The 57,671-nt window shown below is 34.7% G+C and carries 60 protein-coding genes, 2 tRNA genes and 1 pseudogene (2 of these 63 cut by a window edge); 42 read left to right on the top strand and 21 right to left on the bottom strand.

The genetic code is table 11. The features are described from left to right. Positions 1–529 carry the start of an ATP-dependent chaperone ClpB gene (clpB, locus tag WH267_RS16375; RefSeq protein ID WP_340009760.1) on the bottom strand. It extends 2,066 nt beyond the left edge of the window, so the window shows 529 of its 2,595 coding nt (coding positions 1–529); the start codon lies at positions 527–529; the stop codon falls past the left edge of the window. A gap of 291 nt (positions 530–820) precedes the next feature. Here clpB and WH267_RS16380 point away from each other — a divergent pair, with 291 nt between their 5' ends. The 21 genes and pseudogenes from WH267_RS16380 (at position 821) to WH267_RS16480 (ending at position 21,861) form a co-directional block, all read left to right on the top strand. Further along, positions 821–1,471 carry a TetR/AcrR family transcriptional regulator gene (locus tag WH267_RS16380; RefSeq protein ID WP_228455803.1) on the top strand — a complete coding sequence of 217 codons (651 nt, stop codon included), beginning with the start codon at positions 821–823 and terminating at the stop codon, positions 1,469–1,471. Positions 1,472–1,773: 302 nt separating this feature from the next. Continuing rightward, on the top strand, positions 1,774–3,090 hold the full coding sequence (locus WH267_RS16385; protein WP_123321542.1) for a phenylacetate--CoA ligase family protein: 1,317 nt from the start codon (positions 1,774–1,776) through the stop codon (positions 3,088–3,090). Then, complete coding sequence (locus WH267_RS16390; RefSeq protein ID WP_123321543.1) at positions 3,090–4,175, top strand: 2Fe-2S iron-sulfur cluster-binding protein; 1,086 nt, start codon at positions 3,090–3,092, stop codon at positions 4,173–4,175. The genes WH267_RS16385 and WH267_RS16390 overlap by 1 nt, the downstream gene beginning before the upstream one ends. Positions 4,176–4,288: 113 nt before the next feature. Continuing rightward, positions 4,289–5,227 carry a 1,2-phenylacetyl-CoA epoxidase subunit PaaA gene (gene paaA / locus WH267_RS16395; RefSeq protein ID WP_123321544.1) on the top strand — a complete coding sequence of 313 codons (939 nt, stop codon included), beginning with the start codon at positions 4,289–4,291 and terminating at the stop codon, positions 5,225–5,227. 112 nt (positions 5,228–5,339) lie between these two features. Next, positions 5,340–5,621: a 1,2-phenylacetyl-CoA epoxidase subunit PaaB gene (gene paaB / locus WH267_RS16400; RefSeq protein WP_034679196.1), complete on the top strand. Its 282-nt coding sequence runs from the start codon at positions 5,340–5,342 to the stop codon at positions 5,619–5,621. Between the two features lie 106 nt (positions 5,622–5,727). Continuing rightward, positions 5,728–6,477, top strand: coding sequence for a 1,2-phenylacetyl-CoA epoxidase subunit PaaC (gene paaC / locus WH267_RS16405; protein WP_340009767.1), 750 nt, complete (start codon positions 5,728–5,730; stop codon positions 6,475–6,477). A 6-nt stretch (positions 6,478–6,483) separates the two neighbouring features. Next, on the top strand, positions 6,484–7,293 hold the full coding sequence (locus tag WH267_RS16410; protein WP_340009769.1) for an alpha/beta hydrolase: 810 nt from the start codon (positions 6,484–6,486) through the stop codon (positions 7,291–7,293). Between the two features lie 3 nt (positions 7,294–7,296). Then, positions 7,297–7,761 carry a 1,2-phenylacetyl-CoA epoxidase subunit PaaD gene (paaD, locus tag WH267_RS16415; RefSeq protein ID WP_340009770.1) on the top strand — a complete coding sequence of 155 codons (465 nt, stop codon included), beginning with the start codon at positions 7,297–7,299 and terminating at the stop codon, positions 7,759–7,761. Positions 7,762–7,913: 152 nt separating this feature from the next. Beyond that, positions 7,914–8,714: an enoyl-CoA hydratase-related protein gene (locus WH267_RS16420; RefSeq protein WP_340009772.1), complete on the top strand. Its 801-nt coding sequence runs from the start codon at positions 7,914–7,916 to the stop codon at positions 8,712–8,714. A gap of 36 nt (positions 8,715–8,750) precedes the next feature. Continuing rightward, positions 8,751–9,103 (top strand): annotated as a pseudogene (locus WH267_RS16425) (four helix bundle protein). A 40-nt stretch (positions 9,104–9,143) separates the two neighbouring features. Then, positions 9,144–10,274 (top strand): 3-hydroxyacyl-CoA dehydrogenase NAD-binding domain-containing protein, encoded by a 1,131-nt coding sequence (locus tag WH267_RS16430; protein ID WP_340009774.1) that lies wholly within the window; start codon positions 9,144–9,146, stop codon positions 10,272–10,274. A gap of 77 nt (positions 10,275–10,351) precedes the next feature. Next, positions 10,352–10,669 (top strand): hypothetical protein, encoded by a 318-nt coding sequence (locus tag WH267_RS16435; protein ID WP_115972723.1) that lies wholly within the window; start codon positions 10,352–10,354, stop codon positions 10,667–10,669. Positions 10,670–10,674: 5 nt separating this feature from the next. Beyond that, on the top strand, positions 10,675–11,088 hold the full coding sequence (locus WH267_RS16440) for a PaaI family thioesterase (RefSeq protein WP_115972722.1): 414 nt from the start codon (positions 10,675–10,677) through the stop codon (positions 11,086–11,088). A 108-nt stretch (positions 11,089–11,196) separates the two neighbouring features. After that, positions 11,197–12,402, top strand: coding sequence for a 3-oxoadipyl-CoA thiolase (gene pcaF / locus WH267_RS16445; protein ID WP_340009776.1), 1,206 nt, complete (start codon positions 11,197–11,199; stop codon positions 12,400–12,402). Positions 12,403–12,499: 97 nt separating this feature from the next. After that, entirely contained in the window at positions 12,500–13,093 is a 594-nt protein-coding gene (locus tag WH267_RS16450) for an acyltransferase (RefSeq protein ID WP_115972720.1), read from the top strand. An 18-nt stretch (positions 13,094–13,111) separates the two neighbouring features. Continuing rightward, positions 13,112–13,939: an alpha/beta hydrolase gene (locus WH267_RS16455; protein WP_340009779.1), complete on the top strand. Its 828-nt coding sequence runs from the start codon at positions 13,112–13,114 to the stop codon at positions 13,937–13,939. Positions 13,940–14,055: 116 nt separating this feature from the next. Next, complete coding sequence (gene paaZ, locus WH267_RS16460; protein WP_340009781.1) at positions 14,056–16,551, top strand: phenylacetic acid degradation bifunctional protein PaaZ; 2,496 nt, start codon at positions 14,056–14,058, stop codon at positions 16,549–16,551. Positions 16,552–16,647: 96 nt separating this feature from the next. Then, entirely contained in the window at positions 16,648–17,358 is a 711-nt protein-coding gene (locus tag WH267_RS16465) for an XAC2610-related protein (RefSeq protein WP_340009783.1), read from the top strand. A 293-nt stretch (positions 17,359–17,651) separates the two neighbouring features. Then, positions 17,652–18,437: a DUF4241 domain-containing protein gene (locus WH267_RS16470; protein ID WP_340009785.1), complete on the top strand. Its 786-nt coding sequence runs from the start codon at positions 17,652–17,654 to the stop codon at positions 18,435–18,437. Between the two features lie 9 nt (positions 18,438–18,446). Continuing rightward, positions 18,447–19,142, top strand: coding sequence for an SMUG2 DNA glycosylase family protein (locus WH267_RS16475; protein WP_340009787.1), 696 nt, complete (start codon positions 18,447–18,449; stop codon positions 19,140–19,142). A 34-nt stretch (positions 19,143–19,176) separates the two neighbouring features. Further along, a complete protein-coding gene (locus WH267_RS16480) occupies positions 19,177–21,861 on the top strand; it encodes a DEAD/DEAH box helicase family protein (protein WP_340009789.1) in 2,685 nt (894 codons plus the stop codon). A 94-nt stretch (positions 21,862–21,955) separates the two neighbouring features. On the opposite strand, the gene WH267_RS16485 is transcribed toward WH267_RS16480, so the two are convergent. After that, positions 21,956–22,777, bottom strand: coding sequence for a T9SS type A sorting domain-containing protein (locus WH267_RS16485; protein WP_340009791.1), 822 nt, complete (start codon positions 22,775–22,777; stop codon positions 21,956–21,958). Between the two features lie 32 nt (positions 22,778–22,809). Continuing rightward, entirely contained in the window at positions 22,810–23,361 is a 552-nt protein-coding gene (locus WH267_RS16490; RefSeq protein WP_340009793.1) for a phage tail protein, read from the bottom strand. 339 nt (positions 23,362–23,700) lie between these two features. Here WH267_RS16490 and WH267_RS16495 point away from each other — a divergent pair, with 339 nt between their 5' ends. Beyond that, complete coding sequence (locus tag WH267_RS16495; RefSeq protein WP_123321558.1) at positions 23,701–24,465, top strand: enoyl-CoA hydratase/isomerase family protein; 765 nt, start codon at positions 23,701–23,703, stop codon at positions 24,463–24,465. Between the two features lie 48 nt (positions 24,466–24,513). On the opposite strand, the gene WH267_RS16500 is transcribed toward WH267_RS16495, so the two are convergent. Continuing rightward, positions 24,514–25,044, bottom strand: a complete 531-nt coding sequence (locus WH267_RS16500) for a hypothetical protein (RefSeq protein ID WP_340009795.1) — start codon at positions 25,042–25,044, stop codon at positions 24,514–24,516. A 199-nt stretch (positions 25,045–25,243) separates the two neighbouring features. Between WH267_RS16500 and WH267_RS16505 the strand changes: the two genes are divergently transcribed. From WH267_RS16505 to WH267_RS16555, 11 genes are all read left to right on the top strand, one after another. Beyond that, entirely contained in the window at positions 25,244–25,861 is a 618-nt protein-coding gene (locus WH267_RS16505) for a hypothetical protein (protein WP_340009797.1), read from the top strand. Continuing rightward, positions 25,861–26,505, top strand: a complete 645-nt coding sequence (locus tag WH267_RS16510) for a hypothetical protein (protein ID WP_340009799.1) — start codon at positions 25,861–25,863, stop codon at positions 26,503–26,505. Before WH267_RS16505 ends, WH267_RS16510 begins: the two co-directional genes overlap by 1 nt. Positions 26,506–26,657: 152 nt before the next feature. Further along, positions 26,658–26,948 carry a winged helix-turn-helix domain-containing protein gene (locus tag WH267_RS16515; protein ID WP_106918168.1) on the top strand — a complete coding sequence of 97 codons (291 nt, stop codon included), beginning with the start codon at positions 26,658–26,660 and terminating at the stop codon, positions 26,946–26,948. A 61-nt stretch (positions 26,949–27,009) separates the two neighbouring features. Further along, a complete protein-coding gene (locus WH267_RS16520) occupies positions 27,010–27,849 on the top strand; it encodes a metallophosphoesterase (RefSeq protein WP_340009803.1) in 840 nt (279 codons plus the stop codon). A 12-nt stretch (positions 27,850–27,861) separates the two neighbouring features. Beyond that, positions 27,862–28,167: a hypothetical protein gene (locus tag WH267_RS16525; RefSeq protein ID WP_340009805.1), complete on the top strand. Its 306-nt coding sequence runs from the start codon at positions 27,862–27,864 to the stop codon at positions 28,165–28,167. A 46-nt stretch (positions 28,168–28,213) separates the two neighbouring features. Beyond that, positions 28,214–28,699, top strand: coding sequence for a Coq4 family protein (locus WH267_RS16530; protein WP_340009807.1), 486 nt, complete (start codon positions 28,214–28,216; stop codon positions 28,697–28,699). A gap of 12 nt (positions 28,700–28,711) precedes the next feature. Next, positions 28,712–29,005 (top strand): hypothetical protein, encoded by a 294-nt coding sequence (locus tag WH267_RS16535; RefSeq protein ID WP_340009809.1) that lies wholly within the window; start codon positions 28,712–28,714, stop codon positions 29,003–29,005. Between the two features lie 24 nt (positions 29,006–29,029). After that, a complete protein-coding gene (locus WH267_RS16540) occupies positions 29,030–30,400 on the top strand; it encodes a DUF4153 domain-containing protein (RefSeq protein ID WP_340009811.1) in 1,371 nt (456 codons plus the stop codon). 12 nt (positions 30,401–30,412) lie between these two features. Continuing rightward, positions 30,413–31,099, top strand: coding sequence for a DUF1361 domain-containing protein (locus WH267_RS16545; protein ID WP_340009813.1), 687 nt, complete (start codon positions 30,413–30,415; stop codon positions 31,097–31,099). Between the two features lie 201 nt (positions 31,100–31,300). After that, positions 31,301–31,840, top strand: coding sequence for a hypothetical protein (locus WH267_RS16550; protein ID WP_115972774.1), 540 nt, complete (start codon positions 31,301–31,303; stop codon positions 31,838–31,840). A 60-nt stretch (positions 31,841–31,900) separates the two neighbouring features. Continuing rightward, the gene (locus tag WH267_RS16555) at positions 31,901–32,413 is read left to right on the top strand and encodes a hypothetical protein (RefSeq protein ID WP_115972705.1); all 513 of its coding nucleotides are present in this window, start codon (positions 31,901–31,903) and stop codon (positions 32,411–32,413) included. Positions 32,414–32,618: 205 nt separating this feature from the next. Here WH267_RS16555 and WH267_RS16560 read toward each other — a convergent pair whose 3' ends face one another. From WH267_RS16560 to WH267_RS16575, 4 genes are all read right to left on the bottom strand, one after another. Further along, positions 32,619–34,274, bottom strand: coding sequence for a S8/S53 family peptidase (locus WH267_RS16560; RefSeq protein WP_340009815.1), 1,656 nt, complete (start codon positions 34,272–34,274; stop codon positions 32,619–32,621). Between the two features lie 207 nt (positions 34,275–34,481). Beyond that, positions 34,482–35,078, bottom strand: a complete 597-nt coding sequence (locus WH267_RS16565; RefSeq protein ID WP_340009817.1) for a hypothetical protein — start codon at positions 35,076–35,078, stop codon at positions 34,482–34,484. A gap of 16 nt (positions 35,079–35,094) precedes the next feature. Further along, positions 35,095–35,544, bottom strand: coding sequence for a D-aminoacyl-tRNA deacylase (gene dtd / locus WH267_RS16570; protein ID WP_123321570.1), 450 nt, complete (start codon positions 35,542–35,544; stop codon positions 35,095–35,097). Between the two features lie 9 nt (positions 35,545–35,553). Then, on the bottom strand, positions 35,554–36,015 hold the full coding sequence (locus WH267_RS16575; protein ID WP_340009820.1) for a hypothetical protein: 462 nt from the start codon (positions 36,013–36,015) through the stop codon (positions 35,554–35,556). 110 nt (positions 36,016–36,125) lie between these two features. On the opposite strand from WH267_RS16575, the gene greA reads away from it, so the two are divergent. The 8 genes from greA (at position 36,126) to WH267_RS16615 (ending at position 42,331) form a co-directional block, all read left to right on the top strand. Then, positions 36,126–36,596, top strand: a complete 471-nt coding sequence (gene greA / locus WH267_RS16580) for a transcription elongation factor GreA (protein ID WP_115972700.1) — start codon at positions 36,126–36,128, stop codon at positions 36,594–36,596. Positions 36,597–36,653: 57 nt separating this feature from the next. Further along, a complete protein-coding gene (locus tag WH267_RS16585; RefSeq protein WP_045492597.1) occupies positions 36,654–37,043 on the top strand; it encodes an HIT family protein in 390 nt (129 codons plus the stop codon). 66 nt (positions 37,044–37,109) lie between these two features. Beyond that, on the top strand, positions 37,110–38,297 hold the full coding sequence (gene clpX / locus WH267_RS16590) for an ATP-dependent Clp protease ATP-binding subunit ClpX (RefSeq protein WP_340009826.1): 1,188 nt from the start codon (positions 37,110–37,112) through the stop codon (positions 38,295–38,297). A 74-nt stretch (positions 38,298–38,371) separates the two neighbouring features. After that, positions 38,372–40,354 carry a T9SS type A sorting domain-containing protein gene (locus WH267_RS16595; RefSeq protein WP_340009828.1) on the top strand — a complete coding sequence of 661 codons (1,983 nt, stop codon included), beginning with the start codon at positions 38,372–38,374 and terminating at the stop codon, positions 40,352–40,354. A gap of 8 nt (positions 40,355–40,362) precedes the next feature. Next, the gene (locus WH267_RS16600) at positions 40,363–40,587 is read left to right on the top strand and encodes a signal peptidase (protein ID WP_115972697.1); all 225 of its coding nucleotides are present in this window, start codon (positions 40,363–40,365) and stop codon (positions 40,585–40,587) included. Between the two features lie 61 nt (positions 40,588–40,648). Continuing rightward, the gene (locus WH267_RS16605) at positions 40,649–41,938 is read left to right on the top strand and encodes a TlpA family protein disulfide reductase (protein WP_115972696.1); all 1,290 of its coding nucleotides are present in this window, start codon (positions 40,649–40,651) and stop codon (positions 41,936–41,938) included. Positions 41,939–41,982: 44 nt separating this feature from the next. After that, positions 41,983–42,056 (top strand) — tRNA-Met (locus WH267_RS16610). A gap of 201 nt (positions 42,057–42,257) precedes the next feature. Then, positions 42,258–42,331 (top strand) — tRNA-Met (locus tag WH267_RS16615). A gap of 371 nt (positions 42,332–42,702) precedes the next feature. Here the strand turns inward: WH267_RS16615 and gwsS (WH267_RS16620) are convergent. The 13 genes from gwsS (WH267_RS16620) to WH267_RS16680 all read right to left on the bottom strand — a co-directional run bounded on the left by gwsS (WH267_RS16620) (position 42,703) and on the right by WH267_RS16680 (position 55,682). Further along, the gene (gwsS, locus tag WH267_RS16620; RefSeq protein ID WP_340009830.1) at positions 42,703–43,797 is read right to left on the bottom strand and encodes a grasp-with-spasm system SPASM domain peptide maturase; all 1,095 of its coding nucleotides are present in this window, start codon (positions 43,795–43,797) and stop codon (positions 42,703–42,705) included. A 175-nt stretch (positions 43,798–43,972) separates the two neighbouring features. Continuing rightward, entirely contained in the window at positions 43,973–44,875 is a 903-nt protein-coding gene (gene gwsG / locus WH267_RS16625; protein ID WP_340009832.1) for a grasp-with-spasm system ATP-grasp peptide maturase, read from the bottom strand. Then, on the bottom strand, positions 44,872–45,783 hold the full coding sequence (locus WH267_RS16630; protein WP_340009834.1) for a hypothetical protein: 912 nt from the start codon (positions 45,781–45,783) through the stop codon (positions 44,872–44,874). Before WH267_RS16630 ends, gwsG (WH267_RS16625) begins: the two co-directional genes overlap by 4 nt. 92 nt (positions 45,784–45,875) lie before the next feature. Next, entirely contained in the window at positions 45,876–46,064 is a 189-nt protein-coding gene (locus tag WH267_RS16635; RefSeq protein WP_123321578.1) for a grasp-with-spasm system A modified peptide, read from the bottom strand. A gap of 245 nt (positions 46,065–46,309) precedes the next feature. Continuing rightward, positions 46,310–46,459, bottom strand: a complete 150-nt coding sequence (locus tag WH267_RS16640; protein WP_340009837.1) for a hypothetical protein — start codon at positions 46,457–46,459, stop codon at positions 46,310–46,312. Between the two features lie 185 nt (positions 46,460–46,644). Continuing rightward, positions 46,645–47,943: an HlyD family secretion protein gene (locus tag WH267_RS16645; RefSeq protein ID WP_115973744.1), complete on the bottom strand. Its 1,299-nt coding sequence runs from the start codon at positions 47,941–47,943 to the stop codon at positions 46,645–46,647. A gap of 94 nt (positions 47,944–48,037) precedes the next feature. After that, the gene (locus WH267_RS16650) at positions 48,038–50,230 is read right to left on the bottom strand and encodes a peptidase domain-containing ABC transporter (protein WP_340009840.1); all 2,193 of its coding nucleotides are present in this window, start codon (positions 50,228–50,230) and stop codon (positions 48,038–48,040) included. A gap of 83 nt (positions 50,231–50,313) precedes the next feature. Beyond that, positions 50,314–50,478, bottom strand: coding sequence for a bacteriocin-like protein (locus WH267_RS16655; RefSeq protein WP_165852324.1), 165 nt, complete (start codon positions 50,476–50,478; stop codon positions 50,314–50,316). 94 nt (positions 50,479–50,572) lie between these two features. Next, positions 50,573–52,081, bottom strand: a complete 1,509-nt coding sequence (locus WH267_RS16660) for a vitamin K epoxide reductase family protein (RefSeq protein ID WP_340009842.1) — start codon at positions 52,079–52,081, stop codon at positions 50,573–50,575. A gap of 311 nt (positions 52,082–52,392) precedes the next feature. Next, entirely contained in the window at positions 52,393–53,475 is a 1,083-nt protein-coding gene (gene gwsS, locus WH267_RS16665) for a grasp-with-spasm system SPASM domain peptide maturase (RefSeq protein ID WP_340009844.1), read from the bottom strand. Positions 53,476–53,653: 178 nt separating this feature from the next. Beyond that, positions 53,654–54,556 (bottom strand): grasp-with-spasm system ATP-grasp peptide maturase, encoded by a 903-nt coding sequence (gene gwsG / locus WH267_RS16670; protein WP_340009846.1) that lies wholly within the window; start codon positions 54,554–54,556, stop codon positions 53,654–53,656. Next, on the bottom strand, positions 54,534–55,406 hold the full coding sequence (locus WH267_RS16675; protein WP_340009847.1) for a hypothetical protein: 873 nt from the start codon (positions 55,404–55,406) through the stop codon (positions 54,534–54,536). The genes gwsG (WH267_RS16670) and WH267_RS16675 overlap by 23 nt, the downstream gene beginning before the upstream one ends. A 72-nt stretch (positions 55,407–55,478) precedes the next feature. Then, positions 55,479–55,682 (bottom strand): TIGR04139 family peptide modification target, encoded by a 204-nt coding sequence (locus WH267_RS16680; protein WP_115973737.1) that lies wholly within the window; start codon positions 55,680–55,682, stop codon positions 55,479–55,481. A 617-nt stretch (positions 55,683–56,299) separates the two neighbouring features. On the opposite strand from WH267_RS16680, the gene WH267_RS16685 reads away from it, so the two are divergent. After that, positions 56,300–57,671: the 5' portion of an AraC family transcriptional regulator gene (locus WH267_RS16685; RefSeq protein WP_340009850.1), read on the top strand. Its footprint extends 344 nt past the window's final position; only the first 1,372 of its 1,716 coding nucleotides appear in the window; it begins with the start codon at positions 56,300–56,302; its stop codon lies off the right edge, out of view.

Below are 57,671 nucleotides of genomic sequence, written 5' to 3' on the forward strand. Positions count from 1 at the left end.
GATCCAGCTTTCCTTCAGCTGCTAACTCATTGAAGTTTTTAGCATACTTATTTAAAGACTGATAAGTTTCTTCTGAACTTGCAGAAGTAGCTTTGCTCCCTTTTCTTAATTCTTTAATAGCTCCTTCCAATAGTTTTTTAGTTACCCCCATGTCTTTCAACATTTGAGAAACTTCGGAACTGGTTTCAATAAGGGATAACCATAAATGTTCAATCGTTACATATTCATCACCCATTTTTTTAGCGATGTTCGGCGCGTCCAGCAATACTTTGTTTGCTGATTGTGAAAGATAAATATTTCCTCCCTGTACTTTTGGAAGCTTTTCTAAATTTTCGCGGTTGCGCTCTCTTACTAAATTGGCATCTGCTTCAGACTTTTTTAATAAGAAAGGTGATATATTTTCATCTACCTGAAAGATTCCTTCAAGGAGATGTTGAGGTTCAATACTTTGATTACCGAATTCCATGGCAACCTGTTGTGCTGCCTGGATGGCTTCTTGTGATTTTACAGTATATTGGTTTAAGTTCATATTTTATATATTTTTGGTAATGATTCGTTTAAGGTTTTGTTTTAAAAAAACATCAAGAAACTAAATTTTCAGGCTTAGCTTCTTAATGCCTATCAATTATTTAATCATGTAATCGAAGAGTGTATCGCAAAAATCATTCAATTATTAAATTTACAAAAAATATGGACAAAATTTCCGGATTATGTATTTTTAACGATAATTTAACTTGACAAAATTTCCGATTCTATAAAAATTTCTCTGAAATTGATGAACAAATAGTCAGCTTAAAGAAGAAAAGCCTGAAAAGTAAATTTGGAATTCACCGAATTTGCTGGATTCCAGTATTCAATTTATTTCAGAATAACTACTTTTGCATTTTTACAGATGGAACTTAAAGAAAAACAAAGGAAAATATTAAACGTAGCAGTAGAACTTTTCAAGGAAAAGGGCTATATGGGAAGCTCTGTTAGAGATCTTGCTACGAAGCTTAATATCAAGGCAGCATCCTTATATGCGCATATCCGTTCAAAAGAAGAAATTCTGGAGTGGGTTTGTTTTGGTATTGCACAGGAGTTTTTCGATGAGCTTCAGAAAGTAAAAAATACAGATATTGTTCCAAGGGAAAAACTGAATTTGTTTTTAGATAAACACCTGTCAGTTGTTCTTAAAAACCGTGATGTTACCCACATCTATTCCATAGAGTGGAGACATCTGGAAGAAAGACTTCCTGAATTTATAGAATTAAGGAAAAATTATCAGCAGGAAGTAGAACAGCTGATTTCCGAAATCTATCAGGCCGAAAACTGGGAACTGAAATCGCCCTCCTTTACTACAAGATTCATTCTTCATACCCTGAATAATTCTTATTTCTGGTTTAAAAGAAGCAGTGATTCTACAGATGAGATTACTGAAGAAATAAGGGATAAAATTCTTTATGGACTTCTGGGGAATCAAAGCAAGTAATATAGTTTTGTCATTCTGACGAATGAAGAATCTCTATAATTATCAGATCTTACTTAACATTTAGTTTTACATTTTAAAGAAATTTTCTTGAGATTCCACGTTCATTTCGTTCCGCTTTGAACGGTAAATAGCATTGGGAGCAGCTTCAAGGAACTTTTCTGTATTTTTTTGATTTGTAATGATTCATGAGTAATTTCAAATTAGTTATTTAGAATCATTCAAAATATGACGAAAATCATAAAAATTTTGCCAGCTTCCAAAATCATTTTTAAATTTACACCTAACAAATGTTAGTTAGTTTTATGGATTTTTCAGTTGAATATCTGGAGCTGGGTCAATTGAGACAGCTTCAATCCGACCGGTTAGTAAATCTCATGGGTTATCTGAACGAGAAATCGGAATTTTATAGAAGAAAGTTTAATGAATTGCAGATCTCTCCACAGGAAATAAGGTCAATTGATGATATCACGAAACTTCCGATTACTTATAAACAGGATTTAAGAGACAATTACCCATTCGGTTTATTTACAGTTCCTAAAACTGAACTTCAGAGGATTCACTGCTCAAGTGGGACTACAGGAAAACCAACAGTGGTGGGATACACAAAAGAAGATGTAGATCTTTTCAGTGAAGTGGTGGCAAGATCATTACATGCAGCAGGGGCAAGACCGGGAATGCAGCTACATAATGCTTATGGTTATGGGATTTTTACCGGAGGCTTAGGGCTTCATTACGGTGCAGAAATGTTGGGAATGAGTGTTCTTCCTATTTCAGGAGGAATGACAGCCAGACAGGTAGATCTTATTGTAGACTTCAAACCGGAAGTAATCTGCTGTTCCCCATCTTATGCTTTAACCATTGCTGATGAATTTGCTAAAAGAGGAATTTCTGCCGATGAAATCAGTCTTAAGTATGCAGTATTGGGATCAGAACCATGGACAGAAATTATCAGGGGGCATATTGAAGAAAGATTGGGTGTTCATGCAACCAATATTTATGGTTTGAGTGAAATTATCGGTCCTGGAGTTTCTATGGAAGACTTTGAAGAAAAAGGAGGTTCTTACATTTGGGAAGACCATTTCTATCCTGAAATTCTGGACCCAATTACCAAGCAGCCTGTTCCGTTCGGAGAAGAAGGAGTGCTTGTAATTACCACATTAACGAAAAAAGCAATGCCGCTTCTGCGTTACTGGACGAATGATATTACAAGTCTTTACTATGATGAAAATGCCAAAAGAAGCATGGTGAAGATGAAGCCGATTATTGGCAGAGCAGATGATATGCTGATCGTAAGAGGGGTAAACGTATATCCAAGCCAGATTGAAGAGGTATTTTCTCATGTAAAAGGAGTGGTTCCCAATTATTATTTAACTCCAATAGAAAAAGAACATATGTGTGTCGCCTTAGATATTGATGTTGAAATAGATGATGAGCTGGTCAATACACAAAAAATACAAGCAAATACCGATGATTATTTTAATTTTGTCGGAAGCTTTGGGAAAAATATTGAAAACGAAATAAAAAAGAGAGTAGGAATCACTACAAAGGTGAAAGTTCATGCTCAGGACAGTTTGCCGAAGTGCGAAGGTGGAAAAATTAATAGAATACTAAAAAAATAATGAATTCATTTTATAAACTTAAAACTGTAAAGGTTCAGAAGGATACTTCAGACGCTGTGAATGTAGCGGTAGAAATTCCTGAAGAACTGAAAGACAAGTTCAGGTTCAAACAGGGACAGTACCTTAATTTCCGAATGATGATCAACGGAAATGAAGAGAGACGTTCTTATTCTATCTGCAATGCTCCAAGCGAAAAAAGCAATACCCTGGAAGTTTTGGTGAAATTGCTGGAAAACGGAAAAGTATCAGGATATTTCAATGAGCATCTTCACATGGATGAAATGCTGGAAGTAATGCCTCCAATGGGAGGTTTCAATACTTCTTATCACCCTACCAATATAAAAACTTATATAGGATTAGCTGCAGGAAGCGGAATTACACCGGTTTTATCCAATATCAAAGAAAGCCTTTATCAGGAGCCTAACAGCAATGCTTACCTGTTTTACAGCAACAGAAGTATGAATCATGTTTTAAGAAAAGCTGAAATTGATAAGCTGGTAGAGCAGTTCAATGGAAGACTGAAAGTGATTTATCTGGTAAGCCGTGAGAAACATGAAGATCCAGTTTTTGAAGGAAGAATTTCCGCAGAAAAATTAGATCAGCTGTTTGAAAGATACACCGAGATCGATGTAAAAGAAGCAACTTATTTCATTTGTGGTCCTTCAGAGATGATTAAAGGCATCGCAGATTATTTAAAGAAAGATAAAAAAGTACCGGCAATTCAGGTTCTATTTGAATATTTCACAGCCCCTGACGAAGAGAATACAGAGGAAATGAGTGATGAATTCAAAGCGATTGCCAATATTGAAAGTATGGTAACGGTCATTATTGATGATGATGAATATTCGTTCCACCTTAATTCCAAAAAAGAAAGTATCTTAGATAAAGCATTGAAAGACAATCTTCCTGTGCCTTTTGCATGTAAAGGAGGAGTTTGTTGTACGTGTAAAGCGGAAGTTTTGGAGGGAGAAGTTTTCATGGAGAAAAACTACGCGCTTACCGAAGATGAAGTAGCCAGAGGTTACGTTCTGACCTGCCAATGTCACCCGACAACAAATGTGGTGATGCTTAATTATGATGTTTAATTCAATTTGAAAATGTGCCAATTTGGAAATTTGAAAATGGGTAATAGTTTATGCTCAGTTTCTCTAAATAATTTTCAAATTAACTAATTTTCAAATTCTCAAATTAAAAGATTATGGACTTAGAAAAATTTGTTCAATACGTTCACGAAGAAAATAAAGTAGAGCCAAAAGATGTAATGCCCGATGATTACAGAAAATTATTGGTTCGCCAGATTTCACAGCATGCCCATTCTGAAATCGTAGGAATGCTACCGGAAGCCAACTGGATTTCCAGAGCTCCATCATTAAGAAGAAAAATGGCACTTCTGGCTAAGGTTCAGGATGAGGCAGGACACGGTTTATACCTTTATTCTGCAACAGAAACCTTAGGAAACGGAAGCATCAGAGCAGACAGAGATGCTACTTACGATGATATGCTGGAAGGAAAAGCAAAATATTCCAGTATTTTCAATTATCCGACTCTAAGCTGGGCTGATATCGGTGCTATCGGTTGGTTGGTTGATGGTGCTGCCATTATGAACCAGGTAATGTTGATGGGGAACTCTTACGGTCCTTATTCAAGAGCGATGGTGAAAATCTGTAAAGAAGAATCTTTCCACCAAAGACAAGGGTATGAGATCCTGATGGCGCTTTGCCGTGGTACAAAACAACAGAAAGAAATGGCTCAAGCTTCTTTAAACCGTTTTTGGTGGCCGGCTTTAATGATGTTTGGACCCAATGATGACAGCTCGCCAAACTCTAAAATCTCTATGAATTACAGAGTGAAAAGAGAAAGTAACGACAGTCTTCGTCAGAGATTTATTGACGTTACCGTTTCTCAGGCTGAATTCCTAGGATTAACGATTCCGGATAAAGATCTGAAATGGAATGAAGAAAGACAGCATTATGATTTCGGAGAACTTCCTTGGGGTGAATTCATGGAAATCTTAAAAGGAAATGGCCCTGCAAACAAAAAGCGTATTGAAACCAAGAGAAAAGCGCAAAGAGAAAATTCTTGGGTAAAAGAAGCAGCTGCGGCTTTTGCAGAAAAACAACAAAAAGAAGTAATATAATAATGTAACAATATACCAATGTAAAAATGTAACAATCAATTGTCATTCTGAGCAAAGCGAAGAATCTCATTGGTAAACTGGTACATTGATACATTGTTAAATTAATTTGACTATGGCAAATTTAGATATGTGGGAAGTGTTTATTCAGACTAAACCGGGATTATCTCACAAACACGTTGGAATTGTACAGGCGCCAACAGCAGAAATGGCTTTACAGAACGCAAGAGACGTTTATACAAGAAGAAAAGAAGGAACTTCTGTTTGGGTAGTTCCAAGTAAATATATTGTGACTTCGGAAGGGATAGATAAAGAAGCGTTCTTCGATCCGGCTGATGACAAACTATACCGTCACCCGACTTTCTACGATATTCCAAACGACGTAAAAAATATGTAATAAGAATAAGACTTGGAGATAATGGACGAAGAGATAAAAGACATTAAAGTGTACCTATCTATCATCTATCCGTCTATCATCTGTTAGTCTTCAAATCTACTAAACAATGAACCCATTATATAATTATTTATTAAAACTAGCAGATGACAGTTTCATTATGGGACAGCGTTTGTCTGCATGGTGCGGTGAAGGTCCTTATTTAGAGGAAGATATTGCATTAACGAATATTGCGTTGGATGAACTTGGGCAGGCCAATAACTTTTATGTGTATGCTTCAAGAGTGATTGATAACGGTAAAAATGAGGATGATATTGCCTTTTTAAGATATGAACACGAATATCTAAACGCACACTGGACAGAGCTTCCTAATGAAGATTATGCACAGACCATTCTTAAAGTATATGTTTTCTCTATATATCAGAAACTGATGTATGAAGCATTATCAAATTCTGCAGATGAAGAGTTATCTGCTATTGCTCAGAAATCATTAAAAGAAGTAAGATATCACTATACTCATACGGCATCCTGGATGAAGATTTTTGCTCAGGGAACAGAAGAAAGCCGCCAGCGTTTGGAAAAAGCCATCGAAAATATCTGGGAATACACCAAAGGATTATTTGCCAAATCAGAAGGTGAAGATGATCTTGTTGTGTTAAATATCGTTCCTGATGTTGATGAACTGTACAAAGAGTTTGTTGCCATTACAGAGAAAGATTTCCAAAGCTTTGGGTTAGAATATCCAACTGATCCGTTTATGCAGCCAAAATCCAGAACAGGATATCATACAGAATACTTTGGATTTATCCTTTGTGAGCTTCAGTATATGCAGAGAGCGTATCCTGGGTGTACCTGGTAGTAAGTCATGAAAAATATGCTTCTGGGAATACTTGCTTTTTTTCTTATAGCATACATACTGCTATGTGTAGGAATTTATTTCTATCAGGAGAAAATAATTTTTTATCCAGAAAAGTTACCTGAAAATTATAAGTTTAGTTTTGATGGTGATTTCGAAGAAATAGCAGTCAGAACAACAGATAATAAGCATTTGAGTTCAGTATTATTTAAAACTCAAAATCCCAAAGGAGTTATCTTTTACCTTCATGGAAACGGAGGATCAATAAAAGGCTGGAGTGAAGTCGCTCAATTGTATAAAAGTATGAATTATGATACGTTTATATTGGATTACAGAGGCTACGGTAAAAGCGAAGATCATATTAATAGTAAAGATCAGCTTTTTTCAGATGTTGAGAATGCTTACCAGGAGCTTTTAAAAAGATATCCGGAAAACAAAATTATTATTTTAGGATACTCTGTAGGAACAGGATTAGCTGCAAAATTAGCATCAGACCATCAGGCAAGATTGTTAATTTTACAAGCACCTTACTACAGTATGAAAGATGAAATGAGTCAGAAATTTTCATTTCTTCCTAAGTTTTTATTGAAATATAATTTTGAGACCAACGAATATTTAAAAACCGTTACATCACCTGTTATTATTTTTCATGGTGATAAAGATGAGGTTATTCATTATAATGCCTCTTTAAAACTTAAAAATAATTTCAAAAAAAGGGATAGCCTGATCGTATTAAAAGATCAGTATCACAACGGAATAACAGATAATTTGGACTATCAGAATTCAATGAAAACAATTCTTGGTTCTGATAAAAAATAGAATATGAATCAGCTTTTAGATTTATTAAAAACAATTCCCGATCCGGAAATTCCGGTGATTGATATTGTAGAATTAGGAATTGTAAGAGATGCACAGGTAACAGGTGAAAATTCCTGTGAGGTGATAATTACTCCTACATATTCCGCCTGTCCTGCAATGTTTACCATTGAAGAAGACATTATCAAGATGATGAAAGAAAACGGATGGGAAGCAAAAGTAGTCACCAAAATGTTTCCGATATGGACAACAGACTGGCTGACCGATGAAGCAAGAGAAAAACTACGTGCTTTCGGAATTACACCTCCGGAAAAAGGAGCGGATGAACATCACATCGGGAAACCGAAAAAATGTCCACGCTGTGGTTCGGAGCATACCAAACAGATCAGCAGGTTCGGGTCTACCTTGTGTAAGGCTTCTTATCAGTGCTTAGATTGTCTGGAACCTTTTGATTATTTTAAATGTCACTGATAGGTAACGCTGAATCAAAGTATAAGTTTAGCCCTAAAATTTACGGACTATGCAAAACATAACGATGATAGTGCTAGATTGTTAAATTGTTAGACAATTACATTGATTTATATTATTAAATTAGTACACTATTAAAAATAAAATACAAAACTATGTATACACAACTCGATATTGAATCGCATTTTGAAGGGAAGCTTAAAATAGCTTATCTGAATCAGCCTGAAACGATGAATGCACTTACAAAGCCTGCTTTAGCAGATCTTAGAGACTTCGTTAAAGAATGCAGCGAAGATGAAACCGTAAGATGTGTTGCTATTTCCGGAAGAGGCAGAGCTTTTTGTTCAGGCCAAAACCTTGAAGAAGCTTTTGCGGTAGGTAAAGAGCACCATGATCAGGATATTATCAGAAAAATTGTGGTAGACTACTACAATCCATTGGTAATGGAAGTTACCCGTTGCAAAAAACCGGTTATTGCATTGGTAAACGGACCTGCAGTAGGAGCAGGAGCAATGTTGGCTTTAATTTGCGATTTCGTATTGGCCAATAACAAAGCTTATTTTGCTCAGGCATTTTCAAATATCGGTTTGATCCCTGATACAGGAGGAACTTACTTCTTACCGAAGCTTTTAGGTAGACAATTGGCCAATTATTTAGCGTTCACAGGCAAAAAATTATCTGCTGAAGAATCTAAAGCTCATGGGCTTGTTGCTGAAGTTTTCTCTGAAGAAGAGTTTGGACCGAAATCAATGGAAATCCTTGAAAGAATGGCGAATATGCCAACCGCAGCAATTAAGTTAACAAAGAAAGCTTTTGCTAATTCTTATACCAATACTTTAAAAGAGCAGCTGGAATTGGAAGGGGATCTGCAACAGGAAGCTGCAGAAACAGAAGACTTCATAGAAGGTGTAAATGCCTTTTTACAGAAAAGAAAACCTGATTATAAAGGAAAATAAATCAATTTGAAAATGGGTTAATTTGAGAATTTGAAAATGAGAGACGATAGAGAAAATATTATTGTAAAGAAAATTTTTGGATTTGCATTAGATATTATTGAATTTTCTGAGGTCCTGTATAAAGCAAACAGATTTCCGCTTGCTAATCAAATTTTTAAATCCGGAACTTCAATTGGTGCAAACGTAAGAGACGCTCAAAATGCTGAGAGTAAGGCGATTTTATTCATAAAATAAAAATTGCTGCCAAAGGAGCAGGTGAAACTGAGTACTGGCTTTTATTGTGTTTACAATCACCATTCCTGAGTTCTCCGAATGAGAGTTTATGTAAAAATTTAAAAGAAGTTATATTAATTCTCTCTAAAATTATTTCAACGTCAAAAATTAAATAATTTTCAAATTAACTCATTCTCAAATTTTCAAATTAAAACTATGAATATTGGAATTATTGGGGCAGGAACCATGGGTGTTGGAATTGCCCAGGTAGCTGCAACAGCAGGATGCAAGGTCGTTTTATTCGATGCTAATGCTCCACAAATAGATAAAGCACTTACAGGGTTAGAGAAAACCCTTCAGAAATTAGCTGAAAAAGGGAAAATTTCCCAGGAAAAAGCTGCAGAGATCAGAAACAATATCGTTAAAGGTGAAGCCTTACAGGATTTAAAAGATTCTAACCTGGTTATTGAAGCGATCATTGAAAATAAAGATATCAAAACCAAAGTTTTTACAGAGCTTGAAACTTATGTTTCCGAAGACTGTATCATCGGTTCCAATACATCATCCATTTCTATCACCTCTCTGGGGGCAGAACTCAAGAAACCAGAGCGTTTCATCGGAATTCATTTCTTCAACCCGGCTCCTCTGATGCCTTTAGTAGAAGTAATTCCTTCTTTATTAACAGAAAAAACTTTAGCGGAAAAAATATACAACCTCATGAAAGATTGGGGGAAAACGCCTGTTATAGCTAAAGATATTCCTGGGTTCATCGTCAATAGAATTGCCCGTCCATATTATGGTGAGGCATTAAGAATTGTTGAAGAAAATATTGCAACACCAGAACAGGTAGATGATGCAATGAAAACCTTAGGAAACTTCAAAATGGGACCTTTTGAATTAATGGATCTTATTGGGGTTGATGTAAACTTTGCCGTAACAACAACAGTTTATAAAGATTATTTCTATGATCCTAAATATAAACCATCTTTACTTCAACAGAGAATGTCTGAAGCTAAACTGCATGGCAGAAAAACAGGAAAAGGTTTCTACGATTACAGTGAAGACGCTGTAAAACCAGAAGCACAGAAAGATGATGCTCTTTATCAGCAGATCTTCTTAAGAATTATTTCAATGCTGATCAATGAAGCTGTGGAAGCTAAAAGATTAGGGGTTGCAAATGATGAAGACATCGAACTGGCCATGCAGAAAGGAGTAAACTATCCAAAAGGATTATTAGGTTGGGGAAAAGAAATCGGATACTTAAAAATCTCTGAGACCCTACAGAACCTTTACAATGAATATCAGGAAGAAAGGTACAGACAAAGTCCTTTACTTCGTAAACTATAAACTATATAAATATATCAGCTTACCAATGTGATTCTTTAGCGAAACATTGATAAGCTGATATATTGTTAAATTAAAAAATGAATATAGAAGAATTCAGAGCAGAACTGGAAACAAGGCTTTTAATTGAGAAACAGTATTTGACTCAGGAAGCTTCATCCATAGAAGATAGTCAGGAAAGACTTGAATTGTTGGGGAAGTTTAATGAAAAATACAGAACGTTAATTCAAAGACTTGCCAATGAAAGTGGAATTGATTTAAACGCAATGTATGAAGGAGAAAATAGCTCTGATAATTCCGGTACTCATCTTTCATATGAACAGGTGATTCTGGGTAAGACCATGAGTGTTTACGACAAATTATCCGATGAATTATATGAAGAAATAACAAACGAATAGTAGAAATGAATCCAAGACAAGTAGCAGATTATATGTTCAATCAGGATTATTTTTCCCAATGGATGAATATCAAGATGATTGAAGTAAAAGAAAATTACTGTTTAATAGAGATGCCGATTAAGAAAGATATGATTAATGGGCTTAAAACAGTGCATGGAGGCGTAACGTTTGCTTTTGCAGATTCTGCACTGGCATTTTCATCCAACAATACAGGAGATGCTGCTGTAGCTTTAAACTGTATTATCAATTTTACCAAAGCTGGGAAAGAAGGGGATGTTTTCAGAGCAGAGAGCATTCTGGTGAATGATACCAGAAAGACGGCTGTTTATGACATTAAGATCACCAATCAGAACAATGAGCTGATTGCTAAGTTTGTAGGAACAGTATATAAAATCGGAAAAAAAGTAACAGAATTATAAAGAATTTGAAAATTTGAAGATGAGGTAATTTGAAAATTATTGTATTCTTTAAATCTTACTATCAGACATTTTCAAATTCTCAAATTGACTCATTTTCAAATTAAAATTATGAACAACGTATACATCATAGACTATGTCAGAACTCCCATTTCAAAACTACAGGGAGGATTATCAGAAGTAAGAGCCGATGATTTGGCAGCTATTGTTATCAAAGAAGTGGTTGAAAGAAATCCACAAGTTCCTGTAGAGGAAATTGAAGATGTAATTTTTGGATGCGCTAATCAGGCTGGTGAAGATAACAGAAACGTAGCCAGAATGGGACTTTTATTAGCCGGGCTTCCTTATAAAATAGGAGGTGAGACGGTAAACAGACTTTGTGCTTCAGGAATGTCTGCTGTGGCTAATGCTTTCCGTTCGATTGCAGCGGGTGAAGGAGAAATTTATATCGCCGGTGGAGTAGAGCATATGACACGTTCTCCGTATGTAATGTCTAAACCTAGTGCAGCTTTCGGAAGAGACAGTCAGATGTATGATACCACTTTCGGATGGAGATTTATCAATCCGAAAATGAAAGAAATGTATGGCGTTGACGGAATGGGTGAAACTGCAGAAAATCTGGCAGACATGCACCAGATCAACAGAGAAGATCAGGACAAGTTTGCCCTTTGGTCTCAGCAAAAAGCAACCAAAGCTCAGGAAAGCGGAAGATTAGCAGAAGAAATTGTAAAAGTTGAAATTCCACAGAGAAAAGGTGATCCGATTGTTTTTGAAAAAGATGAGTTTATTAAACCCACTTCTTCCATTGAAGGATTAGGAAAACTTCGTCCGGCTTTCAGAAAAGAAGGAACAGTAACTGCCGGAAATGCTTCAGGAATGAATGACGGAGCTGCTGCATTGATCTTAGCCAGTGAAGAAGCTGTAAAAAAATACGGATTAAAACCAAAAGCTAAAATCCTGGGATCTTCTGTAGCTGGTGTAGAACCAAGAATTATGGGAATCGGGCCTGTAGAAGCCACTCAAAAGCTATTAAAGAGATTAAACCTGTCTCTTGATGATATGGACATCATCGAACTAAATGAAGCCTTTGCAGCACAGGCATTAGCTGTAACAAGAAGCTTAGGTTTACAGGATAATGATGCAAGAATAAATCCAAACGGAGGAGCGATTGCCATCGGTCACCCACTGGGAGTTTCCGGAGCAAGAATCATTGGTTCTGCAGCCATGGAACTTCAGAAACAGGATAAAAAATATGCATTGTGTACCCTTTGTATCGGTGTCGGACAAGGCTATGCAATGGTCATTGAAAAAGTATAATCAATTTGAAAGTGGGATAATTTGATAATTTGAAAATGTTTAGTCACATTATTTATTTTCAAATTATCCCATTCTCAAATTCTCAAATTAAAAAAATATGAATATCTACTCATATCACGGAATCCGTCCCATCATAAAATCCTCTGCTTATATTCATCCACAGGCAGTGATTATTGGGAATGTAGAAATTGGTGAAGAAGTTTATATTGGTCCCAATGCAGTGATTCGTGGCGACTGGGGGAAAATTATCATTAAAGATGGAGCCAATGTTCAGGAGAACTGTACGCTTCATGTTTTCCCGAATATAGAAACGATTTTGGAAGAATCTGCCCATATTGGACATGGAGCAATTATTCACTCCGGACATATCGGAAAGAACTGTTTAATCGGAATGAATTCTGTGGTGATGGATAAAGCGTATATCGGTGATGAAAGCATCGTAGGTGCTCTGGCTTTTGTTCCTGCTAACTTCAGATGTGAACCGAGGAAACTAATTGTAGGAAGCCCTGCAAAAATTATCCGTGATGTCTCTGATGAAATGATTCATTGGAAGACAGAAGGAACAAAACTATACCAGGAATTGGCAAGAGAAGGAAAAGAAGCCATTCTTCCTTGTGAACCTTTTACTGAATACGTTCAGCAGATCCCTACAAAGATTGTAGATTACAGTATTTGGGATGATATAAAATAAATGACCTTAAAATTAAATATGATTAAAAGAATTGCTCTTGTATGCAGCATGATGTTTGCGGTAAATTGTAGCTTATCAGCACAGACTGTCAGTACAAAACCGCTTACAATAGGAGAAGTGAGGACTATTAAGTCTAAAACTCTGAATGAAGAAAGAACATTGAACATCTATCTTCCTCAAAACTTTGATAAAGCAAAATCATATCCAATCATCTATCTTTTAGATGGAAGTATGAATGAAGACTTTATCCATGTTACAGGATTGGTGCAGTTCTTTAACCAAATGTATGCCATGCCGGAAACTATTGTGGTTGGAATTGCGAATATAGACAGAAAAAGAGATTTTACTTTTCATACAGACTTAAAGGATTTACAGAAAGACTATCCTACAACAGGACATTCGGATAAGTTTATCACCTTTTTTGAAAAAGAACTGAAACCTTATGTGGAGAGCCAGTTTAAAACTACAGACAAATATCTGTTCGGACAGTCGCTTGGTGGGCTTTTAGCAACAGAAATCCTATTGAAGAAACCTGAAATGTTCAACAATTATTTCATCATCAGCCCGAGTTTATGGTGGGATGATGAAAGCCTTTTAAAGCAGGCTCCTCAATTACTTTCAAAATCTGCGGATACTAAAAAGTTCGTTTATGTTTCTGTAGGAAAAGGAGAACACCCTGTGATGATAAAAGATGCAGAAGGTTTATATGATGTTTTGAAAAAAGCAGGAAAGAAAAACTGGACAGTAGAATATAAAATGATGGAAACGGACAATCATGCAACGATTCTTCACAGAAGTTTATATGAAGGTTTGGTAAAACTTTTCCCATATCAGGAACCAAAATAATTAATCAATATAACACTATACCAATGTAAAAATGTAACAATCAATAGTCATGCTGAACGAAGTCGAAGCACCCATTGATCAACCGATACATTTTATATGGTTAAATTAAATATTTTATGCAAAAACTAAAAAACTATATCTACGGACAATGGGTAGAAGGCACCGGAAACGGAGTTCCCTTGTACAATGCCGTTACAGGAGAGCAGGTAGCTGTTTCTGATACAGAAGGGCTTAATTTTGAGCAGGCCCTTGACTATGGAAGAACAGTAGGATATAAAAACCTTTCTTCAATGACCTTCTACGACCGTGGGGAAATGTTGAAAAAAGTGGCACTTTACCTGCTGGAAAGAAAGAAAAAATATTACGACTTATCATATAAAACAGGAGCTACACATGTAGATTCATGGGTGGATATTGAAGGAGGTTTCGGAACTTTCTTTACCTACTCCGGACTGGCAAAAAGAATGCTTCCCAATACTTCATTTTGGGTAGATGGAGATACTCAGAAAATTTCAGCTAACGGAACTTTCTTGGGAACTCATATTTTAACGCCTAGCGAAGGTGTTTCTGTACAGATCAATGCCTATAACTTTCCGGTGTGGGGAATGTTGGAAAAGCTTTCTACTTCCTTATTGGCAGGTGTTCCTTCTATTGTGAAACCATCTCCTTTCGGATCTTACCTTACGAATGCGGTATTCCAGGATATGATTGAAAGTGGAGTTTTACCGGAAGGAGCAGTACAGTTAGTATGTGGAGAACCGGGGAATATTCTGGATTATATTCAGGATGGCGACTCAGTTCTGTTTACAGGTTCAGCTACTACAGGAAGGAAATTGAAATCACTTCCTTCTGTTGCCGGAAATGCAGTACGTTTCAATATGGAAGCAGACTCTCTGAACTGTTCTATTCTTGGATTGGATGCAAAACCGGGAACTCCGGAATTTGATTTATTCATCAAAGAAGTTCGTAACGAAATGACCACAAAAGCAGGTCAGAAATGTACGGCGATCAGAAGAATTATTGTTCCTGAGCACTTAATAGGAGATGTTCAGAATGCTTTATCTAAAGCTTTGGACCAAACAAAAATAGGAAATCCGTTAAGCAGAGAAACCAGAATGGGATCTTTAGTGGGAAGACAGCAATACGAGGAAGTTCTGAGAAAAGTAAATATTCTAAAATCAGAAACAGAGCTTGTTTATGATGGAAAACATGAACTGGTAGATGCTAACTATGACAACGGAGCATTTATGAGTCCTAAATTATTCCTGAATGATAAGCCTTTCGAAAAAAATATCTCCCACGATGTAGAAGCTTTCGGGCCGGTATCTACATTAATGCCCTATAAAGATGCTGAAGAAGCAGCGGCTTTGGCAAAAAGAGGAAAAGGAAGTTTGGTAGGATCTATTGTGTCTCATGATGAGAACTTTATTGCAGAAACCTCATGGAAAATGGCCTCCCAACATGGTAGAATCTTTGTTTTGAACAGAGATAATGCCAAAGAAAGCACTGGACATGGTTCACCACTTCCGACACTAATGCATGGCGGACCTGGTAGAGCAGGAGGCGGAGAGGAAATGGGCGGATTAAGCGGTCTTCATTTTTTCCTGCAGAAAACTGCAATTCAGGGATCACCGGATGTGTTGAAAGCGATTACTAAAATTTACCAGCAAGGAGCGGAAAAGAAATTCTCAGACAAACATCCTTTCCAGAAATACTTCGAAGAAGTTGAAGTAGGAGATTCTTTGGAAACAGCAGGAAGAACTGTTACCGATGCGGATATCGTAAACTTTTCCAATGTTTCATGGGATCATTTCTATGCTCATACTGATGCTACAAGTTTAACGGGAACTATTTTCGACAAAACAGTTGCGCATGGATATTTTATCCTTTCAGCAGCAGCAGGATTATTTGTGTCCGGGAAAAAAGGACCAGTTATCGCCAATTATGGGTTAGAAGAATGTAGTTTCTTTAAACCTGTATATGCTGGTGATACCATTACCGTTTATTTAACAGCAAAAGAAAAGGTTAACAGAGGAGTTAAGGGAAGAAATATTCCGTCAGGAGTTGTAAAATGGCTGGTGGAAGTAGTAAACCAAAGAGATGAGGTAGTTTGTGTAGCAACTATTTTAACCCTGGTGGCAAAACAATCTCCTTTCATCGACCTTACTGTGAAGAATGTTCAAAAGATCTTAAGCGGATTAACAGAAAGTACTCCTGCACTTTGGGGTAAAATGTCTCCACAGCAAATGATTGAGCACCTGGATCAGGCTTTATTGGTAAGTTTAGGTGAGCCTGAAGCAGATAAATGCTTCACTCCTGAAGAACATCTTGAAAAATGGCAGGATTCTCTTTATAACCACAGAGCAATGCCGAAGGACTTTACCGCTCCGTTTTTACCACAGGATGGTTCACTTCCGGAACTTACCTATAAGAATCTGGAAGCTGCAAAACAGGCATTCACTGATAATCTAAAACGATTTGTGGTGTATTACAAAGAAAATCCACAGGCGGAGCACATGAACTTTGTATTCGGAAAACTGAATAAAGAAATGTGGGAACTGATGCATAAGAAACATTTTACCCATCATTTTGAACAATTCGGATTGATTTAATTCAAAATAAATACTTATTAAAATCCCTTTCAGCTCTATGTTGAAAGGGATTTTATTATTCTGTTTTTATTCTCTAAATTCAGGAAAACTTTTAAAATGAGGGATTGGATTCTTTTTGTGGCTTTTTTGGGACTGGCTCTTTTTTCCTGTTCAGGGAATCCCAAACCTGGAAGTGAAAGTTATTTTTCTGAAGAGAAATTTACAGACAGTCTGAATGCAGGCACAAAAGGTAAAACGAAAGTTGTATTTGAAAAATTTAGGCATTCCGGAAATAGAGATGCATATGCTTCCATTCATTTTTATGACCTGAAAAAGACCTTGGTGGAATCCAAAGGCTCAGAATTTAATATGTGGGAGCTGAAGAACAGTTTTGAATTTGATAAAGATGGGGTTTCAGATCTTAATGTAGAGATTGAAGATTTTAATAACGATGGTTTTAATGATGTAACCTATCAAAGTACTATAGCAGGAAGAGGAGGAAATATTGTGATGACTTTATTTGTATATGATCCAAAAAGTAAAGGTTTTATTCACATTAAAAACTCGGATAGATATCCGAACTTAAGTTATAATGCAAAATTAAACTGTATCAATTCCTTGATATTGACAGGTTCTACCACCACGGTGTTTCTTAAGATGAGAAAAGACTCTTTGGATGAATTTGCGAGGGTGAACGTTTCAGATACCATTCAGGTAGAAGTAAAAGATTCTACAGGAAAATTTAAAATCCTTCAAAAGAAACCATTTCTGGATTCAGGTAATGATTTTTACAGAGTTTTTAGAAATTATAATCCCTTGGAATATTAATTTATAATCTTAATGATCATATTGGTTTTGATGGATTGGTTTATTTTGTATCAATATTTATTATATTATTGATATGAAAAATTTCCATTTTTAAACTGTTATTGTTTTATAACCTATCCTTGACAAGGATAGAAAGACAGAAAATCTAATCCTCCAGATTCATTGAAAACTAAGTTACAGAAAATCAGGTAAAGTTAAGAGAAGGAATTAAAAATTGAAATTGAATCCGGCCTAAGCGTTAATGAAGATAAATTTTTATGTATTTTTAAACTTCAATCATAAAATAACTAACAATGAACGAAAGCTGGATGCAAAAATGGGAAGAGATAAAAGACAAATTGATATCTCCTGTAGATATTGAGACCTATTTTACCTCTGATGAAATTATGGAGCAAAAGATGGAGACGATGGGAATAGGTAATGTTTCCCTGCCATCAGGAAAAGTAATTGTAAGAGATCCCCTTGTATATCTGAATCAGAAGGAGCAGCCTTTTTTTGTTGAGGTTCCCACAGGAGATTTTCCAGTAACCATTGCCGTAGTAAAGCTGGAAGATTGGGGAGATCGCTATGCCGCAGTAAAAATTGAATTTACTAAAGAAGAACCGGTTATTTACAGAGAAGCATTAATAGGCATTGAAAATATTGAAGATGCCAGTGAGGACGGTTTTTTTGGATTTAATGTTGATGCCGGTTTAGCATGTATTACCGATCCTGAAGTGGTTCCTCATGTGGATAAGTTTATTTCAGAACTGGATGTAGAGAATATTTACGATGATTATTTTGCAGAACTGTTTGCCAAAAGTTATAAAGAAGATCCGAGAAACCAAAGAGATTTGGGAGATTGGATCAATTGGACGGTGCCTGGTACAGAATATCAGATTCCAATATTTGCAAGTGGAGTAGGAGATGGAGTATATCCGGTTTACTTTGCTTATGATGAACAGGATCAATTATGTGGAGTATATATTCATTTTATTGATATTGAATTAGAATTGTCTGAATATGATGAAGACGAAGATGAGGAGGATGACGAAGATCTAGAAACAGGCCCGGCAGATAATTTTGTTTTTCTAAAATAAATAAAACTGATGAGTAAAACTTTTGCAGATCAGGTTATTGAATTCAATGAAAATCTAAACTATTCAGGAAACCTTCCCGAAGGCTTTGAAGCATTGAATCCGTATCTGGACAATCCGGAGACGATGGAGGTCATGCAAAAGTTTTATCACAAATATTATAACGACTCCGGCAAAAGAAAGTTTATTGTTGGTATTAATCCCAGCCGCCATGGGGCAGGAGTAACAGGAGTTCCTTTTACAGATACCAAACGATTGGAAAGCGTCTGTGGAATACCAATGAAATCTGCCCGTACTCATGAAGTTTCCTCCGTATTTATGTATGATATGATTGCTGATTATGGTGGTGCAGATCTTTTTTATAAAGATATTTATATCAATTCTCCATTCCCTTTAGCCATTGTAAGAAAAACAAAGAACGGATGGCTTAATGCCAATTATTATGATGATAAAGAACTGTTTGAAGCTGTAAAAGTTTTTATGATAGATTCCCTCAAAAAACATATCAGCCTGAATCTGGATACTTCAGAAGTGTTTATTCTTGGGAAGAAAAATGCTGAATTTATCTCAAAACTCAATAAAGAGGCCCAGCTTTTCGATACCATGACGGTTCTGGAGCATCCCCGATATATTCAGCAATACAAATCAAAAGAAAAACAGCTGTACATAGACAAATATATTTTATCATTAAAAGATAAAAATCAGTAATTCCGATGATACTGTTTTTTATTAAATTGTGAACATGAATGTTTTCCCTAAAAACACGACTTTTAAATATAACTGGCGAACTTATCAGAAGAAATTTCTGGACCATCTGGACGAATATCTTATAGATAATCATCTTCATGTTTCTGCACCTCCAGGTTCTGGGAAAACAGTTCTCGGGCTGGAAGTTATGTTGAGGCTTGGCAAACCTACACTCATTGTAGCTCCTACCTTAGCCATAAAAAATCAGTGGATTCAGAGATTTTGTGAACTGTTCCTCAATACAGAAACGGTTCCCGAATGGATATCTTCAGATATTAGAAAGCCGGGAATTATTACTGTCACAACCTATCAGGGAATTCATGCTGCTTCTGAAACAGCTGAAGAAGAGGAGGAAACTATGAGAAAATCTCCAAAAGTACCAGCTTCAGAAATTATAAAACGCCTTCAGAAACAAAAAGTAGGAACCCTTATCCTGGATGAAGCTCACCATTTGAAAAATGCCTGGTGGAGGAGTCTTACGGAACTGAAAAATAAAATTGAACCCACTGTTGTTTCCCTTACTGCAACACCTCCCTTTGATGTTTCCGGTACAGAATGGCAAAAGTATATCCAGTTGAATGGTCCTATAGATGCAGAAATATCAGTTCCTGAACTGATGATTGAAGGAGATCTTTGCCCACATCAGGATTTGGTACACTTTACATTACCCTCTCTGGAAGAGCAAAAGAAAATTGAATATTACCATAAGCAGGCCTTAGGATTCTTTGAAGAAATTAAAAAAGACGATATTCTTCTCAATGCTATTGAGGAGCATCCTGTATATCAGGAGCCGTTGAGCCACCTGGATTGGATCTATGAAAATATATCTTCCTATACTTCCGGGCTGGTTTATCTTCATTTCAGGGAAAAAGAAATTCCCGAAGTTCATTTTGAAATTATCGGTGATCAGCAGAAATATATTCCTGAATTTGATTTCTTCTGGATGGAAGAACTTCTCGACTTCTATTTACAGGTAGATGAAGTTCATTTTAAAAATTATGAAGATCACCATACAGACTTAGGTAACCGTTTAAAAAGGCACGGGTTTTTGGAGCAGAATACTTTGAGTTTCTTTAATAATAAAAATACAAATCAGATTCTCAATTCAAGTATAGGTAAACTTCAGGGAATACAGGATATCGTGGATTTTGAATCTTCCGTACTTAAAGATGATCTGAGAATGGTTATCCTAACTGATTTTATAAAAAAAGAATATCTGAATAACGGAACCCAGAATACCCTCACCCTTGATAAAATAGGAGCCGTTCCCATCTTTGAAAAACTGAGGCGGGAAAACTTCCAGCAGAAAAAAATAGGGATTCTTACAGGGAGTCTGGTGATTATTCCGGTAAATGCTAAAAGTGTATTTGAGGAACTCTGTATAAAAAGAGCCGTTTTTGGGATACGGCTTTCACCATTGAGCTATGATCCGGATTATCTCATGATCGACCTTACGGAACAGATAAAGCGTGATATTGTACACATTATTACGGAAATCTTTCAGCGTGGAGGTATTCATGTTTTGATCGGAACCAAATCATTGCTGGGAGAAGGGTGGGATGCTCCAAAAATGAATACTTTAATTCTGGCAAGCTTTATAAGTTCCTTTGTACTGTCCAATCAGATGAGGGGAAGAGTTATAAGAACAGATAAAGATATTCCTCATAAGACAGGCAATATATGGCATCTTGTCTGCTTTGATCCTAATGATGAAACTGGCGGGCAGGATCTGAATATTATGAAGCGGCGGTTTAAAACCTTTGTCGGGATTTCCAATAAAGATATTCCTACTATTGAAAACAATTTTGAAAGGCTTAATGTTAAAACCATAGAAACTAAGAGCAAAATTTCAGAAATTAATCAGTCATTTTTTGTTCTGGCCCAGGACAGAAAGAATCTTATCAGCCGTTGGGGAAAAGCACTTGATCTTGGAAATATTTTAGTAGAAGAAATACAGGTTCCCTCCATCAATATGACAGCGATGAAGGACGTGAAGATGGACTATGTCGGAAAAATGTCAGGAAATATAGTGAAGGTAATGGCATCTTCCGTATTATTATTCTGGCAGAATCTTTTATTCGGTATTCTCAGAAATATACAGGCGATTGATTCTGTAAAAACCTTTTCATTGATTGTATCCTTATTTGGATTAGCTGGTTTCATCGTATATGGGCGAAAATTATATATATCAGTAAAGCAATACTGGAGATACCGGGATATTGGGAAACAGCTTGGAGCACTTGCAGAAGTAGTTTTACACGGGCTGATTCATGAAAGAGTGATAAGAACCTCTTTTGAACAGTTGAATATTATAAGTTCATCCAATAGTAGCGAAGGAGCATTCTGCTACCTGAAAGGAGGGAGTCAATATGAAAACACACAGTTTATTCAGACTTTACAGGAAATGGTCTCTCCGGTAGATAATCCACGATATATTTTGAAACAGAAAAAGAATTTTTTCTTTCTGAAAAAAGAACAGTATTTTCCGGTACCTGAAATTTTTGCAAAAAATAAAAAAAGTGCAGAATTTTTTACTAAAACCTGGAATAAAACTGTTGGAGCATCAGAACTTATTTTTACAAGAACCATTGATGGCCGCAATATCTTACTAAAACTGAGGTTTGAAGCCCTTTTAAAAAGAAATGGGAGAATAGAACACCTTCATAAATGGACAAGATAAAAAACAATCCCCTTAATATAATCAAGGGGTGTTGTTCATGAATTAGAATCTTTGTGGGAACAAGATCGGATATGAGACTTGTAAATATTAATTTTTAATTTTTAATAACCTTAGTAGATTCAGTGGCTGTTTTAATAAAGTAAACTCCTTTCGGTAATTCTGAAATGCTGATTTCATTAGAACCTTTCTGAATCTGAAAAGTTTTTAGGATTCTGCCATCCGTACTGTAAATTTTGGCCTCCGAATTCTTTTCTGAATTAATTGAGATAGGACCATGAGTGGGATTAGGATAAAGAATCAAGTTTTTTTGAGTGCTTTTGGCTTCTGAGGTTCCTAACACAATGTTACTGTCTTTTACCCAGGTAAAAGCATCAAGAGCTACATACCTAAACTCTCCGTTTGCCGTGATACGAAGTTCATCAATAACAATGTTTGAGTAATTTTGTCCATTTAGGTTAGTCAGATCAATTAAAGTATATCCGTTGGTGCTACCTAAACTTGTTGCAAACCCATTTGTTTTTGTTTGGGTAAATTTTGTGACACCACTCAACCTTCCGGTTATCGTAATGGAACCTGCTACATTAAGTTCAAGATTCAATGCTGAGAGATACATCCAGAATTTGTTCACCTTAAATAAATTAGAAGTGGTTTTAATACTAAATGATGGCGGAGAATCCGGATTATTAGAATTATCAATGTAACGGTTATCATTGGCTGTTCCATTCCAGCCTGTTCCCGGAAAGTTAGCCTGGATATCAAAAATACTCACGTGAGAAATGACATTAAAAATCACTCCATTGTCAGTGAAGCTTGTACTTCCGTTTGATTCTGTCTCAAATTGCTCTGTACTGGTCTGCCCAAATGAGAAAATTGAAATGAGCAGACTACAAATTGTAAAAATAGTAGTGCTTTTCATGATCTTTGTTTTAAATATTAGGTTATGATATATTAATCTCGTGGAGGATAGATACCTGCAATGCAGATGATATAATTCAATCCCAGGTAAGGCTGCATATTATTCATCGGTAAATTTTGTCCTGTAAAAGAAATACTCTGGCTATTAAGAGCCGTATCGGGATTTGCATTATTTACAAAACTTGTAACAGGATTAAAGTCTCTTCCTACCTGTGTTCCAGTAATAGCAATAGCTGTTGCGGCAGTAGGGGTAGAAGTATTGGCATTTTTGTTTGCCACTTTAAATTGAAAGCCAGCTCCAATGCTTGGAAGATTAGACTGTAGAAGAGTGTTTTGTGTAGTTCCTGACATTACACCGAGTGGATAATATTCGTTGGCATTTACATTTCCAGCCCCAATAGCAGTACGCCCTTTTAGGTTGGGTAAAGCAAACGTGGTGATTCCGTCTCCACCATAAGTGGTTCCCAGAATGGAAAACAGCGCTGAATTGCTTGAGATTCTTAGTAAACTTCCGTCACAGAACATCCAGCCTTTAGGTGCAAAGTTTCCTGCAAATAACTTAACGATTCCAATGTATTCGTCCATGGTCAATATTTTTTAGCCTTTAATAGTCTTACTCTGTTGATGGCTTTTCAGATTCCGCCGTTTATTTCTAACCCAAAGGAACAACTAATATAAAAGCTGCAGTAGAGTAGAAAATACCAAATTGAAGACTCCGTATTTCTACGTAAAGAGATATTCTTCTACTCTTAAAAACAGAATTATATATTTAAAATAAAAACTAATAGTAGATATTAGCTCAATACTAACCTCTGACTTCTCTCTTCCTGCTTCCAACCTTAAAAATAGCATGAAATTATTCTCTCTAAGTTTCTCCGAAAGCACTGTATTTAGTATTTTTGTAAGAATCCAATAAAAATTAAAATGAACGAATTCGTAGCATCAGAAATCAAAAATAATATTGCCGAAATTACTTTCGGAACCCCTAAAAGTAATTCCCTTCCGGGAGCTATTTTAGAAAAACTGGCTCAGACTATTTTAGAAGAAGGAGCTAAAGATGAGGTAAAGGCTATTTTAGTAAAAAGTGAAGGTGAAAAAGCATTCTGTGCAGGAGCAAGTTTTGATGAGCTTCTGGCCATTGAAGAGCTGGATGCTTCCACTAAGTTCTTCGGTGGCTTTGCTAAAGTTCTGAATGCAATGAGAAACTGTGGAAAGATTGTGGTAGTAAGAGTGCAGGGAAAAACAACCGGAGGTGGAGTAGGAATTGCCTGTGGTGCTGATTACTGCTTTGCAACAAAAGACTCAGCATTAGCACTTACAGAAATCAATTTAGGAATCGGACCTTTCGTAATCGGACCCTATGTAGAAAGAAAAATCGGAAAATCACAGTTCTCAGCAATGGCTATTGATGCAGACTTCAGATCGGCTGAGTGGGCAGAACAGCATAATGTATATCATTCCGTTTCAGAAAACATCCAGGAAATGGATGAGAAACTTGACAAGTTTATGCAGACCCTGGCTTCCAGAAGCAGCGATGCTTTGGCATTGATCAAGAAGGTTTCATGGGAAGGAACAGATCATTTCAATGAACTGATGCCAGCAAGGATTCACATGAGTGCCAGCCTTATTCTGGAAGATTCTGCTAAGAAAAATATTGAAGCTATTAAAGAAAGACTAAGAGCAAAATAGTTTTTAGTTCTTGAAAATATTCAGCCGTTGATTACTTCAACGGCTTTTTTAATTCTTACTCTCAGAATGGCCAAGAGAAAGAACCTCCTTGCTGTACTTGAAATAAGTTACCATTACTTTTGTTCCGATTTCATATTGATCATAATCTGTTTTCTCAACAGAGAGCATTATCTTTTTCCCTTTGTGGCATCCCGCAAAAGTAATAATGTACTCATCACCTTCCGTTTTATGCTTGGAAATAATTATGCTTTCCAACCTGTTTTTGCCGTTTTGAATATCCTTTTTCCATCTCCCTTTGAAATATTGATAGAGAAGCCAATGCATTAGCAAGAAAAATAGATAGAGTGCTACTGCGACACCAAAAAATAAAAGGTAATGGTAATATTTAAAATTCTTAAACTCGTTTTGCAAAAAATAAGCGCCAGTAAGCATGACGAGTATAATAACGGCAAGTACAACCCCCGAGAAATCCTTAAAAAAATCTCTTTTGTGGATGGCTATCCTATGGAGCTCTTCCTCGTTTAAAGGAATATTTTCCTGTAAATGTATTTGAGAATAATCAATTAAAACTTTTGTCATAATAAGATAATTAAAATTGGACGTTATTCTTCTGTTTACTTTCCCGGATGAATAGTGATCAGTTCATAGGGGCTATATTTTTGATCATCTTAAAGTTAAAAATTATAGGACTGGCTTGATAAAAAAATTAGTATAAGTTTAAAAAAAATATTTTGCAGATTAAAAATAAATTATAACTTTGTAATTCAAAGTTCTTTTTATGGATTCAAAAAATTATCACGAAGATTTGTCCCATATCCGTTCCATGATGGAACGGTCTTCCAGATTTATTTCTTTGAGCGGGCTCTCGGGAGTTGTGGCTGGTGTAGTAGCACTTTTAGGTGCTGGGTATGCCTATTTTGCCATGGAAAGTAAAAAAATGGAATACATTAACGGAGGTAGACTTCATTTTACCTCTGAATTGGTTCAGGAATTGGTCATCACCGGATTAGTAGTTCTGGTAGCAGCAGTTTTCAGTGGGTATATTTTTACAGCCAATAAAAGTAAAAAGAAAGGATTAAAGATTTGGGATGCCACTACCAAAAGACTTTTAGTCACCTTTTCAGTTCCATTAACGGCAGGAGGAATCTTTTGTGCAGCTCTTATTGAGCATCATTTAGTAGTATGGATTGCTCCTACAACTTTGATTTTCTATGGATTGGGCCTTATAAGTGCTGAAAGATACACTCTTCCGGATGTAAAATATCTGGGATATTGTGAGGTTGTTCTTGGATTATTGTCTCTGTTTTTTCTGGGTTGGGGATTGTTTTTCTGGGCAGTAGGTTTCGGTATTCTGCATATTGTCTACGGGCTTATTATGCATAAGAAATATAAGTAATGGGAATTGGTTTTGTAATATTTATTCACCTTTTCATTATAGCTGTTTTCAGTTTTATTTGTGCTGTAATAGGATGTATACTTACTTATTTCATCAGCAGAAAGGAAAGAAGAAGACGAAAAATGATACTGACATTTATAGCTCCTTTTGTAGCGCTTTATACTTTCTATATCGTTGGAGTTATTGGTTTTTCGATTGTATCAGAAAATAAAAAAGTAGATATCGGAATTGGGGATGCCTGGTATATTCCTTTGAAAAATAATCATCAACTGCTATGTATTGATATTCCGGAACAGGCGAGCATTAATAAAAATAATGGAGAAACTCAGATTTCAATGGTAGCAGAAATTGAAGAGAAAGGAAATCAGATTTTTGGAAAAACTTTTGGTAACGAGTACTTTTTGCTGGATACAAAAACAGATTCGATAAAAACTTTTACTACAGAGAAAGAGTTGGTTGCCTTGCATTCAGATAAGAAACTCAGGCTGGCGGATGTCACAGAATTTTATTCTGAAAGAAAAGATAATGGGTTACTGGCCTCTGATGATAGGATTGTTGTCTCTCATAATCAGCATTGGAGCGGTATACATTTTGAAACTGGTATTAATCTTTTAATATTTGAAAAATCATCACATGTGTCATAAATAAGGCTTTCCGGAAGGATAAAAAATTTTAATCCTTATTTTTGCACCGTTTTTTGAAACAAAAAGAAGCTGTAAAACTATGGCAACATAGGAGTAAAGAGAATGAAAAATAGTCACATTGTGGCTGTTTCAGAACAAATAAGATAAAGAAAATGATCAAAATAAGTCAACTCAATAAAGAATTTGAAAGCCGTGTAAGACTGGGTATAATGTCCGTTCTTATGGTGAACGACTGGGTTGATTTCTCTGAAATGAAAGCTTTGTTGGAGATCACAGACGGAAATCTTGCCAGCCATAGCAACGCATTGGAGAAAGTAGGATATATTGAGGTTAAAAAGGAGTTTGTAGGAAAGAAACCTAAAACCTCTTACCGTGTTACACAAAGTGGGAGACAGGCTTTTACTGATCATCTGGATGCCCTTGAAAAACTATTGGGACGATAGTCCTATATTTTTTTGAATTTTAACTTTGTAATTCAAAGTTCTTTGTTTTAAAATAGATATAATGGATAGAAAAACATTTTTAAAAAAGATCTTACAGATTTCAGTTTTGGGTGTTTTCCCTGGATTGTATTCTTGGCAGGTAGAACCTTTTTGGATAGAATTTGTTCAAAGAAAGCTTCCTGTGAAAAATTTACCTCAGGCATTAGAAGGAAAGATACTGATGCAGATTTCTGATTTGCATGTAGGGGCCTATTTCGATTGGCATTTTCTCATTGATTCTTTTCAAAAAGCCCAACAATATAAACCCGATTTTGTAGTGTACACCGGAGATTTTGTAAATACAGGAATCCTTCAGGAACAGAGAGATCTGAAAAAAGTAATGGAAAACTGTGTTCTGGGGACTTTAGCAACTTTTGGAATCTTAGGAAACCATGATTATGGAAAGAACTGGGAGGATATAGAATGTTCAGAGAAAATATGTGATACACTTAGTAATTCAGGGATCACGATGCTCAGGAACACTCAGGAGGAAAGTTATGGTTTGAATTTTATAGGGTTCGAAGATTTATGGTCATCCCGCTTTCAACCTGTAGAAGCGATGGCAAAATATGATCCATCAAAAGCCAATATTGTACTTTGTCACAACCCTGATGCCTGTGATTTGGATATATGGAATGGGTATCAAGGCTGGATTTTGAGTGGACATACCCATGGAGGGCAATGTAGAATTCCAGGAATTATCACCCCTATACTTCCGGTAAAGAATAAAGAATATATCTCCGGAGAGATTGATCTGAAAGATGGGAGAAAGTTGTATATCAATCGTGCTCTTGGGCATTCTTTTCAGATAAGATTTATGGTACGTCCCGAAATCACTGTTTTTACATTAACCCAAGCTTAAATAATTACATCAATGGAAGATAAAGAAATAATCAATCTAAGTAAATCAATATTTGGTGGGTGTCTTGCCCTGGGAACAATTTGTCTTTTAGGAGGCGTATTTAAACTGGAGCCGTTCGTTGCGGCCGGTTATATGCTGCTCATTATTGCTACTCCCGTTAACTTATTCCTGGTACTCGCTTTTTTAATCCATGGACTTGTGAATCGATCCAGTTTAAAAACTTGTATAAAAGCAATTGGTATACTTTCTATCAATATTCCCATTGCAATTCTGTATGCTGTCATCGGGATTTGTTTAATCTCTGATGGACATTGGTAATCTTTAAATCATAATAGGTTCTCATTCTTTTTTAAATACATACACTATGAAAAAAATACGCGTTCAGTTTCTGCTTTTTGTGTACGATAAAACTCAAAAGCTCTACAGAAAATACTTTAAAAAGAAAAAAAGACAATGGCAGTTCAATGAAAGGCAGCTGCTGGAGTTTCAGGAAGATTCACTGGGAAGAAAACTAGGAGAATTCTACCATAAACATGGGTTTTCAATGATTCCCAAAATGGAAAATCATGATGTTCACCATCTGATCACTGGCTGCGGGACCAACTTTGAGGATGAAATTGCCATGCAATATCTTTTGCTTGGAAACGGAAAGCTCAATGCCCATTTGCTGGCAGCTATTGTATTGGGAACCCTTATTCTTCCGGAATACATGAAAATTTACTTTAATGCCTATCGGAAAGGACAGATGATGAGAGCCTTCTACGAATGGGATTTTGAAGGTTTACTCTGGCAGAACTTTGATCATCTGAAAGATTTTATCCAACAGAAAGATCCGGTTGTTTTACATTAAAATGCAAATGACGTGGAAAATATAAAGTTCAGTTCTAACGGGAGATATACTTTTCTTATTTCTTTCGGTCTTGGTACATTCTTGTTTTTATTATTTTTTATCACCAGAAATGAAGGCTTGTTGATTTGTGGGTTGATCTATGTAATTTTTGCAATACCTGTGAACATGACAGTGCTTTTATATGAGTTGCTTCATTTCCTGATGGATATTTCCGAAAGAAAAGATTCGGGAAACTCTGTTCTCCTTTTGTTGGCAAATATTCCAATCGCAGCAATGTATCTTCTTATTATTTTCAATTTTTCATAATCTAATTTTTAAATATTTATTATCATGAAAACACATCACTATATATTTCTAACAACAGCCCTATTTGTCATTCTATTTTATGATCAGGACATGGGACTGAATTTTGGAATTCTCGGAATTCTATATGCGATTCTGAATTTCTTTAAAACACTTCAGAAAGATAAAACCAGAACATTTTACATTCTTACAGGAACCAGTATGCTTTCGGGGATTGCTTTTGCCTGGTTTGGTGACTTTGCTTCATTCCTGGCGGTGGCAAGTTCACTTCTTCTATTAGCCTATAAGTCAAAAAACAGGAACATGAAGATCCTTTTCCTGATTCCTGTTTTCATAACAAACTGCTGTACCTCCATTTGTAGAGTCTTTATGTTGGATAAATGGCTTCCTCAAAGAAACGTCCCGGGAATGTGGCAGAAGATTATGGCTTTTGTACTGATCCCTTTATTGCTTCTATCCATATTCTTTGGAATTTATGCCGCAGGAAGTGATCATTTTGCAGCTCTTTTCACAGATTATGAACTGGATATCAATCTTTGGCAGGTCTTTTGTCTTTCCGTTTTAGGATTTTTTATTGCTTTTAATTTCTGGAACTTTGCTGTGGAAAGGCTGATCTATAAAAATCATCATTTTTTGGATAATGACTTTCAGGAAAACGCCAAGGAACCTAAGTCAACCTATTCGTTCCTTGATCTGGACGCAGAAAGAACGAGTGGTGTAATATCTTTCTTCTGTCTGAATATTTTGCTGGTTTTCTTCATTATCACCTATAATTATGAGCAGTTCTATGAAGTTTCAAAAACACCGGTTCAGCTTTCAGAAGAGACGCATGAGCGTGTCAATGCTGTGATTATGTCTATTGTGATGGCTATTCTGGTGATCATGTTCTATTTTAAATCAGGTTTCAATTTTGATTCCAAAGCAAAGCTGCTGAAAATTTTAGCTAAAGTCTGGATTATTTTGAATGCCATACTCATTCTGTCTGCAGCAGCCAAAAACTATGAATATATCGTTAATTATGCCTTTACGTATAAGAGACTGGGCGTTTTTGCTTTCCTTCTCTTATCTCTGGTGGGACTTGGTTTAACTTTTATGAAAATTCAAAAACAAAAAAGAAACGCCTTCCTCTTCAATACCATGGCGTGGTATCTTTATGGAACCATTTTGATTTGCAGCTATATCAACTGGGGTGGTATTATTACTTCACAGAATATGAAGCGGAAAGATTTTGCAGTGAACTATCATTTGGGGGCAGTTAACTTCAGTGAAAAAGGTCTGCTAAAATATGCAGATGAAAAGAATAATCAAAAGCTTAAAAAGGATCTTCAGAATAAAATTAAGGTAGAAAAATCCAAATCTTTCCTTTCAAAAATTATGTATTATCAAACGATCAAATAACAATAGAACGCAATGAAAAAGTTAATGGAATCTCCACGATTTAAAATAAATGTTTTGCTTGTATTCATGACATTGTTCTGTTTCAGTCTCTCTGTTTTCAGATATTATATCAGCGAAACAAAGGTGTTTTTCTTTCTGAACTGGAATCTGTTTCTGGCATGGATCCCTTTATTTCTGAGTAGCCTGATATTGATATTCAATATGAAAAGTAAAATATCTGTCGTCTTCATTATTGTGGTCTGGATCTTGTTTTTTCCGAACTCACCCTATATTCTGACCGATCTTTTTCATTTAAAGGCAAGAAATACCATTCCTATCTGGTACGATCTGATTGTTATCCTCTCTTATGCCTGGACAGGATTAATATGTGGTTTTATAAGTCTCAACGATATTGAAAAACTTCTTTCCGGTTATACCAAAGAGAGAATCATTAACGGTATTGTAGTGCTTTTTCTTTTCATGAGCAGTTTTGGAGTGTATCTGGGAAGATTTCTGAGATGGAACAGTTGGGATATTCTCAATAATCCTTTCGGGTTATTCAATGATATTGTAGTACGTTTTATCTATCCGCTGGAATATACAAAGACCTGGGGTGTTACCCTTTTAATGGGCATTATGCTCAATTTTATGTATTTCACTTTTAAGCTCATTAGAAACAGTAACGAAAAGCTTTTGCAGCCTGAAAATATAGACCGTTAAGAGAGTTGGAACAATTTTAGCATTTAAAAAGACCTGATTAACCAGGATTGAATTGTAAAATGGAAAATGATGGCACATCTCAAAATATGTAAGTATTGATAATATTCAATCAAATATAACTTCGGAAGTATGGAAAACTACAATAACTTCCATCTCCCGGCCTCCATCTTCCATCTTCTTCAAGCCTTAAAATTAATTATTATGAAAAAAAGCTTATTGTTAATTCCATTGATTATTATTTCCTGTAAAAAAGATCCTGCTGTAATAGATGTATCTCATAAAGATTCTACCATTGTAACGGAAATGCCGGATTCTGTTCATAAGGCAGATTCAGTAGCATTAAGAAAGAAAGATTCAATTATTAACAATGCTCCTGCTACCAGAGAAGTATTACGTAAAGGCGTAATGAGAAATGAAAAAGAAGGTCAGATTGTGAGAACAGCAGATGCTTCTCAGCTTCCTTTTACCTTGGGAGAAGAATTTAAAAATGATGATCAGGAGCTTATTTTAAAGCTTACCAATTTTGAGCAGTCTAATATCAAAGCAAAGATTTCGACGAAAGAGAAAGATTTTAATATCAGATTCAATCAGATAAAACTTCCCAATGGAAATTATGATGGGCCTTTCGGAAGAGAAATCACCTATGATATTCCTGAAAAAGGAGAAGTATGGCTGATCATAGGAAAAAGTAATATGGCTTCTGGAAACACTAAAGGACATTTTACAGTGAGCATTGAGTAGCATCAGTCAATTTGGTACAGTTTCTGCAAATTAACATCATGAAGTTTAAATTTTAAAATTATGAAAAATATAGTTCTAACAGCAATGGCCGCCTCAGCTGTACTTGTAAGTTGTGGAACCGTACAGTCGCTGGTTCAGAATACATTTCCCTATACAGCAAATGTTTTAGTTTCCACAGGAGTGCCTGCTGATAAAGAAGTCTCTTCAACCGCAACCGCTACCAATGTACAAACTTGGTTTGGAGGAAATAATAATGCACAGATTAAGGATGTAAGAATCTCTGATGCTAAAATATCCGTAGTATCTCCTTCAGGAGGAAATTTAAGCGCATTTAAAACTATTAAAGTATACGTTTCATCCAGTGGAACAGGAGAAAAACTGATCGCATCCCGCTCAAATATCTCTACCAATTCATCCAGTATGAGTCTGGATCTGAATGACACAGGATTCCTGGATAGCATTGTGAAAAGTTCAGGACTTACGGTAAGAACAGTTTATGAACTGAAGAACCAAACCTCTTCAGACATGAATATTAAAGTAGCCCTTAATTTCAGCAGCGTCCCTGCGAAATAATTGTTATAAAAGTTAAGACAAAAAACTCCTTTCAATCGCTGAAAGGAGTTTTTTACTTTGAATAAGAAAGAATAGAAGATGACAGTTATCAAAGTCATTCAGAATAACGACTGTCCCTTTTTACTTTTACAAAGATCGCTTTATTATATCTTTAGTAATACTAGGGCTAGCATTAACCTCCAGCTTCAATCTTCCCGCTTCCTAACTATAGTTTAGTAAACTTTTCCACAACCCGTCTTGATCCTTCATTGATATTAATGATATACTGGCCTACAGGAAGCTGAGAGACATTAATCTTTTCACCGGAAGAAACCGTGTTTTTTATCACTGACCTTCCATGCATATTGATGATTTCTATGCTCAGTCTTTTATCTTCAGTACTTTGAATAGCTATATAGCTGCTGGATGGATTGGGATAAATTTTTACCTCCAAAGCAGGCAAAGCCTTAGTAGAAACCATAGACTTGCTTTCCAGTTGTAAAATAGCATTTTTCACATTAGGAAGAGGGCCAATTTTTTTATTAACATCAGTACCTCCCTGTGGAATTCCGGTAGAAACTAAAAGATTTTTCATAGCGGTAGGACTTAAATATTGCCCTGTACTCTGGCGATAATAAGACTGAAGAAGTACAGCTGCAGAAGCCACAGTAGGGGTAGCAGAACTGGTTCCGCTGAAATAGTTATATGTTCTGTTGTTATCGTTATCATACTTTGCATACGATCCGTATCCGGCTGCCAGAACACTGCTTCCCCAACCTTGTACATCCACTCTGCTTCCATAAGTACTGAAGCTTTGTTTAGAATGAGTGGTATTGGGAGTTCCTGCTCCTACAATGATCGCGCCGCTGTTTCCTCTTGCTCTGTATGCAGCATAAAAAGGATCATCAAGATCCTGATTTCCATTTCCGGCTGCTGCAATGATAATAATTCCTGAATCTGTAGCCGCTTTTGTAAGATCCCAGATCACACTGTCGTACTCTGCAGGACAATATTGGCCATCTTTTCCACCAGTCTGCATTTCATACAGGATGATATCCCCGGCCTGAGAAGCATTGATCGATCTGCTTACCGCTGAAGCTCTGTTATATCCAACAGTAGTCCATTCCATATATCCTTTTATTTCTGATGCATTATAAACCGCACCTGTAAGCCCGATATTATCTTTTACAGATCCCAAAATGCTTACCACAGCTGTTCCGTGATCACGATAGTTATTGTTGGCTAATCCTGAATTGGGAGAATAGCCGGGTTCTAATTGAATTGAATTCTGGTTGGAGAGCATTTCGTGTGTTTTGTAAAAACCATATTCCACATCACGGATACGTACATTCTGTCCCGTAATTCCCTTAGACCATGCATATTTTGCATTGATTCCCGGATTGTCATTCAGGTAAGTCTGAAGGTTTTCCAGATCCGGAGTGGCAACAAACATATTAACAAATGGAGGCTCAATAGGAGAGCCACTCATCACAGATACATATTCTATTTCCGGGAATTTTTCAAGAATACGAATCAGATTTTTAGAAGATCCGTCCTTTTGAACAGGAAGATCAGCTTTAAATATCCTTTTGAGTTTTTGAACAGACTCACCGGTATTTCCATTCACTTTACTGCTTTCTGTCATTTCATTGATCTTTGCATCACTGAATCCCAGATCATATGTAAATGAAACTCCATTTTCCCTGGCAAACCTTTCCAGCTCAGGATTTCTGGTAAATGCAGCCTTTTCCGAATGGATACCCTTTGAAAAACATACGTATATCTGATCGTTTTGATCATCATTGCGCGTTGATTGAGATTGTCCAAAGGAAAAGGAGAAACAGAATACAGATAATGTAAGAAGTTTGATTTTTGTTTTCATGTTATTTTTATTAAATGGTTGTGAATTGGTTTGGATAATATCAAAAATAATAATAAAATGAAAACAAATCACGTTTTTGTGAATTTATTTTTCAATGAGCCGGTTTGTCCTTTGTGCAAAGGATTTATCATATTTTTCTAAAAGAAATACCTTTCAGTAAAACTGAAAGGTATTTCTTTATTGGTATGCAGTGAAGGATCAATGCGGTTAATCTTCAAATTGATTTTCGTAGATTCTGTGATAAAAAATCTGCTTTTTATTCATGATCTGGTATTCAATGCCGATGCTGTCTTTGTTTGCATTTACGAATCTGGCTTCCTGAATTCCTTCCTGTCTCTCATCACTTGAAATGTCAATCGAAGAACGTTGTAAAACTCTTTCCAAAACATCAATATAGGGCACTTTGCTGATATTTTTTTCCAGAATACCTTTCTGCCTGTAAATAGCTATATGCGGTTTAGACAGTGCTCCGGGACGATATCTCTCAATTCGGTAGTCATTATTAAGCTGAATTCTCTGGTAGTTGTCAAAAGTTGAGAAATAACCGAGAATAGCAAAAAAAGGAATCATCATGGGTAGGATACTCAAAATAATTCCTGCAATCAAAAGTCCAAAATAAGCCTTTATTGCTTTTTTCTTCCAAAGCCTGATAATGATAAAAACAGTCATTGCAAACCAGAGCCAGCCTATAATTTTATCCGTGTAATATCCGGCATAACTGTATTTATTAAAATTTAAAACAATTTCACTCAGGAAAATCAATGTCAATACAAGATAAGCGATGATAATATTCTTGTTCTTCATATACTTACTTCTGTAATCAGCTTTTGGTTATTGAGTCCATAACGATGGTTACAGGCCCGTCATTAATCAGTGAAACTTTCATATCTGCCCCGAAAATACCGCTCTCTGTCTTTAATCCGGATTTTGCCATCTCTTCTTTAAAATAATCAAATAGAGGAACGGCTTTATCAGGTTTGGCTGCTTTAATGAAAGAAGGACGGTTTCCTTTTTTATAATCTGCAATCAGGGTAAACTGGCTGATGCAGAGGATCTCCCCGGAAATATCCTTTACAGAAAGATTAAGCTTGTCATCTTCATCACCAAAGATTCTCAGATTGAGTATTTTCTGTACCAGCCAATCTGCATCTGCTTTTTCATCATTCTCATCAATACCCACCAACAGCATTAATCCCTTTTCTATTTCGCCAACGGTTTTTCCGTCTACTTTTACATTGGCTTCAGAAACTCTTTGTATAACGATCTTCATTTTATTATTCTAAAAGTAAATATTTAAAGTTTTGGTAGCGGGGTCATAATTATATGAGTTATAAATTTTAGGAGAAAGCCCTGTTTTGGCTCCATCTAATGGCTGCCCTGTTCTTAGCATCCATTTGGTGCCATCTTTTGGACACAAAATGGCAAGGTTATCTTTAGTGACCTCAAGAGTAGTGTTATTATCAGGACATAAATGAGGGGCATTCCTATCATAAATCTTGAATAAACTGCCAGTACGTACGGCAATTAAACCTCTTGTTCCAGATTGCTGTTCGTTGATATAGATCCAACCTCCATCATTGGTTAAAGCATTATATGCAGGGAGGTTCAAATTCAAAGTTACATTGATGGGATTATTAGGAAAGCAGCTTACTGTATCTTCTCTGCTTCCGCATGATTTTATAGATAAATTACTGAAAATCAATAAAATGAAAATAGATAATATCGGAAAAGTTTTTTTCATTTCAATTTAAATTTTTATATATTTGTAAAAATTAAACGATTATAACACGTAAAACATTGTCCGGCAAATGTCGGATTATTTTTTTATACTAAAACTAAATTTTGAAAATTATGGCAAGCTATGTAACAAAGGAGGGCCTTGAGAAAATGAAAGCTGAGCTGGAACAGTTGGAAACTGTGGAAAGACCAAAAATTACTCAGCAGATCGCAGAAGCTAGAGACAAAGGTGATTTGTCTGAAAATGCAGAATATGATGCGGCTAAAGAGGCTCAGGGGATGCTTGAAATGAGAATTTCTAAGCTGAAAGATGTTATCTCAACTTCTAAAATTATAGACGAAAGCCAATTAGATACTTCAAAAGTTTCTATCTTAACTACAGTGAAGCTTAAGAATAATGCAACGAAGCAGGAGCAGGTATTTACATTGGTGCCGGATAACGAAAGCGACCTTAAGACAGGAAGAATTTCTGTAAACACTCCAATTGCTAAAGGTTTATTAGGTAAAGTTAAAGGTGAAACTGCTGAAATTACTTTACCAAACGGAAATAAACTTTCTTTTGAAGTATTAGACATTTCTCTATAGTCTGATACACCCTTTCATTTCTAAACTTCCAGTATTTAATCTCTAACTTATAAAAAAATGAGCACTATCTTCACAAAAATCATCAACGGCGAAATTCCCTCTTATAAAATTGCTGAGGACGAAAACTTTATTGCGTTCCTCGATGCAATGCCTTTGGTGAAAGGACATACTTTAGTAGTTCCGAAAAAAGAAGTGGATTTGATTTTTGATCTTGAAAGTGAAGAATACAAAAACCTTTGGGGATTTGCCCAAGAGGTTGCCAAGAAGATCAAAACTGCAATTCCATGTGTAAGAGTAGGAGTAGCGGTTGTAGGACTTGAAGTTCCTCATGCGCATATTCATCTTATTCCTTTAAACAAGATGGAAGACATGAACTTCAGAAATGAAAGACTAAAATTAACGAACGAAGAATATACAGAGATCCAAAACTCAATTATTAATTCTTAAAACACAGAAAATCGTAAAAAAGTAATTTTTTACGATTTTCTTTAACATATACATATATTATATAATATGAATCCAAACCAATGTTCTTTCTGTGGAAGAAAAAGAAATGAAGTACAGATGTTGATTTCTGGGCAGAACGGTTTTATTTGTGAAAATTGTATAGAGCAGGCACATGTAATTGTAAAAGACAGTGCCTCGAAATCAGGGCATTCACCAGCAGACAATATGGAAGATCTTAAAAAACCAAAAGAAATTAAAGTATTTCTTGATCAGTATGTAATAGGACAGGATCAGGCAAAAAAACAGCTTTCCATTGCAGTATACAATCATTATAAGAGATTGCTTCATGCTCAGGATGAAAATAGAGAAGTAGAGCTGGAAAAGTCCAATATCATTATGATAGGAGAGACCGGTACAGGAAAAACCCTATTGGCTAAAACGATTGCAAGAGAGCTTAATGTTCCTTTCTGTATCGTGGATGCAACGATTCTAACAGAAGCAGGATATGTAGGAGAAGATGTTGAAAGTATCCTTTCGAGACTATTGATGGTGGCAGACTATGATGTGGAAAAAGCTGAAAGAGGAATTGTCTTTATTGATGAGATCGATAAGATTGCAAGAAAATCAGACAACCCGAGCATTACAAGAGATGTATCAGGAGAAGGAGTACAGCAGGGATTACTGAAACTGTTGGAAGGAAGTATTGTAAACGTTCCGCCACAGGGAGGAAGAAAACATCCTGACCAAAAGTATATTCAGGTGAATACTCAGAATATTCTGTTTATTGCCGGAGGAGCTTTTGACGGTATTAAGGAGATTATAGAAAGAAGAATGAACAAGCAGGCCATTGGTTTCAGTTCAGAAAAAATCAATAAAACAGATGAAGATGAATATGTATTAACAAATATTAATGCAATTGATTTACGTTCTTTCGGATTAATTCCCGAACTTTTAGGAAGGTTTCCAATCATCACTTACCTTGATAAACTCACAAAAGAGACGCTGGTAAGAATTATGAAAGAACCTAAAAATTCGATCGTGAATCAATTTGTGGAGCTTTTTAAGATGGATGGCACAGATTTGGTAATTACAGACGGGGCAATCGAGAAAATTGTGGAGGAAACTATTGATAAAGGATTAGGAGCAAGAGGTCTGAGAGGTACCACAGAAAAGGTTCTGGAAGACTATATGTTTTCAATCGGAGAAGAAAAAAAGATTGTCTTAACAGAAGATAATATTTTGATTAATAGATAAAATGTTTTTTTTTTAAAGAAAAAAATAATACCTTTGCGGGTGAAGATTGTATTAACACACAAATAATTTATACAATGAGAAAAAGTTTATTTGCTATAGGTCTTTTAGCAATCAGTTATTCTGTTCAGGCGCAGATATTATGTCACGTAGACACTGATGCTAAAATGTATGTGAGCGAAGGCACCCTAGTTTTTAGCGGTGGCGGTGTCCAAACAAAAGACACAGGCGTTCTGGATGTACGTGGAAATGTCATGATTGTAGGATCAGGTACAGATGCTTTAAAAACAATTGATGCATTAGGTGCGGATAAAACCACCAATGGAGATAATATTGTTTTAAGGCTAAATACCCCTGGTACTTATGCTTCTTCTACGTACGGTCAATTGTACATTGATGGATTAACTCAGTCCAACATTACAGGTATTGTAACTAAAGAATACCTGACAGACAAACAAGGGAACGGCAATTATTTCCAACAAATTGCACTTCCTTTCTTCGGTAAAACTTACAGTTCATTATCAACCGAATTAGGAAAAACATTCGGTACTGTAAGAAATATTCAGAATCCTGGTAATGTAAACAATGATCTTATTTTGCAATGGAATAATGCCCAGGCTAAATCTGATCATGTTACTGATTTGTCAAGTACAACCAGTAATGGTCCGGCATATTATATGTTAGGTTCTAGAAATAATAACCTAAATCTTAATACGCCTGTATCAGGTTCCGTGAATAAGATAAGCGGTAGACCATATGCTACCTTTGCTCCTGTGAATTTACAAAATGGAGGAAATGTATATTTCGGTCCTAACGGTAACGGAGCAAACAGTTACGGTGAAGCTTATAACTCTTACCTTCAGGATCAGTTTGATCTTCCTAACGGAGAGTGGAATGTAACTTATGGTAAAAATATTTACCAGTTTGGTAACCCATACCTTACAAACCTGGACCTTTCTAAGATTGGTTATATTGAAGGCGGAGCGATTACAGACGGTAACAATGTTGCTAATATCATGGGGATTGAGTATACATCTGGTTCAGTGGTAACACAGGCTAATGGGTATACTTTTACTACAGGGGCATTAAAGCAGACATTTAATTTAAATGGAACTCCTGTTGGAGATATTGGATTAATTATTAAACCAATGCAGCCATTTATTATTAAGCTTAGAGACAATAGTGCTCAAAATTTGAATTTCAGTACCCTTAGACGATTTAAGGATGTAGTGAGAGTTGATGGAACAGACTATAATGTAAATGCTGCTAAAATGGCTGGTAAAGCCAATAAATCTGCGGGAGCAAGTATTAAGCAATTAGGAGTTATCGGTCTTGATGCTAATGGTAATGAGCTTGGAAGAGCCTATTATGTAGTTTCTGCTACAGCTACTACCGGTCACCAGACTTCTATTGCAACTACAGTACAGGCTGCTGCTAGCAGCAGTAATCTTATCGGTACTTTTGAGGAAGCGCCAAATGGAGGTTATGATCCGAACTATAATGCAAAATATTGGCTATATATTAACGAGGCTAATGAAAAAGATTTCTTAGGAAAAGATTTATTACTATGGAATTTTGATTTTAGCAAACCGGATAAAAAAATAGTTTCTTATAAATTTGAAATCAGAGAGAATGCAGAAATGCTTCCTGCTGGAACACACCAGTTGTCTTCAGGAACAGGATTCTACTATAAAGCATCTAATGGTTCTGTACAACAAGCAAAACAAGGAGATGTAGTTCCTGTAAGCTCTAAATCTTATAATTTATATTATGGAGAGCCTAATAAAGGAACTCTTGCAGCTAAGGAAACTGCTACACTTTCCAGAACAACAGTTGTATACAATCCTGCAATCAGTAATTATATCGTTAGATTCGACCCAGATTGGAAAAAAGCAGATATTGAAGTTTATGATATGAGTGGTAAACTTATCATCTCTAAGAAAACTGTTGATACATCTAAGGATTTCGTAATTGAACTTGATGGTTCAGTGAAGAGTTCTTACATTGTAAAAGTTGTTTCGGATAAAGGAGTAATAGTTAACACCAAAATCTTAAAATAAAAATTAATATGAAAACCATAAATAAACTAGTATTTGCATTGTTTTTCTTTACCACAATATTGGTAAGTGCGGATCCTGATGATATGCCAGTTCCCGGAGGAGGAGGAACCGGTGGTCACGGTACAGGTGGAGCACCATCAGCACCAATTGATATGTATGTGTATTTACTTGCTGTAGTAGCTGTTGCATTCATTGCATTCTACACAAAGAAGTATAAAAGCATTAAAGCATAAAATTTTATTAAAATAATACTAAACTCTCTGATTAATCAGAGAGTTTTTTTATTTTTACTCTATGAAAAAGATTTATACGCTATCTGCAGTTTTAGCTACATTTGCACTGCAGGCTCAGTTTACAGTTACAGTTCAGACACCGGCAGATTTTACAGATAAAGATGCTATTCTATATACATTAAACGGTTCAAAAGATATTATTGTTACCAAAGAACAGAGTAAGAATAATACCTGGACGTTTAAATATCCAAATCACTATATGGGAATGATGAAACTCTATTTCCCTTCAACCAACAATACGATCAGCTTTATTTCTGAAAATAAAAATGTAAATATCAAATTGGATATTCAGAATAATAAAGTGAAAGATGTTATATATCTGGATGAAGCTAATGAGATCATGAGTAAACAACAGGAAGGTTCACAAAAGAAAGAACTTATTCTTCCTGCTTTAGCCCAGATTAAAGAATATTATAAAGATAATACAGACTTTGGAAAAGCTCTGAAAACCGAAATCGATAGACTTTCCGGGACATCGAGCTCCGTTGATGCAGCAAAACATCCATTTGTAGCTTATTATAATACCAACTACAGCAAATTTATTGGAAATCCGGCAGATAATAAAAAGGTTAATCAGGATGATATTATTAATTTCCTGGATAAGTCTAACGATATGCTTGAAAGCTCATCATTACTAAGACCCGTATTGGTAGCTTACCTGAATTCAGGAGGAAATACTAATGTCGGAGGTTCTGTAGATAAACTTTTAGACCGCTTAAAGGTTGAAACTCCAAGAGGGCAGACTGTATTATCAGAACTTATCGATATTTTTGATGTTTATCAGATGGATGAGTTTAAGAACAAATATCTTGGTTTAGCTAAAAATCTTAAATGTACTATCAACGATAGGTTAGCTTCTACATTAAAATCTAATGCTAATGTAGAAACGGGGGCTGTCTTTCCTAATTATAAGTTCCAGTCAGCAACCAATACCACTGCTAAATCAATTCATGATGTAAAGGCTGATAAAAAAGTTATTATATTCTGGTCATCTACATGCTCACACTGTGAAAGTGAACTTCCAAAGCTATTGGAAAAATACAATGAACTGAAATCAAAAAATATTCAGGTGATTGCTCTGTCTTTAGATGTGGATAAAAATTCTTATTCTACAAAGATTGCTGCATTTCCATGGATCAATGACTCAGAATTGAGAGGCTGGAATAGTACTTACGTAGATACTTACAATGTTCATGCGACTCCGACCTATTTTATTTTAGATTCTAACAGTAAGATAATCAGTAAGCCAGATCATGTAGGAGATGTTTTGGAATATTTTAAGGTAAAATAATTTTGGAGGTAAAGAATATTTTTCTATATTTGCACCACCAAAACGGCGAGGTAGCTCAGTTGGTTAGAGCGCAGGATTCATAACCCTGAGGTCACGGGTTCAATTCCCGTCTTCGCTACAAAAACCGCAATCATTAATTAATGGTTGCGGTTTTAATTTTTATATGAAAGCTGTCATTTTTTTGCATTGCTTTCTCCTATTATTGTTCGTTCTCCTTAGAAAATGTTATCCGAAGACTTCAGTTTTAATATATTTAGTCTTTATTTGCATTATGGGAATATAGGTAAAATTATTTTTTCTATATTTGCACCACCAAAACGGCGAGGTAGCTCAGTTGGTTAGAGCGCAGGATTCATAACCCTGAGGTCACGGGTTCAATTCCCGTCTTCGCTACAAAAACCGCAATCATTATTAATGGTTGCGGTTTTAATTTTTTCATTTGAAAAACAACAACTCTACTTATGTTATTCAGTTTTCATTCACATAGCCTAAAATTAGGTCACCTGTAAACTCAAATATATCATTAAATGGACTTTTATAGTTCAATTGATTAAATATTATTTTGGTGAGTTTTTTCCCATCAAGAGTAATAATGTTGTTTTTATAGTTGTTTCTTTTGCAAATAGATTTTTCATAAATTGAAGTAGATTTTTTAATTTGTTGTGGTCATAATTTAATACATTAACTTCTTGTAAAAAATTAATTTACAAGAAGTTTTACTTTTATATTAGAAGTGTATTGAATTTAGACTTAGTTTGATATTTCTAAACAGGGAAACCTTCATGAAAACCAATTTTTTCATAGCATTGAATTGCATTTTGTTTCAATGGATTTTTGCTCCAATCTTCCCATATATTTGTATAAGGATTATAACCACATTTTAGCGGTTTTGAAGTATCTAAACCATTTTCATCTATATGGGATTGTTCTGTAAAAGCTCTACAATCTGTACAGACGTATCTAAACTCACAATCTTTGCATATTTCTATTTTATCTTTGGTGAGATTCCAGAGTTTTTTGAAATCGTTTTGATTAACGGCCTGCTCCAAAGTATGTGTATTGATATTACCAAAATTTACTGGCATTAAAGGGCAGTTTTTAATGTTACCATGTATATCAATTCCAATTTTTTTATGTAAACAGGAGTTGTGATTGATGGCTTCAATGACTTTTGTGATGTTTGTGTTAAAGTATTTTACATCGACTTTTCCACAGGAAGATATATGTATGGGATCTTTAGTAAAATTTACAATAAACCTGAACTCGTCTTTTACCTTGAATGGGACTTTTTTGCAGTTATAAAAAGTAAGGTTATATGTTCTGAATGTTTTTGTATTAATTTCTTGGATGAACTCTTTGTCAATTGCATCATGATAAGGGGCAAAAATTTCAATTCCAGAAACAACGGAACTTGCGAAAGTTTGGTCAATGCGGATAAAACCTTCCATTGTAATTTTTTTTTTACTGTGTATCACCAAATATTTTATTCCAAGATTCTCTACAGATTGTTTTATTTTTTCCAAAATAGAAATATCGTTGAGTTCTATAAACAAATCTGAAATAGATGAATAATTATTATACTGATAGGAAAGAGGTGGAAAGTTATTATCCCAACCATTTTGTGTAATAAACCCGTATTCTTTTTCAAGTAGCAGATTCAAATATTGTTGAAAAATTTCTTTAGATTCATCATCATAATCAGATAATATATCTTCTATAGACTTGTTTTTCAATTCTTCTATTACGTCATAAAATTCTAATGGATATACTTCGGAAGTATTTCTTTGGAGATCAGAAATAAGTATTCTGCCTGCACCTTTTGTAATTAAGGTATTGCTGAATAAATTGAAATGTTTCATAGTAACCTTGTAAGTGCTTTAAACGGTTTTTCTCGAATGTAAAAATCGGAACGGAATTTTTCGGATTGTAAGAAGTATACTGTATTACTGTTAGGCTTTACATTACTTTTACCTCCAAATTTCGTTATTTGTTTAAATGTTAGAGGGAGTTTATGCTTTTCTCCCAGCTTATTTTTCATAAGTATTCTGCTATTTCTTTTTCTAATGAATAATTACATATACTTGATAAATATCCAAATTGTCCAATTGGATTTACCTCTAAAAAGTAATACTGATCTCCGCTTTTCATAAAATCCAAAGATCCACAGTTCAAATCGAGCTTCTGCATTAAGTGATTAATTTTTTCTTCTATCTCTTTTGGAAGTATGTATCTTACATTCTTGTTACGCTTTTCGTAATTATAATTTCTAAAATCAACTTTTGTTTGTTCGTCATTCTGCGAAAAAATGGCTATTGACCAACATTTTCCGTTTAAATAAAAAGTTCGGATTTCAAAATCCTTTTCGATCTTTTCCTGAAAAAAGGTTGGAAAGAAATTTTCATTTTCATGTTCTTCTACTATCGTTGTAAACATCATTCCATTTGAATCTTTGTAAAAAGATTCAAGCATTGGGTTTCCTGCTATAGTTTTTACTATCGTTTTCCCGAAGATAACATCATCAGTATTTTCTGAAAGAAAATAGGACGGTACATCTAAACCAACTTTTTCAGCTTCTTCTAATACTAAAAGTTTATTTACAAGGCTGTTACTTTCTTTATTGATATGTTTTATTGATTCAAGCTTTTTCTTCACGTAATCTTCCAGCCAGTGCTGTGCTTCATTCATATTGATATTTATGGCTTCATTTTTATATCGCAGACGTTTAAAATTCAATCCTCCTCTTCTGTACCACACACTATGTATTTCATCCAAAAAGAAATGGTTATTGGTGCTCTCTAAAAAAAACTTTTTTTCCCAAATTCTAATTTCAAATATTTCATCCTCATGCACTCGAATAAATTTTTTCTGCATCACAAGAAGCCATTTGATAACTTCTGTAGTTGAAATATCATTATTATCAGAAATTATTAGTATCATTTTTCACTTGAGTTATTCTTTAAAAATTCTTTTGTTATTTTTCTTCTAACTTTAAAGCTTTGTAGCCCGATAAGTCTTCTATTACGATTGATATTCGCTGAATCCTTCATGATTTCTTCATCAGTGCTTTTCACGCCATATATAGGCTTTAAATGATTAATCTGAATATATCTTTCCACCATTTCTACATAATCTCTTGGTGCTAGATCACCGGATCTTACATAGTCTACTAGCTTCGTTTTGAAATATTCATAGTCTTCTATTTGTGCCATATGGTTTAAATAAATCAACATTGGCATAAAAACACCATCATCCGTTTCAAGTCCAATTTTTTGCATTGATGGATAGCCATAATTTGTAAGTGTCCATTTTAGCAACGCAGCATTTTTTCTAAAATTATTAAGTGATTGTTGCCCTGTTATCGAATCTTTAGCCTGATCCCTGATAAAAGCTATTCTAAAAGAATCAATAAGTTGTTTGTTTAACGATTTTTTCCATTCTGCTACTTTCTGCTCTACTGTATTCCTATCAATCCCATACTTTTTATATAGCTTAAAAAAATCTGTGTCTTCTCGTTTGAATTTCCAATATGGAGCGACTAAGGGGATAAGTTTATATAGACTTTTTTTTCCTCCAAATTTTTTGTTGTATTTATCTGAAAACTTAATATATTTTTCATATTCTTCCATTCTTTCATCATTTCTTGGCTCAAAATTTCGGAATAGCTTTTTAAATTTCTTGATTGCGGTAAGAGTATCATTATTCATCCGGTAGATACTATCAATAGAATTTACACTATTGTAGTAAAAAATGTAATCAGCCCCATTATTTCGACAGGAAGTCATGGATAAGAAACTGAAAACAAGAAAAAATCCTATTATCTGATTTTTTTTAATACAACTATTCATTAAGAAAATTTTAATAGATCCACTAATTGTTATAAATTAAAAAAGCTAAAGAAAAATTCTCTCTTTAGCTTCTAATAATTAAAATGATCTGTTTAGTTAGGCTCTGTAATGACAGCTACTAATTTATTATCTCTGTATACTCCTGTATCAGAACCGCTTCCTGTTTCATGTGTCCATTGCATACTGGTCTCTGCCATTAGCCCTCCATTGATTTTTGATAAATCATTTAATTTCTTGTTTTCTAATGAAGAGAAACTCTTCATTCCATTTAATTTTTTCATAATTGGTGAATTTTGATTAGGATATTAAATCAAATATATAAATTTAATTCTAATTAGTGGGAAAAATTTTATTATGTTAGCTGTTGATATATAGGTAGTTATTATGGTTTAAAATTGAATTTATTATTTTTTACACATTTAATTATGAAATTAAAGATCTAATTTGTATGATCTTATATCATTTTTTTCTTTTTTAAAAGGAGAAAACAAAACTTAATTTTAACTGTCAATCAGTCTATTGAAGCTTACCCTCCTTTCGTAAATATTTTGTCTTCCGCATTGTAAAATTCAAGGATATCATTATTCAAAATGAAATATTCTCCTTGGCTTATATTTTCTTTATAGTTATATCTTATCCCATTTTTAGAACTTATTTTTTCAACTTTATTATCCATAGAATACCCTTCTTTAAAAATAGTTCTAATAAATGTTAGTAAACCCTTATTAATAGCGTATTTTTGAATTATTTTGTATTGTTGTATCTTGATGTACGCAATGTTGAATAATAGACCGAATATGGGTATAAAAAAGCCGTCCCTTAATTTTGGAACGGCATGTTTTATTTTATGTAAAGCTTTTATCAGGCCTGATATCCTAATAGCTTTCTGATCTGGTAGAAGAATCTTTCAATAAGTCTCAGGTCCTGAGTTACAATTTCTGCACTTCCTCTAAGTTCCTTATCAAATTTCAGATTTTTATTATAACTTGTTTTTAATCCTTTCGGTAAAATAACATCCACATAGTAATTTCCTTTATCATCAGGAATAAGTGATATATTCTGAACTTTTCCTTCAATGATTCCATATTCCTGGAAACGGTAGTTGTCTAGCTTGATCAATACTTTTTCACCCGGAATAATCTTTCCTGAATTGGTGGTAGGAACTGACATTCGGCCTACTAATTGTTCTTTATTCTTCGGAAGGATAGATACAATAGGTTCTCCTGCTTTTACAAACTGGTTTTCACCAAAAAACTGCTGGAAACTGGCAACACCATCCGTAGATGAAATAACAAGATAATTTTGCTCCCAAAGTTTTAGAGACTTTCTTAATTGTTCAAATAACTGCAATGTCTGAGAAGAATAGTTGATTTTATCTTTTTCGGTATTAATAACCGTTCCGCTTTTGGTTTTGTTAAGATTGGAAATTCCTTCCTCAGTCTGTGAAATTGAGATGTTGATGTTTTCAAGGTTTTGCTGAGCCTGAAGATATTTGATTTTTTCATTCTCAAGTTCCATAGCAGAGATTACTCCCTGATTAAAAAGATCCTGAGACCGTTGGAAATTTTTTCGGGTAAGGTCATACTTGGCTGACTCCAGGCTTTTCTGTTGCTTTAAGGTAGCAATTCTTACTCTGGACTCAGATAAGCTTTGGTTGGTTGCAATATTTTCAGGAGCATAAGGCTGTAGCCTTGTAAAAAGTTCTTCATCCTGGAAAGCTTTTGCAAAGCTGTTGTATTCTCCCTGCAGCTCCCCAAGTTTATACCTTGAAGTCTGGGCAATAGGAAAACTATTAAGCTGATTAGGTGATATAGAATCAACCAGTTTTTTTAATGCTATAACATCTTTATAATTGGCAGCTGACAACATGACCATCAACACATCATTTTTCTTTACTTCCTGATGATCTTTGATGAATATTTTTTCAATCTTGGAATTGATCCTTGCTTCTAATTTTTCGGGTGGATTTTGAGAAGTTACTATAATTGGAGCCGGTACAAATTCCGGATATTTTATAATGTAACTCATTGCAAAAATGAGCAGGATAATTATAAATATCAAAGTGTTCCCCCAACGAATCATCCAATTGGGTGGTTGGGTAAGGATATCCTGTACGCTCTCTGAGCGGAGCTCAATATTGTCTAAAACGTCTTCTTTCATTGTTTTCTGATAAAATTTCCACTTTATATTTCAAAGGGATATAATGTAAATAAATTAGGACTTCAGGTTTATTATCCTGGTGATAGGTTCTGTATTAATTTCCCAGTTCAAGCTGATTTCTTACCAATCGGTAATATTCACCGCGCAGATCTACCAATTCGGCATGACTGCCTTCTTCTACAACTTTTCCTTTATCCAGTACAATGATCTTATCGGCATGTTTTACAGTGGAAAGTCTGTGGGCAATAACAACTGCTGTTTTACCTCTGAAGAATTGTTCAAGGTTTTCCATAATGACCTTTTCATTATTGGCATCTAATGCAGAGGTAGCTTCATCAAATAAAATATATTCAGGAGATTTGTAGACAGCTCTCGCAATGAAAAGTCTTTGTTTCTGTCCTCCACTTACTCCTACACCTTCATTTCCGATCTTGGTATTGTAACTTAGCGGCAGGCTTTCTACAAAGTCTTTGATATTTGCGATTTCTACTGCACGTCTTAATTTCTTTTTGTCGATGTGATCTTCACCAACTCCAATGTTGTTGGCAATTGTATCATTAAATACATATCCTTCCTGCATCACAACTCCGCAATGATCTCTCCAGAATCGCGGAGAAATATTTTTCAGAGCAGTGTTTCCGATTTTAATATCTCCATTGTCTGGCTCATAAAACTTCATCAGAAGTTTCAATAAGGTGGTTTTTCCGCTTCCACTGGCTCCAACAATTGCTGTAGTTTTTTGATAAGGAATGGTAAGGTTCAGATTTTCAAAAACCGGAACATCAGATCCGATATATCGGAATGACATATCTGTGATCTCGATATCCTTTTGTGGAATTTCCATAACATATTGTTCATCCTTACGCTCTTCATCTTCTTTATCATGAATTTCACCTAATCTTTCAAGGGAAATTTTTGCATCCTGAGTTTGTTTAATAAAATCAATAAGTTGAAGAAGCGGACTGTTCAGCTGTCCAATGATATATTGTACAGAAAGCATCATCCCTAAGGTCAAGTTTCCGCTTAATACTAATTTTGCAGACAGGAAGCTTACCAGAATGTCTTTCATCTGATTGATAAAGTTTCCTCCTACCGATTGCCATTGTTCCAGGGACAATGATTTTATTCTGATTTTAAATAGTTTTACCTGAAGAAATTCCCAGTCCCATCTTTTTTGCTTCTCAGCATTATGCATTTTGATTTCCTGCATTCCGTTAATCAGCTCAATGACTTTACTCTGTTCCTGAGAAACCTGGGAAAACCTTTTATAATCAAGTTCTTTTCTTTTCTTCAGGAAGAAAGTGATCCATCCAATATAGGCTGCAGCCCCCACGAGATAAACAATGAAAAGTCTGTAATCATAAAGTAGGAGGACAATGCTGAAGATAATCAGATTGACGAGAGAGAATAGGGTATTTAATGAAGAGCTCGTAAGGAGCTGTTCTATTCTGTGGTGGTCATTGATCCTTTGCATGATATCCCCGGTCATTCTGGTATCAAAAAAGCTGATAGGAAGCTTCATAAGTTTGATAAAGAAATCGGAAATGATCGAAATATTGATTCTTGCAGATAAGTGGAGAAGGATCCAGCTTCGGATCGTTTCTATCCCCATTCTGCCAAGAAATAACATAATCTGAGCAAGCAGGACCAGATAAATAAAGTTAATATCCTGATTCTGTATCCCGACGTCTACAATACTTTGGGTAAGAAACGGGAATACCAGAGATAGTAAACTTCCGGCAAGAAGTCCTACAGCCAGTTGAATAACAAGTGATTTGTATTTAAATAGATATCTTGAAAGAAAAGAAAAGCTTGCCTTACTTTCTTCATTGTCAAATTCAGTTTGAAAGAAGGCTGGTGTCGTTTCCAGGATAAGGACTATTCCTTCTTCAGTGGTTTCATTGGCATTTTCTCCGATCCAGAATTTGATAAATTCGTCCTGGGTATAAGTAATCAATCCATAACTGGGATCGGATATATAAATTTTATTATTCTTATCGGCTTTATAAACAACCACAAAGTGATTTTTATTCCAGTGTACGATACATGGAAACGGAACTTCTTCTACGAAAGTTTTGAAGTCGACCTGAACTCCCAGTGAACGGAAACCCAGATTTTCTGCTGCATCACTTAATCCAAGGAGACTGCTTCCTTCACGGGTCGTCTCAGAGAGGGCCCGGATCTGCTGAAGGGAGATACTTTTACCGTAATATTTACTTACAATTCTAAGACATGTAGGTCCACAGTCTTTTGTGTCTGGCTGTTTATAAAAAGGAAATTTTTTCAAAGCTATTAATCATTATAAAATGCCGTCATATGCTGACGACATTTTTTACTTTATTCAATATTATAATTCAATGAAATGGTATGCTAGTAATAACACCATTTGTTACATGCGTCTACAGCGCCCTCTTTAGGTGCTTTGATTTTGGATTCACAATAGCTTGCTTCATACTGAATCCTTGCACATTCCTGCGTAATACCACCTTTCAGTGTTCTTAGGTTTTCTCTTGAAAGTTCTTTTAGATTTTTCATAATAAATAGTTTTGGTTTACCTACTCTTTTATAGCTTTTCGGATACCGCTTTTATTTTTCCTAAGATAGTGAATTTTAAAATCACAGATGCGGACTAAATTTCTTCGTCTTCTATTAATTCATCCACAAAGAACAGAATGTCTTCTCTGTCATATTTTTCAGGAAACTGATACCCGTTGATCACAAGGATAGGGGTGAAGTTAAGTCCTGCATTACTGTTTTCTACAGTCATTTGGATCAATGGATCCAGGTTTTCAGATGTAGGAGTTCCTCCTGCTAAAATGTTGATCTTATTTTCATCCCTTGTTTCAAACCATTCTTCCACAGCGTGCAGGAATTCTTTTTCCGGTTTATTGTTGTAGATAGATGTAAAATCTGAGATCAATGCATTGTACTTCTCATTGGATCTTTCAGCTGTATAATTGAATCTCATCTGCAGGGAAACATCTTCAGGATATTTTTTTAAAAGACTTTCAGCAAGTTTATGACCATCTTTACAGAAACCACAGTAAGGATTTGAAATAATGGAAATACGAAGTCTTGCATCTTTTTTCCCCACAGAGAATGTTTCAGTATCCTGAAATTCGACTTTGTCTCTTTCCAATAACTGACTTTTGAATAGTTCATAGTTTCTTTTGAATCTGAGATTCTTGGCGTTGGATTTTTGAAGTTCTTCTTTTTGCTCAAGCAGGGTATTGAAATAGATTACTGCTGAAAAGATTATTACCCATAAAATGACTGTCAGTAAAAGCGCTCCGATTCCAAAGGAAAGATTCTGGAAAAAGAAAGCACTGATCACCAATTGCCCCACCAGAATAGAGATAATTAAAAGACAAACCCTGCAAAATGTTTTTTCAACAAAAGCCTGGATGTAGAGTGAATAGCCAATGGCAAGTATAGAAACAACGGTAAATCCCTTTACGATATAGGCTGTAGCTGGTAAAAATAATCCCAATATGGCAAGACCGGTAAAGTAAATCAATGAGAAATCTGAGAATTTTAATCCCAGGATACTTGTTTTGTCCTGTTTGATAATCCTGTCACAGGAGTTAGCTGTTTGAGTAGCAGGAGCAGCGCCACAAATACTTCCTATCACAGTAGATGTATTACCAAATTTCTGATTGAATATCTCCATAGAGATATAAACACCTGCTAGTGAAAGAAGATTAAAAACTGCTTCAAATAGATTCTGATATATAAAAGAATAAATAAGAATGACAGCAAAAATAGCATATAAAACTGGCTTGAAATTGAATGCTGTTTTATTTTCTGCCTGCTCTGTTTTTTCAAACAGCAATACAAAATCTGTAGAGGTTTTGTAAAGTTCTTCTTTATCTAAAGTTTTTGCTTTTTCTGAATAAACGGAGTAATTGCTTCCTGACTTTTTTACTAAAGAAAATGCATTGTCAACAATAGCAATAAATTCTTCCGGAAGTTCATCCCAATATTCCTTATCAAGTTGATATGCATCATTTTTTACCCCCAAAAAGTTTAGTGTATCACTGAAAGCCAATGCTGACGGATAGTTGGGGTGAGAATTAAACTGGAAAATAAATTCCTGTTTATCAAGTTTGAGGTAGTTAATTAGTTTATCAAAAATCATATTAATATTTTCATCTAAAATACACAGATGTTTTAAATTAACAAAAATATTTTTCTTTTATTAGTGAGATATAACCGGTAGTTACTAAATATAGTTTGAATTTCAATATTTTATTTTATAGGATTTGATTTGGAAAAGTATTTTTATCTGGTATAAAATAAATCTGAAAGAAAAATATTCAATAGAAGTTTTTTGTTGATTTTTGTTTCCAATTTCCCACAGATGGATATATAAAGAGTTTCATGGTTAATGTTTGCATTCATAATTAGCGCATCTGTGGGATTGGAAAAACATATTTGTGCTTTAATTTTTTAATTCAGTATATTTTCCATATTGTAATGTTCCATAGCCTTTTGTTTCAAAGGATTTTTACTCCAGTCTTCCCAGGTACAGGTATATGGATTATAACCGCATTTTAAAGGTTTCGAGACATCAAGTCCATCTTTATTATTGTGATTGTTTTCTGTATAGGCCCTGCAGTCTGTACATATATAACGGAATTCACAGTCTTTGCAGGTTTCTATACTATCTTTGGTAAGGTTCCAGTATTTTTTGAAATTATTCTGCATCACGGCTTCTTCAAGACTCGAATGATGAATGTTTCCATAGTTTTCAGGCATTAATGGGCAGTTCTTAATATTACCATGGATGTCAATCCCTATTTTTTTGTGCAGGCAGGAATTGTGATTGATTGCTTCAAGAACCTTTGGAAGATTAGTATTGAAATATTTTAGATCTACCTTTCCGCAAGCGGATATTTTGAGGTTTTCATGGTTAAAGTTGATATTAAATCTAAATACTTCTTTGGTCTTCAAAGGAATCTTGTCGCAATTATAGAAAACGAAATTATAAATTCTTGTGGTTGTTTGATTAAGGATTTGAAAAAACTCTTTATTTAAGGCATTATGAAATGGTGCGTATATTTCTATTCCTTCTAAAACGGAGTCTTTAAATTTATTGTCGATATCCTGATATTCTTTAAGAGAAAGTTCCTTGTTACAGTAAATTACCAAATATTTTACCCCTAAGTTGTTGACAGAGTTTTTTATTTTGTCTAAAATAATGACATTATCAATTTCAATGAAAACATTGGAAATTCTGCTTACTTCCTGAAACTCATTGGACAATGGAAGGAAGTTTTTATCCCAATCCCCATGAGTGATAAAACCATATTCTTTTTCAAGCAAAAAGTCTATATATTCATGAATGATCTGTTGAGATTCAATGTCATAATTCTCTAATATATTTTCAATTGACTCATTTTTCAACTCTTCAATAACATCATACAATTCCAAAGGATAAAGATCAGAGATCTTCCTCTGAAGATCAGAGATCAGGATTCTTCCGGCTCCTTTGGTGATTAAAATATTACTGAATAGGTTAAAATGTCTCATAATAGTCTAGTAAGTGCTTTTATTGGTCTTTCCCTCATAAGATAATCCGTCTGATAAGTTTCACACTTTATATAGTTTGTGCTAATGCTTTCCTTATCATTGGATTTTTTAGAGCCCAACTTCTCAATAAATTTAAAGGTAAGAGGTAATTTATTCTTTTCTTCTCTAAATAATTTTTTCATAAATATTGTGCTATTTCTTTTTCCAATGAGTAGTTGCAGATTTCTGATAGTCCTAAGAACTGCCCCGTAGGATTTACTTCCAGGAAATAGAAGGTATCCCCACTTTTTATAAAGTCTATTGAGCCACAGCTTAAGTCCAGCGATTGCATGAGCTGGTGTGTTTTTTCTTCAATATCTTCAGGAAGTTGATATCGCACCTTTCTGTTGGGTTTTTTATAATTATACTTTCTGAAATCGGTTTTAGTCTGCTCGTCATTTTGAGAAATAATAGCGGTAGACCACATTTTACCATCCAGATAAAAAGTTCTTATTTCAAAATCTTTTTCGATTTTTTCCTGAAAAAATGTGATAAAAAAATCTTCTTTCTCTTTTTCCTGTACTACTGAAGTGTAAATGATACCGTTGAAATTTCTATCGACAGAATCTAATATCACATTTTCTGTAATAGGTTTTGTAATGGTTTCATTGATAATGACTTCGTCTGTATTTTCTGCTAAAAAATATTCAGGAACATCTAATCCTGTTTTTTTTGCCTGTTCCAGAACCAGGAGTTTATTGACGTGATTGTTACTTTGTTTATTAATAGTCTTTTGTGATTCCAGTTTTTTTATCACGTAATCTTCAAGCCAATGCTGATGTTCATCCATATGGTGGTTGGCAGCATTATTATCATAGTAAAGACGTTTGAATTTTAGTCCTCCTCTTCTGTACCATGTACTTGTAATCTCATCCAGGAAAAATTTGTTTCTCTCACTGGCCAGATACATTCTTTTTTTATCTGTTTTAATTTCAAAAAACTCATCTTCATGAACACGAATAAACTTCTTTCCCATTGCTGAAAGATATTTGACAACTCTTGTAGTGGTAGAGTCTCCGTTATTCGATATTATGAGTATCATTCTGTTTTAGTTTTTTAAAAAAATCTTTTCTTATTTTGGAGCTATGCTTCATGCTTGGGATGCCCAGGGTTTTCCGGTTACGGTTGGTCTGTGCACTGTCTTTTACAGGGATCATATTAAAACCGTAGAGTGTGATTTGTTGATGAGCTCCTAAGTAAGTGTCATCCATTCGTGCATAATCACGAGGTGAAAGGTCTCCCGATTTTACATATTCCAGTAATTTTTCCTTTATAAAAGGATAGTCTTTTTTGGATTCAACCATATGAGTGATAAAGGTTGGCATTGGAAACCATCCTATTTTTTCAGGTGTTGGGAATCCATAATTTTTAAAGGTCCATATCAGAAGTTTTGCATTTTTCTCCACATTCTTTCTGGTTAATGCTGTATCAAGGGGACGTCCCATCTGGTCCCTTTGTAGGGCAATCTTAAAAGAATCAACCAGTTTTTTATCCAGTCCTTGTTTCCATTCTGTGATTTTTTGTTCTACAGATGGATTGTCTATTCCATATTTATTAAAAAGGGGTAAGTATTTTTTGTATTCTTCACCATAAGGAGCTAACAGAGAAATCAATTGATAAAGACTTTTTTTTCCACCAAAGTCTTCATGATACTGGTCAGCAAGAGTTATATAAGTCGCATATTCTTCAATACGGTCCTGATTTTTAGGAGCATAATCTTTGAAAATTTCCCGATACTCTTCTACAGCTAGCTTAGGATTGTTAGCTAACCTGTATATACTGTCGGCATCATTAATTCTGTTATAATAAGTGATATAGTTCTTTTTACAAGAGGTAAGAAATAATAAAATGATAAGAGAGAGACTATATCTTATTGACGGTGAAATTTTCATAAACAATTCAATTTAATGAGATATGGATAAAAAGGAGGGAAATTCACCCTCCCTTTTCCTTTATTCATATGCTTAGCAAACTTCTAGTCTACCAATATAAGTACCTCCGTTAGAAGAATAATGGTCTGCTTCATAGCATCCTGGTGTTGTAACTGCAGCACTAGATTCGATAGCATAAGATCTTAAACTACCATCAATCACTTTTAAATCGTCTCTTTTAAGTTTTTTGTTTTCTAGAGAAGAAAATCCTTTCTTCATTCCTGTTAATTTTTTCATTGTTAAAATTTTTTTGTATTAATATTTACTTGCCATTTATCCCTGGCATGGGAAGGTGCTGATCAGCTCATATATTTATATTTTGTACTGTACACATACAAAAAAATAAATCATTGTGTTTTTACCTGAGACAAAGATGCATGTGCTTTTTTAATGACACAAGGAAAGCATGTCTGAATTTATAAATTTCGGGAAAAACTAATAGTATATTTATAAATTCAGATAAAAAAAATAGCTTTTTAATATCTGATTGTTAGTGTTTTGTGTTTTTTTTATTCTGCATTTGTAAAGTCAATGGGAGTCTAAGTGAAAGAGTATCATTTATTCGTAAAATAAGAAAGAATTTAACTAAGAATCCAACTATATAGTATATCAATTAAAAGCAGAACATCATTGGAAATGCAAAAAAATAATCAGAGGGTAAAAGAAGCGAGATTCTTGTTAAAAAGAATACCGAAAGTATATACTCTTTAGATTGGAAGAAATGGGTACTGCTCAATATTTATAATAATAAAAGGAGATTTCAGTTGTTAACTTTTGAGTGAGCCATTTTATTTTGTTGTTTGCTTGTATAAGAGAAACTTTTAAATATGTATTTTTGTGTATTAAGACCTTGTATGCAAAAGAAAATCTTTATTTACTTCTTGATTCTTTGCCAGAATTTATATTTTTCACAAAGTATAAAAGGATTTCATATTCCTGATTCTCTGAGAAATAAAAATATTAAACAAGTAGAAAATTCTTTCAAAAAAACTCTTTATACCGATAAAACTAAAGCAGAAATCTATGCCAATACAGCCCTTGTAGAAGGGAAAAAGAATAGAAATAACGAGAAAATCGCTGAAGGATATCAGATGTTATACCAGCTGAATAATGATAAATCAGCATTATTGTACTTGGACAGTATGATTACTGTGTCAAAAAAAATACAGGACACCGAATATTTATCAAAAGCTTATCGAAATAAAGGGGTTTATTATTACTATACTGCTGAATATTCAAAATCATTAGATAATTACCTGATAGCTAAAAACTATGCTAAAAAAGGAAGTGAAATTTTTTATAATATTAATTCCTGTATAGGTTTGCTGAAGCTTGAATTAGAAGATTATCGGGAAGCTTTGAATTTATTATTAGGCTATAAGAAATATTTGGAAAAAAATAAATTAACGAATGATATCAATTACGAAAAATGTTTATATAATCTAGCCTATGCCTATCATGTAAGTAATAAGCTGGATTCTTCAAATTATTATGTGAAACGTGGATTTGAACAAAATTTAAAAAGTAAGGATAAGGATCTTTATGCTTCTTTATCACTGGTTTTGGGTATCAATACTTTTAAACAGGCAAACTATAATCTCGCTTTGCCAATCTTAAATGAAGCGTCTCAACTTTTTAAAGAAAACCCCAATAATGTTCAAAACATTGCTTTAGTTGAATATTACATAGGTAAGATTTTATATCATGCAAATAATGAAAAGTTTTTAGATAGATTTGAAAAAGTGGATTCTATCATTACTAAAACGAAAAATGTATCTTACGAATTACGAAATACCTACCCAATATTAATAGAGTATTATAAAAAAACAGGAAATAAAGAAAAACAATTGTTTTATATTGAACACTTGTTGTCTGTAGATAGTATTTTAAGTAAAAATAATAAGCTTTTAACTACTGAAATAAACAAGAAATATGATACCCCACTTCTTTTAAAAGAAAAAGAAATATTGATATCAGATTTAAACTCAAAGAACTATACCTTATTTTGGATCCTGGGCATAGCCGGAGGAATCATGATATATTTGGTTTATTTATACAAGGAAAACAGGAAAAAATTAAAAAACTACCAGAATAAAGCTGATTTGCTCACAGAATATCCAGTTACTCCTCCTCTTCCTACTGCTACTACTACTAATAATAGTATTGAAACAGTAGATTTTCAAAAAGAGAAACCGAAAGCAACATTATCAAACGATAAGCTGGAAC

Origin of the sequence: Chryseobacterium sp. MYb328, from assembly GCF_037572595.1 — a bacterium.
Classification (GTDB): domain Bacteria; phylum Bacteroidota; class Bacteroidia; order Flavobacteriales; family Weeksellaceae; genus Chryseobacterium; species Chryseobacterium pennae.

Bases quoted from the DNA above. Each gene is read 5' to 3' on its own strand.
- WH267_RS16385 (WP_123321542.1), top strand. From the start codon at position 1,774: ATGGATTTTTCAGTTGAATATCTGGAGCTGGGTCAATTGAGACAGCTT.
- WH267_RS16390 (WP_123321543.1), top strand. From the start codon at position 3,090: ATGAATTCATTTTATAAACTTAAAACTGTAAAGGTTCAGAAGGATACT.
- paaA (WP_123321544.1), top strand. From the start codon at position 4,289: ATGGACTTAGAAAAATTTGTTCAATACGTTCACGAAGAAAATAAAGTA.
- paaB (WP_034679196.1), top strand. From the start codon at position 5,340: ATGGCAAATTTAGATATGTGGGAAGTGTTTATTCAGACTAAACCGGGA.
- paaC (WP_340009767.1), top strand. From the start codon at position 5,728: ATGAACCCATTATATAATTATTTATTAAAACTAGCAGATGACAGTTTC.
- WH267_RS16410 (WP_340009769.1), top strand. From the start codon at position 6,484: ATGAAAAATATGCTTCTGGGAATACTTGCTTTTTTTCTTATAGCATAC.
- paaD (WP_340009770.1), top strand. From the start codon at position 7,297: ATGAATCAGCTTTTAGATTTATTAAAAACAATTCCCGATCCGGAAATT.
- WH267_RS16420 (WP_340009772.1), top strand. From the start codon at position 7,914: ATGTATACACAACTCGATATTGAATCGCATTTTGAAGGGAAGCTTAAA.
- WH267_RS16430 (WP_340009774.1), top strand. From the start codon at position 9,144: ATGAATATTGGAATTATTGGGGCAGGAACCATGGGTGTTGGAATTGCC.
- WH267_RS16435 (WP_115972723.1), top strand. From the start codon at position 10,352: ATGAATATAGAAGAATTCAGAGCAGAACTGGAAACAAGGCTTTTAATT.
- WH267_RS16440 (WP_115972722.1), top strand. From the start codon at position 10,675: ATGAATCCAAGACAAGTAGCAGATTATATGTTCAATCAGGATTATTTT.
- pcaF (WP_340009776.1), top strand. From the start codon at position 11,197: ATGAACAACGTATACATCATAGACTATGTCAGAACTCCCATTTCAAAA.
- WH267_RS16450 (WP_115972720.1), top strand. From the start codon at position 12,500: ATGAATATCTACTCATATCACGGAATCCGTCCCATCATAAAATCCTCT.
- WH267_RS16455 (WP_340009779.1), top strand. From the start codon at position 13,112: ATGATTAAAAGAATTGCTCTTGTATGCAGCATGATGTTTGCGGTAAAT.
- paaZ (WP_340009781.1), top strand. From the start codon at position 14,056: ATGCAAAAACTAAAAAACTATATCTACGGACAATGGGTAGAAGGCACC.
- WH267_RS16465 (WP_340009783.1), top strand. From the start codon at position 16,648: ATGAGGGATTGGATTCTTTTTGTGGCTTTTTTGGGACTGGCTCTTTTT.
- WH267_RS16470 (WP_340009785.1), top strand. From the start codon at position 17,652: ATGAACGAAAGCTGGATGCAAAAATGGGAAGAGATAAAAGACAAATTG.
- WH267_RS16475 (WP_340009787.1), top strand. From the start codon at position 18,447: ATGAGTAAAACTTTTGCAGATCAGGTTATTGAATTCAATGAAAATCTA.
- WH267_RS16480 (WP_340009789.1), top strand. From the start codon at position 19,177: ATGAATGTTTTCCCTAAAAACACGACTTTTAAATATAACTGGCGAACT.
- WH267_RS16485 (WP_340009791.1), bottom strand. From the start codon at position 22,777: ATGAAAAGCACTACTATTTTTACAATTTGTAGTCTGCTCATTTCAATT.
- WH267_RS16490 (WP_340009793.1), bottom strand. From the start codon at position 23,361: ATGGACGAATACATTGGAATCGTTAAGTTATTTGCAGGAAACTTTGCA.
- WH267_RS16495 (WP_123321558.1), top strand. From the start codon at position 23,701: ATGAACGAATTCGTAGCATCAGAAATCAAAAATAATATTGCCGAAATT.
- WH267_RS16500 (WP_340009795.1), bottom strand. From the start codon at position 25,044: ATGACAAAAGTTTTAATTGATTATTCTCAAATACATTTACAGGAAAAT.
- WH267_RS16505 (WP_340009797.1), top strand. From the start codon at position 25,244: ATGGATTCAAAAAATTATCACGAAGATTTGTCCCATATCCGTTCCATG.
- WH267_RS16510 (WP_340009799.1), top strand. From the start codon at position 25,861: ATGGGAATTGGTTTTGTAATATTTATTCACCTTTTCATTATAGCTGTT.
- WH267_RS16515 (WP_106918168.1), top strand. From the start codon at position 26,658: ATGATCAAAATAAGTCAACTCAATAAAGAATTTGAAAGCCGTGTAAGA.
- WH267_RS16520 (WP_340009803.1), top strand. From the start codon at position 27,010: ATGGATAGAAAAACATTTTTAAAAAAGATCTTACAGATTTCAGTTTTG.
- WH267_RS16525 (WP_340009805.1), top strand. From the start codon at position 27,862: ATGGAAGATAAAGAAATAATCAATCTAAGTAAATCAATATTTGGTGGG.
- WH267_RS16530 (WP_340009807.1), top strand. From the start codon at position 28,214: ATGAAAAAAATACGCGTTCAGTTTCTGCTTTTTGTGTACGATAAAACT.
- WH267_RS16540 (WP_340009811.1), top strand. From the start codon at position 29,030: ATGAAAACACATCACTATATATTTCTAACAACAGCCCTATTTGTCATT.
- WH267_RS16545 (WP_340009813.1), top strand. From the start codon at position 30,413: ATGAAAAAGTTAATGGAATCTCCACGATTTAAAATAAATGTTTTGCTT.
- WH267_RS16550 (WP_115972774.1), top strand. From the start codon at position 31,301: ATGAAAAAAAGCTTATTGTTAATTCCATTGATTATTATTTCCTGTAAA.
- WH267_RS16555 (WP_115972705.1), top strand. From the start codon at position 31,901: ATGAAAAATATAGTTCTAACAGCAATGGCCGCCTCAGCTGTACTTGTA.
- WH267_RS16560 (WP_340009815.1), bottom strand. From the start codon at position 34,274: ATGAAAACAAAAATCAAACTTCTTACATTATCTGTATTCTGTTTCTCC.
- WH267_RS16565 (WP_340009817.1), bottom strand. From the start codon at position 35,078: ATGAAGAACAAGAATATTATCATCGCTTATCTTGTATTGACATTGATT.
- dtd (WP_123321570.1), bottom strand. From the start codon at position 35,544: ATGAAGATCGTTATACAAAGAGTTTCTGAAGCCAATGTAAAAGTAGAC.
- WH267_RS16575 (WP_340009820.1), bottom strand. From the start codon at position 36,015: ATGAAAAAAACTTTTCCGATATTATCTATTTTCATTTTATTGATTTTC.
- greA (WP_115972700.1), top strand. From the start codon at position 36,126: ATGGCAAGCTATGTAACAAAGGAGGGCCTTGAGAAAATGAAAGCTGAG.
- WH267_RS16585 (WP_045492597.1), top strand. From the start codon at position 36,654: ATGAGCACTATCTTCACAAAAATCATCAACGGCGAAATTCCCTCTTAT.
- clpX (WP_340009826.1), top strand. From the start codon at position 37,110: ATGAATCCAAACCAATGTTCTTTCTGTGGAAGAAAAAGAAATGAAGTA.
- WH267_RS16595 (WP_340009828.1), top strand. From the start codon at position 38,372: ATGAGAAAAAGTTTATTTGCTATAGGTCTTTTAGCAATCAGTTATTCT.
- WH267_RS16600 (WP_115972697.1), top strand. From the start codon at position 40,363: ATGAAAACCATAAATAAACTAGTATTTGCATTGTTTTTCTTTACCACA.
- WH267_RS16605 (WP_115972696.1), top strand. From the start codon at position 40,649: ATGAAAAAGATTTATACGCTATCTGCAGTTTTAGCTACATTTGCACTG.
- gwsS (WP_340009830.1), bottom strand. From the start codon at position 43,797: ATGAAACATTTCAATTTATTCAGCAATACCTTAATTACAAAAGGTGCA.
- gwsG (WP_340009832.1), bottom strand. From the start codon at position 44,875: ATGATACTAATAATTTCTGATAATAATGATATTTCAACTACAGAAGTT.
- WH267_RS16630 (WP_340009834.1), bottom strand. From the start codon at position 45,783: ATGAATAGTTGTATTAAAAAAAATCAGATAATAGGATTTTTTCTTGTT.
- WH267_RS16635 (WP_123321578.1), bottom strand. From the start codon at position 46,064: ATGAAAAAATTAAATGGAATGAAGAGTTTCTCTTCATTAGAAAACAAG.
- WH267_RS16640 (WP_340009837.1), bottom strand. From the start codon at position 46,459: ATGGATAATAAAGTTGAAAAAATAAGTTCTAAAAATGGGATAAGATAT.
- WH267_RS16645 (WP_115973744.1), bottom strand. From the start codon at position 47,943: ATGAAAGAAGACGTTTTAGACAATATTGAGCTCCGCTCAGAGAGCGTA.
- WH267_RS16655 (WP_165852324.1), bottom strand. From the start codon at position 50,478: ATGAAAAATCTAAAAGAACTTTCAAGAGAAAACCTAAGAACACTGAAA.
- WH267_RS16660 (WP_340009842.1), bottom strand. From the start codon at position 52,081: ATGATTTTTGATAAACTAATTAACTACCTCAAACTTGATAAACAGGAA.
- gwsS (WP_340009844.1), bottom strand. From the start codon at position 53,475: ATGAGACATTTTAACCTATTCAGTAATATTTTAATCACCAAAGGAGCC.
- gwsG (WP_340009846.1), bottom strand. From the start codon at position 54,556: ATGATACTCATAATATCGAATAACGGAGACTCTACCACTACAAGAGTT.
- WH267_RS16675 (WP_340009847.1), bottom strand. From the start codon at position 55,406: ATGAAAATTTCACCGTCAATAAGATATAGTCTCTCTCTTATCATTTTA.
- WH267_RS16680 (WP_115973737.1), bottom strand. From the start codon at position 55,682: ATGAAAAAATTAACAGGAATGAAGAAAGGATTTTCTTCTCTAGAAAAC.